This window comes from Streptomyces sp. NRRL F-6492 (assembly GCF_001280125.1).
Classification (GTDB): domain Bacteria; phylum Actinomycetota; class Actinomycetes; order Streptomycetales; family Streptomycetaceae; genus Streptomyces.
In genome coordinates this window covers 1-49,359 of record NZ_LGEG01000237.1, presented here as the reverse complement: position 1 = coordinate 49,359, position 49,359 = coordinate 1, and the positions used below count along the sequence as shown (strand labels likewise).

General features: G+C 73.9%; 44 protein-coding genes and 1 pseudogene. 17 read left to right on the top strand and 28 right to left on the bottom strand.

From position 1 onward, the window contains the following. Positions 1 to 321 precede the first annotated feature (321 nt). The gene (locus tag ADL08_RS24790; protein ID WP_053646611.1) at positions 322 to 1,326 is read right to left on the bottom strand and encodes a GlxA family transcriptional regulator; all 1,005 of its coding nucleotides are present in this window, start codon (positions 1,324 to 1,326) and stop codon (positions 322 to 324) included. 75 nt (positions 1,327 to 1,401) lie between these two features. Here ADL08_RS24790 and ADL08_RS24785 point away from each other — a divergent pair, with 75 nt between their 5' ends. Continuing rightward, positions 1,402 to 2,007 (top strand): cysteine hydrolase family protein, encoded by a 606-nt coding sequence (locus tag ADL08_RS24785; RefSeq protein WP_053646609.1) that lies wholly within the window; start codon positions 1,402 to 1,404, stop codon positions 2,005 to 2,007. An 18-nt stretch (positions 2,008 to 2,025) separates the two neighbouring features. On the opposite strand, the gene proC is transcribed toward ADL08_RS24785, so the two are convergent. From proC to ADL08_RS24760, 5 genes are all read right to left on the bottom strand, one after another. Continuing rightward, positions 2,026 to 2,835, bottom strand: coding sequence for a pyrroline-5-carboxylate reductase (gene proC / locus ADL08_RS24780; protein WP_053646607.1), 810 nt, complete (start codon positions 2,833 to 2,835; stop codon positions 2,026 to 2,028). A gap of 86 nt (positions 2,836 to 2,921) precedes the next feature. Beyond that, positions 2,922 to 3,659, bottom strand: a complete 738-nt coding sequence (locus tag ADL08_RS24775; RefSeq protein ID WP_053646606.1) for an ABC transporter permease — start codon at positions 3,657 to 3,659, stop codon at positions 2,922 to 2,924. Then, positions 3,656 to 4,534: an ABC transporter ATP-binding protein gene (locus ADL08_RS24770; protein ID WP_234352243.1), complete on the bottom strand. Its 879-nt coding sequence runs from the start codon at positions 4,532 to 4,534 to the stop codon at positions 3,656 to 3,658. Before ADL08_RS24770 ends, ADL08_RS24775 begins: the two co-directional genes overlap by 4 nt. Positions 4,535 to 4,589: 55 nt before the next feature. Further along, the gene (locus tag ADL08_RS24765; protein ID WP_053646604.1) at positions 4,590 to 5,144 is read right to left on the bottom strand and encodes a hypothetical protein; all 555 of its coding nucleotides are present in this window, start codon (positions 5,142 to 5,144) and stop codon (positions 4,590 to 4,592) included. A 34-nt stretch (positions 5,145 to 5,178) separates the two neighbouring features. Further along, positions 5,179 to 5,499, bottom strand: coding sequence for an SH3 domain-containing protein (locus ADL08_RS24760; protein ID WP_107092060.1), 321 nt, complete (start codon positions 5,497 to 5,499; stop codon positions 5,179 to 5,181). Positions 5,500 to 5,655: 156 nt separating this feature from the next. Between ADL08_RS24760 and ADL08_RS24755 the strand changes: the two genes are divergently transcribed. Beyond that, positions 5,656 to 7,854: a protein kinase domain-containing protein gene (locus ADL08_RS24755; RefSeq protein ID WP_053646602.1), complete on the top strand. Its 2,199-nt coding sequence runs from the start codon at positions 5,656 to 5,658 to the stop codon at positions 7,852 to 7,854. A gap of 76 nt (positions 7,855 to 7,930) precedes the next feature. Here ADL08_RS24755 and ilvD read toward each other — a convergent pair whose 3' ends face one another. The 4 genes from ilvD to ADL08_RS24735 form a co-directional block, all read right to left on the bottom strand. Further along, positions 7,931 to 9,784, bottom strand: coding sequence for a dihydroxy-acid dehydratase (gene ilvD, locus ADL08_RS24750; RefSeq protein WP_053646600.1), 1,854 nt, complete (start codon positions 9,782 to 9,784; stop codon positions 7,931 to 7,933). A gap of 128 nt (positions 9,785 to 9,912) precedes the next feature. After that, the gene (locus tag ADL08_RS24745) at positions 9,913 to 10,578 is read right to left on the bottom strand and encodes a TetR family transcriptional regulator (protein ID WP_053646620.1); all 666 of its coding nucleotides are present in this window, start codon (positions 10,576 to 10,578) and stop codon (positions 9,913 to 9,915) included. Between the two features lie 40 nt (positions 10,579 to 10,618). Continuing rightward, the gene (locus ADL08_RS24740) at positions 10,619 to 11,455 is read right to left on the bottom strand and encodes a sugar phosphate isomerase/epimerase family protein (RefSeq protein ID WP_199837078.1); all 837 of its coding nucleotides are present in this window, start codon (positions 11,453 to 11,455) and stop codon (positions 10,619 to 10,621) included. Between the two features lie 135 nt (positions 11,456 to 11,590). Then, entirely contained in the window at positions 11,591 to 12,523 is a 933-nt protein-coding gene (locus ADL08_RS24735; RefSeq protein ID WP_053646595.1) for a Ppx/GppA phosphatase family protein, read from the bottom strand. 40 nt (positions 12,524 to 12,563) lie between these two features. On the opposite strand from ADL08_RS24735, the gene ADL08_RS24730 reads away from it, so the two are divergent. Continuing rightward, positions 12,564 to 13,424, top strand: a complete 861-nt coding sequence (locus ADL08_RS24730; protein WP_078970585.1) for a hypothetical protein — start codon at positions 12,564 to 12,566, stop codon at positions 13,422 to 13,424. Between the two features lies 1 nt (position 13,425). Here the strand turns inward: ADL08_RS24730 and ADL08_RS24725 are convergent, their stop codons facing one another. Further along, complete coding sequence (locus ADL08_RS24725) at positions 13,426 to 15,219, bottom strand: BACON domain-containing protein (protein WP_053646592.1); 1,794 nt, start codon at positions 15,217 to 15,219, stop codon at positions 13,426 to 13,428. A 186-nt stretch (positions 15,220 to 15,405) separates the two neighbouring features. Here ADL08_RS24725 and radA point away from each other — a divergent pair, with 186 nt between their 5' ends. Together radA and disA are read left to right on the top strand one after the other, a co-directional pair. After that, positions 15,406 to 16,809, top strand: a complete 1,404-nt coding sequence (gene radA / locus ADL08_RS24720) for a DNA repair protein RadA (protein ID WP_053646590.1) — start codon at positions 15,406 to 15,408, stop codon at positions 16,807 to 16,809. Between the two features lie 223 nt (positions 16,810 to 17,032). Further along, on the top strand, positions 17,033 to 18,157 hold the full coding sequence (gene disA, locus ADL08_RS24715) for a DNA integrity scanning diadenylate cyclase DisA (protein ID WP_053646588.1): 1,125 nt from the start codon (positions 17,033 to 17,035) through the stop codon (positions 18,155 to 18,157). A 110-nt stretch (positions 18,158 to 18,267) separates the two neighbouring features. Here disA and ADL08_RS24710 read toward each other — a convergent pair whose 3' ends face one another. Then, entirely contained in the window at positions 18,268 to 19,143 is an 876-nt protein-coding gene (locus ADL08_RS24710; protein WP_078968302.1) for a hypothetical protein, read from the bottom strand. A 223-nt stretch (positions 19,144 to 19,366) separates the two neighbouring features. On the opposite strand from ADL08_RS24710, the pseudogene ADL08_RS24705 reads away from it, so the two are divergent. From ADL08_RS24705 to cseC, 6 genes and pseudogenes are all read left to right on the top strand, one after another. Next, positions 19,367 to 19,978 (top strand): annotated as a pseudogene (locus ADL08_RS24705) (phosphatase PAP2 family protein); the annotation flags it as partial. Positions 19,979 to 20,426: 448 nt separating this feature from the next. Beyond that, positions 20,427 to 21,353, top strand: a complete 927-nt coding sequence (locus ADL08_RS24700) for an A/G-specific adenine glycosylase (RefSeq protein ID WP_053646586.1) — start codon at positions 20,427 to 20,429, stop codon at positions 21,351 to 21,353. A 157-nt stretch (positions 21,354 to 21,510) separates the two neighbouring features. Beyond that, positions 21,511 to 22,083: a SigE family RNA polymerase sigma factor gene (locus ADL08_RS24695; RefSeq protein ID WP_053646585.1), complete on the top strand. Its 573-nt coding sequence runs from the start codon at positions 21,511 to 21,513 to the stop codon at positions 22,081 to 22,083. Beyond that, entirely contained in the window at positions 22,071 to 22,832 is a 762-nt protein-coding gene (locus ADL08_RS35875) for a hypothetical protein (protein ID WP_199837077.1), read from the top strand. Before ADL08_RS24695 ends, ADL08_RS35875 begins: the two co-directional genes overlap by 13 nt. Positions 22,833 to 22,895: 63 nt before the next feature. Continuing rightward, positions 22,896 to 23,597 (top strand): two-component system response regulator CseB, encoded by a 702-nt coding sequence (gene cseB, locus ADL08_RS24685; RefSeq protein WP_053646583.1) that lies wholly within the window; start codon positions 22,896 to 22,898, stop codon positions 23,595 to 23,597. Continuing rightward, entirely contained in the window at positions 23,594 to 24,913 is a 1,320-nt protein-coding gene (gene cseC / locus ADL08_RS24680) for a two-component system sensor histidine kinase CseC (RefSeq protein ID WP_053646581.1), read from the top strand. Before cseB ends, cseC begins: the two co-directional genes overlap by 4 nt. A gap of 72 nt (positions 24,914 to 24,985) precedes the next feature. Here the strand turns inward: cseC and ADL08_RS24675 are convergent, their stop codons facing one another. Further along, on the bottom strand, positions 24,986 to 26,566 hold the full coding sequence (locus ADL08_RS24675; protein ID WP_053646579.1) for an MDR family MFS transporter: 1,581 nt from the start codon (positions 26,564 to 26,566) through the stop codon (positions 24,986 to 24,988). 102 nt (positions 26,567 to 26,668) lie between these two features. Here ADL08_RS24675 and ADL08_RS24670 point away from each other — a divergent pair, with 102 nt between their 5' ends. Further along, positions 26,669 to 27,226, top strand: a complete 558-nt coding sequence (locus ADL08_RS24670) for a TetR/AcrR family transcriptional regulator (RefSeq protein ID WP_053646576.1) — start codon at positions 26,669 to 26,671, stop codon at positions 27,224 to 27,226. Positions 27,227 to 27,246: 20 nt separating this feature from the next. Here the strand turns inward: ADL08_RS24670 and ADL08_RS24665 are convergent, their stop codons facing one another. Next, the gene (locus tag ADL08_RS24665; protein ID WP_053646574.1) at positions 27,247 to 27,951 is read right to left on the bottom strand and encodes a M23 family metallopeptidase; all 705 of its coding nucleotides are present in this window, start codon (positions 27,949 to 27,951) and stop codon (positions 27,247 to 27,249) included. A gap of 572 nt (positions 27,952 to 28,523) precedes the next feature. On the opposite strand from ADL08_RS24665, the gene ADL08_RS24660 reads away from it, so the two are divergent. Continuing rightward, positions 28,524 to 31,259: an NACHT domain-containing protein gene (locus ADL08_RS24660; protein ID WP_053646571.1), complete on the top strand. Its 2,736-nt coding sequence runs from the start codon at positions 28,524 to 28,526 to the stop codon at positions 31,257 to 31,259. A 67-nt stretch (positions 31,260 to 31,326) separates the two neighbouring features. Here the strand turns inward: ADL08_RS24660 and ADL08_RS24655 are convergent, their stop codons facing one another. Continuing rightward, a complete protein-coding gene (locus ADL08_RS24655) occupies positions 31,327 to 33,849 on the bottom strand; it encodes an ATP-dependent Clp protease ATP-binding subunit (RefSeq protein WP_053646569.1) in 2,523 nt (840 codons plus the stop codon). 485 nt (positions 33,850 to 34,334) lie between these two features. On the opposite strand from ADL08_RS24655, the gene ADL08_RS24650 reads away from it, so the two are divergent. Continuing rightward, positions 34,335 to 34,928: an SCO3374 family protein gene (locus ADL08_RS24650; protein WP_053646567.1), complete on the top strand. Its 594-nt coding sequence runs from the start codon at positions 34,335 to 34,337 to the stop codon at positions 34,926 to 34,928. On the opposite strand, the gene ADL08_RS24645 is transcribed toward ADL08_RS24650, so the two are convergent. From ADL08_RS24645 to ADL08_RS24600, 10 genes are all read right to left on the bottom strand, one after another. Then, positions 34,907 to 35,242 carry a histone-like nucleoid-structuring protein Lsr2 gene (locus ADL08_RS24645; RefSeq protein ID WP_053646565.1) on the bottom strand — a complete coding sequence of 112 codons (336 nt, stop codon included), beginning with the start codon at positions 35,240 to 35,242 and terminating at the stop codon, positions 34,907 to 34,909. The two genes, ADL08_RS24650 and ADL08_RS24645, sit on opposite strands and share 22 nt — an antisense overlap. A 223-nt stretch (positions 35,243 to 35,465) precedes the next feature. Continuing rightward, entirely contained in the window at positions 35,466 to 36,011 is a 546-nt protein-coding gene (locus ADL08_RS24640; protein WP_053646563.1) for an amino-acid N-acetyltransferase, read from the bottom strand. A 9-nt stretch (positions 36,012 to 36,020) separates the two neighbouring features. Next, entirely contained in the window at positions 36,021 to 36,455 is a 435-nt protein-coding gene (locus tag ADL08_RS24635; RefSeq protein WP_078968299.1) for a BlaI/MecI/CopY family transcriptional regulator, read from the bottom strand. Between the two features lie 172 nt (positions 36,456 to 36,627). After that, on the bottom strand, positions 36,628 to 36,807 hold the full coding sequence (locus ADL08_RS24630; protein WP_053646559.1) for a hypothetical protein: 180 nt from the start codon (positions 36,805 to 36,807) through the stop codon (positions 36,628 to 36,630). A gap of 14 nt (positions 36,808 to 36,821) precedes the next feature. Beyond that, complete coding sequence (locus ADL08_RS24625) at positions 36,822 to 37,400, bottom strand: hypothetical protein (RefSeq protein WP_053646557.1); 579 nt, start codon at positions 37,398 to 37,400, stop codon at positions 36,822 to 36,824. A gap of 129 nt (positions 37,401 to 37,529) precedes the next feature. Continuing rightward, positions 37,530 to 38,336: a type III pantothenate kinase gene (locus ADL08_RS24620; protein ID WP_053646555.1), complete on the bottom strand. Its 807-nt coding sequence runs from the start codon at positions 38,334 to 38,336 to the stop codon at positions 37,530 to 37,532. After that, positions 38,336 to 39,361 carry a carboxylating nicotinate-nucleotide diphosphorylase gene (nadC, locus tag ADL08_RS24615; RefSeq protein WP_053646554.1) on the bottom strand — a complete coding sequence of 342 codons (1,026 nt, stop codon included), beginning with the start codon at positions 39,359 to 39,361 and terminating at the stop codon, positions 38,336 to 38,338. The genes ADL08_RS24620 and nadC overlap by 1 nt, the downstream gene beginning before the upstream one ends. A 78-nt stretch (positions 39,362 to 39,439) precedes the next feature. Further along, the gene (locus ADL08_RS24610; protein WP_053646552.1) at positions 39,440 to 41,116 is read right to left on the bottom strand and encodes an L-aspartate oxidase; all 1,677 of its coding nucleotides are present in this window, start codon (positions 41,114 to 41,116) and stop codon (positions 39,440 to 39,442) included. Next, positions 41,113 to 42,435 (bottom strand): pantoate--beta-alanine ligase, encoded by a 1,323-nt coding sequence (panC, locus tag ADL08_RS24605; protein ID WP_420709625.1) that lies wholly within the window; start codon positions 42,433 to 42,435, stop codon positions 41,113 to 41,115. Before panC ends, ADL08_RS24610 begins: the two co-directional genes overlap by 4 nt. Next, positions 42,432 to 43,424, bottom strand: a complete 993-nt coding sequence (locus tag ADL08_RS24600) for a Rossmann-like and DUF2520 domain-containing protein (RefSeq protein WP_053646550.1) — start codon at positions 43,422 to 43,424, stop codon at positions 42,432 to 42,434. The genes panC and ADL08_RS24600 overlap by 4 nt, the downstream gene beginning before the upstream one ends. A gap of 124 nt (positions 43,425 to 43,548) precedes the next feature. Between ADL08_RS24600 and ADL08_RS24595 the strand changes: the two genes are divergently transcribed. Further along, entirely contained in the window at positions 43,549 to 44,835 is a 1,287-nt protein-coding gene (locus tag ADL08_RS24595) for a threonine aldolase family protein (RefSeq protein ID WP_078968298.1), read from the top strand. 19 nt (positions 44,836 to 44,854) lie between these two features. On the opposite strand, the gene ADL08_RS24590 is transcribed toward ADL08_RS24595, so the two are convergent. Beyond that, complete coding sequence (locus ADL08_RS24590) at positions 44,855 to 45,073, bottom strand: hypothetical protein (protein WP_053646549.1); 219 nt, start codon at positions 45,071 to 45,073, stop codon at positions 44,855 to 44,857. 100 nt (positions 45,074 to 45,173) lie between these two features. Here ADL08_RS24590 and ADL08_RS24585 point away from each other — a divergent pair, with 100 nt between their 5' ends. Continuing rightward, on the top strand, positions 45,174 to 46,262 hold the full coding sequence (locus tag ADL08_RS24585; RefSeq protein ID WP_053646547.1) for a DUF5937 family protein: 1,089 nt from the start codon (positions 45,174 to 45,176) through the stop codon (positions 46,260 to 46,262). Between the two features lie 113 nt (positions 46,263 to 46,375). Here ADL08_RS24585 and ADL08_RS24580 read toward each other — a convergent pair whose 3' ends face one another. Continuing rightward, the gene (locus tag ADL08_RS24580; RefSeq protein WP_053646545.1) at positions 46,376 to 47,053 is read right to left on the bottom strand and encodes a response regulator transcription factor; all 678 of its coding nucleotides are present in this window, start codon (positions 47,051 to 47,053) and stop codon (positions 46,376 to 46,378) included. Positions 47,054 to 47,075: 22 nt separating this feature from the next. Then, positions 47,076 to 48,278, bottom strand: coding sequence for a sensor histidine kinase (locus ADL08_RS24575; RefSeq protein WP_053646543.1), 1,203 nt, complete (start codon positions 48,276 to 48,278; stop codon positions 47,076 to 47,078). Between the two features lie 96 nt (positions 48,279 to 48,374). Here ADL08_RS24575 and ADL08_RS24570 point away from each other — a divergent pair. Further along, the coding region (locus ADL08_RS24570; RefSeq protein ID WP_053646541.1) for an SAM-dependent methyltransferase at positions 48,375 to 49,359 on the top strand (985 nt) is incomplete at its 3' end.

Genomic DNA, 49,359 nt, shown 5'->3' with positions numbered 1-49,359 from the left:
CTCCGGGCCCTTCCGGCGGTTCCGACTCTATCAGATCCTTTCGGCGTCTGATTCCCGGTCAGCGGGAGTTGTCTTTCCGGCTGTTGGGCCGTTCCGACGAGTGAGACTTTAGCGGATTCCCCGCCTCCGACGCTAATCGGGGGCTTGCGTCCAAACCTTCGAACGCGGATTCCTCATTTCGCAAAAACGCGCGGAAAGCACGACGGCACGGCAAAGCGCTGTCGGCTTCTGAGGTTCTTGCGGAATGGCTGTCCGGGGCCGACCGGGGTCGGTGCTCACGTCGGACAACTCGGAGAACACTACGGAGCCGGGCATGCCGTGTCAACCCCGGTCCGGGGCCCGGTGTCGGAAGGCGTTCCGGTAGGCGCGGGGGCTGGTGGAGAGGTGGGAGGCGAAGTGCTGGCGCATGGTGACCTCGCTGCCGAAGCCGGCGCGGCGGGCCACCTCGGGGAGGGGGTGGTCGGTGAGCTCCAGGAGCTTCTGGGCGGCGGCGACGCGCTGGGTGATGAGCCAGTGCAGGGGGGTGGTGCCGGTGGTGGCCTGGAAGTGGCGGGCGAAGGAGCGGGGGGACATGCCGGCGACGGCGGCCAGGCTGGTGACCGTGTGGGGTTCGGAGAGGTGGGCCAGGGCGTGGGCGCGTACGGCGGCGAGGGCGTCGGCGTCGCGGTCGGCGCGGGGTGTCGGGTGCTCGATGAACTGGGCCTGGGTGCCGGTGCGGAAGGGGGCCGTGACCATGGAGCGGGCCACGGTCGCCGCGGCTTCGGCTCCGTGGGCCGTACGGATCAAGTGGAGGCAGAGGTCGATGCCGGCCGCGGTGCCGGCGGAGGTCCAGATGCCGGAGTCCTCGACGAAGAGGGCGTCGGGTTCGACCCGTACCGCCGGGTGGCGGGTGGCGAGGGTCCGGGCCAGGTGCCAGTGGGTGACCGCGCGGCGGCCGTCGAGGAGTCCGGCGCGGGCCAGGACGAAGGCGCCCGCGCAGAGGGAGGCGACCGGGACGCCGGTGGAGTGGGCGCGGCGGAGGGCGTCGAGGACCGGGGGCGGGACGTCGGCGTCCGGGTCCTCGATGCCCGGGACGATGACGAGGTCCGTGGGGGTGAGGTCGTCCAGCCAGGTCAGGGGGCGGTCGGGGGTGAGGGTGAGGCCGCCTCTGAGGGGGACGGGGGTGTGCGGGTCCGCGGCCGCTCGGTGGAGGGTGAAGGGAGGGACGCCGCGGAGGGTGCGGTCGCTGTCCCAGACCTCCGTGATGACGGAGACGTCGAAGGCGCGGATGCCCGGGAAGGCGAGGAGCGCGATGCGCTGGGGGCGGGTTTCCGGGGGCGGCGCCATGGCTGGCAGTAAACCATCGGTCGGTGGCATCGCGCCCTCTGGGACGCGGGGCCCGGTGGCGGAAGGATCGTGGGCATGGAGATCACGGAGAACGCGGCGCTGGTCGTCGTCGACGTACAGAAGGGCTTCGAGGAGGAGTCCTGGGGGAAGCGGAACAATCCGGCCGCCGAGGAGAACATCGCGGTGCTGATCGATCTGTGGCAGGAGACCGGGCGGCCGGTCGTCTTCGTGCGGCACGACTCGGTGGAGGGGTCGCGGTCGCCGCTGCGGACGGGGCACGTGGGGAACGACTTCAAGGACTTCGTGGAGGAGCGGCGGGGGAAGGGGTCCGGTCCCGAGCTGCTCGTGGTGAAGTCCGTGAACTCGGCGTTCTACGGGGAGCCGTCCCTGGACGCGTGGCTCCGGGGGCGGCAGGTCGGGCAGATCGTGGTCGTCGGGATCCAGACGAACATGTGCAACGAGACGACGGCCCGGATGGGCGGGAACCTCGGGTACGACGTGGTGTTCCCGCTGGACGCGATGCACACCTTCGACCTGGAGGGGCCGTACGGCTGGACGGCGGGCGCGGACGAGCTGACCCGGGCGACGGCGGTCTCCCTGCACGGGGGGCGCTTCGCGAAGGTGGTGGCCACGGAGGACGTGGTGCGGGGAGCCGCCGCGGGGGCCGCCGGGGCTCGGTGACCCCGGCGGCGCGGGCCGTCAGCCGTTGCCGGAGGCCAGTTCGCGGCTGCGGTCGCGGGCCGCTTCGAGGGCGGCGATGAGGGCGGCCCGTACGCCGTGGTTCTCCAGTTCGCGGATGGCGCTGATGGTGGTGCCGGCCGGGGAGGTGACGGCCTCGCGGAGCTTGACCGGGTGCTCGCCGCTGTCGCGGAGCATCACTGCGGCGCCGATGGCGGCCTGGACGATGAGGTCGTGGGCCTGGGCGCGGGGCAGGCCGAGGAGGATGCCGGCGTCGGTCATGGCCTCGACGAGGAAGTAGAAGTACGCGGGGCCGGAGCCGGAGAGGGCGGTGGCGGCGTCCTGCTGGGACTCGGGGACGCGGAGGGTCTTGCCGACGCCGCCGAAGATCTCCTCGGTGTGGGCGAGGTGGGCGGGGGTGGCGTGGCTGCCGGCCGAGATGACGGACATGCCCTCGTCGACGAGGACGGGGGTGTTCGGCATGACGCGGACGACGGGGGTGCCGGTGGTGAGGCGGTCCTCGATGAAGGAGGTGGGGATGCCCGCCGCCGCGCTGATGACGAGGCGGTCGGCGGTGACGTGCGGGGCGAGCTCGTCGAGGAGGCGGCCCATGTCCTGGGGCTTGACGGCCAGGATGAGGGTGTCGGCGCGCTCGGCGGCCTCGGCGTTGGTGACGGTCTCGACGCCGTAGCGGGTGCGGAGCTCCTCGGCGCGTTCGGCGCGGCGGGCGGTGACCAGGAGGTTCGCGGGACGCCAGCCGGCGCGGATCATGCCGCTGAGGAGCGCTTCACCGATCTTGCCGGTGCCGAGGACTGCGACGGTCTGGGTCATGGCTCTGTTCACCTCGCCGGAGGGGGGTACGTGTCGCCATCCTCGCACCGGGGGTCGTGGTGGTGCGGCGGGTGTCCGAGGGGCGGTCAGGCCGTGCGGCGGCGGAGGGTGGCGGCGCCGAGGGCGAGGACGAGGAGGGCGCAGCCGGCGACGACGAGGACGTCGCGGACGAAGTCGCCGGTGACGTCGGGGTGGCGGAGGACCTGGTTCATGCCGTCGACGGCGTACGACATGGGCAGGACGTTCGAGACGGCTTCGAGGGCGGGGGCCATGCGGTCGCGCGGGGTGAACAGGCCGCAGAGGAGGAGCTGGGGGAAGATCACGGCCGGCATGAACTGGACGGCCTGGAACTCGGACGCGGCGAAGGCGGAGACGAAGAGACCGAGGGCGGTGCCGAGGAGGGCGTCGAGGAGGGCCACCAGGAGCAGGAGCCAGGGGGAGCCGACGACGTCGAGGCCGAGGAACCGGAGGGCGAGGCCGGTGGCGAGGGCGGACTGGACGACGGCAAGGAGTCCGAAGGCGAGGGCGTAGCCGGCGATGAGGTCGCCCTTGCCGAGGGGCAGGGCGAGCAGGCGTTCCAGGGTGCCGGAGGTGCGTTCGCGCAGGGTGGCGATGGAGGTCACCAGGAACATCGTGATGAGCGGGAAGACGCCGAGGAGCGAGGCGCCGATGGTGTCGAAGGTGCCGGGGCTCTTGTCGAAGACGTACCGGAGCAGGAAGAGCATCGCGCACGGCACGAGGAGCATGAGGGCGATCGAGCGCGGGTCGTGGCGCAGCTGGCGCAGGACGCGGGCGGCGGTGGCGAGGGTGCGGGCGCTGCTCATGGCCGGGGCTCCTGGTCCTGGTGCTCGTCCTGGTGGTGGTCCTGGTGGTGGTCCTGCTCCTGGTGGGCCGCTCGGGGGTGTCGCTCCTCGCGGGCGGCCGCCGCGTCGACGAGGTGGAGGAAGGCCTCTTCGACGGTGGGGGTGTCGTTGCGGCGGCGGAGGGCCTCGGGGGTGTCCTCGGCGAGGATCTCGCCCTCGCGCATGAGGAGGAGCCGGTGGCAGCGCTCGGCCTCGTCCATGACGTGGGAGGAGACGAGGAGCGTGGTGCCGCGGTCGGCGGCGATGCGGTGGAAGAGGTCCCACAGGTCGCGGCGGAGGACGGGGTCGAGGCCGACGGTGGGTTCGTCGAGGACGAGGAGTTCGGGGGTGCCGAGGAGGGCGACGGCGAGGGAGACCCGGCTGCGCTGGCCGCCGGAGAGCCGGCCGGCGAGGGAGTCGGCGCGGGAGGTGAGGTCGACGTCGGCGACGGCCCGGTCGACGGCGGCGCGGCGCTCGTGGCGGTGGGCGCGGCCGGGGAGGAGGACGGCGGCGAAGTAGTCGAGGTTCTGGCGGACGGTGAGGTCGTCGTAGACGGAGGGGGCCTGGGTGACGTAGCCGATGCGGGAGCGGAGGGCCGGGTCGCCGGCGGGGCGGCCGAGGACGGTGAGGGTGCCGCCGACCTTGGCCTGGGTGCCGGTGATCGCGCGCATGAGGGTGGTCTTGCCACAGCCGGAGGGGCCGAGGAGGCCGGTGACGCGGCCGGCCGGGACGGTGAGGTCGAGGCCGCGCAGGACGGTGCGGTCGCCGCGGACGGTGGTGAGGGCGCGGGCGGTGATCGCCGCCCGGTCGGCGGTTCCGGCCCGGCCGCCGCTTCCGCCCGCCGAGTAATTCATCATGCGATGAATAGTGCGCCTGGAGGTGCCGTCGGTCAAGCCTCCGGAAGGTGTCGGGTTACTTGCCGCGCTTGGGCTTCCTGCGGGCGGCCGGGTTGCCCGTGCGGGAGCCGCGGCGCTTCTCGTACCGGGCGAGGGCCGTCTCGTACTCGGCGCGGCGCAGCTTCTCGCCCGGGGCCTCGACCAGGCAGCGGGCGCCGTACGCGAGGAGCGAGCCGATGAAGCCGATCGCCTTGAGGCTGCGCAGGGACTCCTCGCGGGCCGGGTCGTCCGAGCGGCGCCGGAAGCCCTCCCAGGTCTTGCGGCAGGCGATGGCGCTGCAGACCGCGAACATGACGATCACCAGGCCGTTGACGAGGCCGCCGGTGTTCGCGATCCGCAGGCCCTGGAAGGCGAAGCGCAGCACGAGGCAGGCCGCGACGGCGGCGGCGAGCGCGCCGGCGGCCAGGCCGGCGCGGCGCAGCGCGTAGTGGCCGCCGTGGTCGACCCAGGTCGTGCCGAAGAAACGGATCTCCTCGGGCCGGGGGCCACCGGTGGTGTCGGCGGTGCTCCCGGCGGCCTTTCCCTCTTCCGTGCCGCCTGCCGTGCGGGGGGTCTGCTCGTCGTCGCTCACGAGGTCGATTATCCCCGGGCGGCGGTGGAGGGGGTCAGGCGCAGCGCGGTGCCACGAAGCCGTCGCTGCCCGTGCGCACGTAGGAGTCGGAGACGTACTCCCCCGGCGCGACGGCGTCCCAGACGCGGGTGGTGCCGTACGGGCCGGTGACCCACTCGCCGTACTTCTGGCAGGAGATCGCCACCGTGGCGCCCAGGGGCAGCGAGCGGACGACCGGGTACTGGGTGCCCGGGCCCGAGCGCACGTTGAGGCGGTGGCCCGGTGCGACCGGGTAGCGGGTGCCGCTCGCCGCCGTCACCGTCGTCACCGCCGTCGCCACGGCCGGTCCCGCCGCCGTCATGCCATTGGTGTCCATCGCGTTCTCCCCCTTGGCGCAAAAGCGCTCCGCCGAGTTTCACTCTCCGCGACGCGCAGGCTAGCAAGCCCCACCGACATCGGAGGCGCCATCGACTAGGCTCGTCGCGTCGCGCACGCGGGCGCGAGGTGACGGGGAATCACACGGGGGTGGGCGATGCCACCGTTGCGCGGTACCGGTGCCGACCGGGAAGCGGAGGGGCCCGAGTACGCGGGCGACTACCGCCTCCAGGCATGTCTGGGCGCGGGCGGCATGGGCGTCGTGCACCTCGCCTCCTCGGCCTCCGGACTGCGGCTCGCGGTCAAGGTCGTGCACGCGCGGTACGCGGAGGACCCCGAGTTCAGGGCGCGTTTCCGCCAGGAGGTCGCGGCCGCCCGCAAGGTCAGCGGGGCCTTCACCGCGCCGGTCGTCGACGCCGACCCCGACGCCGTGCGCCCCTGGATGGCGACCCTCTACGTCCCCGGCCCCACCCTCGCCGACCAGGTGAAGCGGAACGGTCCGCTGTCCCCGGCCGAGCTGCGCCGGCTCACCGCCGGGCTCGCGGAGGCGCTGCGCGACATCCACCGCGCCGGGGTCGTGCACCGGGACCTCAAGCCCAGCAACGTCCTGCTGACCGACACCGGGCCCAAGGTCATCGACTTCGGCATCTCCCGGCCCGTCGACAGCGACCTGCGCACCGAGACGGGCAAGCTGATCGGCTCGCCGCCATTCATGGCGCCCGAGCAGTTCCAGCGGCCGCGCGAGGTCGGTCCGGCGGCGGACGTCTTCGCGCTCGGCTCGGTCCTGGTGCACGCGGCGACCGGGCACGGCCCGTTCGACTCCGACAGCCCGTACGTCGTGGCGTACCAGGTCGTCCACGACGAGCCCGACCTGACGGGCGTGCCCGGCGAGCTGGCGCCGCTCGTCGCGCGCTGCCTCGCCAAGGAGCCCGCGGAGCGGCCGACCCCGGCCCAGATCATGCGGGCGCTGCAACCGCCCTCGTACGCGGCGGAGGCGTTCATACCGGCACAGCGGCGGCGGCCCGCGCTGCCGGGCGGCGGCGGGGGCGGTGACGAGCCGGGGCACGCGCCCGCGTGGGACGCGGACACGCCGGTACGGGCTCCCGCGCCGGTCCCGGCCCGCCGGGGCCGCCGCTTCGGCGGGTGGCTCCGGCCGCGCCCGACGCTCGCCGTCGCCGGTGCGCTCGTGCTCGCCGGGGCCGGTCTGTACGCGGCGCTGGGCCCCGCGCGCGACGGCGGGCCCGCGGCCGCGCCGCCGCGCCCGGACAAGGTGGCCACCGCCTTCGAGGGTTGGCACACCGGGCTCCAGAGGCAGGGGCCGCCGGCGGCTCCCGCCTGCGCCGGCGGCGGGGACGCGCTGTACTGCGCGGTCCGGGGCGTCGCCGTCGCCCGGCTCGACCCGGTGACGGGGCAGGTCCTGTGGTCGCGGACCGCGCCCGTCGAGGGGGAGGCGCCGCGCGCGCCCGCGCTCCTCGGCAAGGGGGCGGGCGGCCCGGTCGGTGCCGCCGCGCCGACGGGCCCGCTGCGGGCGTACGCGACCGGGGACGGCTCCCCGCTCTGGAGCGCCCGCTCGGGCCTTCCCGAGGTCCACCGGCCGGCCGGTTCCGCCGTCGTCCTGACGGACGGGGTCGGCGGGGTCCGGGCGGTCGACGCGCGCGGCGGGAAGGAGCTGTGGCGGCACGGCCTGACCGGCTTCGGGGCGCCGCGCACCGGACCGTACGACGCGCGCTCGGGTCTGCTCGTGGTGTCCGAGATCTCGGCCGACGGGACGCACACGCGCGTGGGCGTGGTCGAGCCCCGGACCGGCGCGGTGGTCCGGGGGCGGAACCTGGAGGGCGATCTCGAACCGCTCGGGTACACCGGGGGCGGCTCGCTGGTCCTGGCCTCCCGCTACGAGGGCGCCCTGACGGACTCGCTCGTCCTGCTCGGTCCCGGCGAGGAGGGGGCCGGCCCCGTGCGCCGGCTGGTCCTGCCGCAGCGGTTCGACCTCCGGGGCGCCGTCGTGCGCGGCGCCGTCGTGTACCTGCTCGGCGCGGACGGGCACGTGACCGCCTTCGACACCGCCGCCGGGAAGGGGCGGGTGCTGTGGGACCTGGAGACGGCCGCGGGCAACGTCTCCGAGCCGGTCGCCGGGCCCGGCGACCGGCTCTACTTCTCCGTCCAGGACGGGCGGCTGCTCGCCGTGGACACCGCGCGCGGGGCGCTCGCCGGCCAGACCCGGCCGCGCCTGGCGAACGGGCGGCTCGGGTACGTGCCCCTGGTGCCCGCGCCGCTGGTCGCCGGCGACCGGGTGTTCGGGACGGCGCCGGACGGTTCGGTCTTCGCGGTGGACGCGCGCGACCCGGCGTCCTGGTGAGCCCGTCGCGAAAGCCGTACGCACGAGGGGGCCGGGGCTTCGGAAGGCCCCGGCCCCCTCGCGTACGTCTCCGGGCTCAGCCCAGCTTCGTCACGTCCCGGACCGCGCCCTTGTCGGCGCTCGTCGCCATCGCCGCGTACGCCCGCAGCGCCGCCGAGACCTTGCGCTCGCGGTTCTTCGGCGCGTACACCCCGCCGAGGGCCTCGCGGCGGGCCGCGAGGACGTCCTCGTCGACGAGGAGGTCGATCGAGCGGTTCGGGATGTCGATGCGGACGCGGTCGCCGTCCTCGACGAGGGCGATCGTGCCGCCCGAGGCCGCCTCGGGGGACGCGTGGCCGATGGAGAGGCCCGAGGTGCCGCCGGAGAAGCGCCCGTCGGTGACCAGGGCGCAGGTCTTGCCCAGGCCGCGGCCCTTGAGGAAGGAGGTCGGGTAGAGCATCTCCTGCATGCCGGGGCCGCCCTTGGGGCCCTCGTAGCGGATGACGACCACGTCGCCGTCCTTGACCCGCTTGTTGAGGATCTTCTCGACGGCCTCGTCCTGCGACTCGCAGACGACCGCCGGGCCCTCGAAGGTCCAGATGGACTCGTCCACGCCGGCCGTCTTCACGACGCAGCCGTCGACGGCGAGGTTGCCGCGCAGGACCGCGAGGCCGCCGTCCTTCGAGTAGGCGTGCTCCGCGTCGCGGATGCAGCCGTTCGCCGCGTCCGTGTCGAGGGCCTCCCAGCGCTCGGACTGGGAGAAGGCGGTCGCGGAGCGGACGCAGCCGGGGGCCGCGTGCCACAGCTCGACGGCCTCCTCGGAGGGGGAGCCGCCGCGCACGTCCCAGGCGTCCAGCCACTCCTTGACGGAGCGGGAGTGGACGGAGTGGACGTCCTCGTTGAGCAGGCCCGCGCGGTAGAGCTCGCCGAGGATGGCGGGGATGCCGCCGGCGCGGTGCACGTCCTCCATGTAGTACGTGCGGTCCTTGGCGACGTTCGGGGCGACCTTGGCCAGGCAGGGGACCCGGCGCGAGACCTCGTTCATGTCGCTCAGGCCGTAGTCGAGCTCGGCCTCCTGGGCGGCGGCGAGCAGGTGCAGGATCGTGTTGGTGGAGCCGCCCATGGCGATGTCGAGGGCCATGGCGTTCTCGAAGGCGGCGCGGGTGGCGATCGAGCGCGGCAGGACGGAGTCGTCGTCCTCGTCGTAGTACCGGCGGGTGATGTCCACGACCGTGCGGGCGGCGTTCTCGTAGAGGGCGCGCCGGGCGGTGTGGGTGGCGAGCACCGAGCCGTTGCCGGGGAGGGAGAGGCCGATGGCCTCGGTCAGGCAGTTCATCGAGTTGGCGGTGAACATGCCGGAACACGAGCCGCAGGTCGGGCAGGCGTTCTCCTCGATGCGGAGGATGTCCTCGTCGGAGATGTCGGGGTTCACGGCGTCGGAGATCGCGTCGACCAGGTCGAGCGTGCGGACCGTGCCGTCGACGAGGGTGGCGCGGCCGGACTCCATCGGGCCGCCGGAGACGAAGACCGTCGGGATGTTCAGGCGCAGGGCGGCCATCAGCATGCCGGGGGTGATCTTGTCGCAGTTGGAGATGCAGATCAGGGCGTCGGCGCAGTGCGCCTCGACCATGTACTCCACGCTGTCCGCGATCAGGTCGCGGGAGGGCAGGCTGTAGAGCATGCCGCCGTGGCCCATCGCGATGCCGTCGTCGACGGCGATGGTGTTGAACTCGCGGGGGATGGCCCCGGCGGCCGTGATGGCCTCGGAGACGATCCGGCCGACCGGCTGGAGGTGGGTGTGGCCGGGGACGAACTCCGTGAAGGAGTTGGCAACCGCGATGATCGGCTTCCGGCCGATGTCCGCGCCGGGTACACCGGAGGCGCGCATAAGGGCGCGTGCGCCCGCCATGTTGCGGCCGTGGGTGACAGTGCGGGACCTCAGCTCGGGCATCGTCGCTCGCTCCTCGTGACGGGTGTGCTTGCCTTCGAGCGTACGCCGCCGGACCAAGATCTGGACAGTGTGTCCGCATGTCGGACAGGCTGTTCAGCTTTCGGTCAGGTGCCCCTCGGGGCTCGCGGTCAGCTCTCGGTCAGATAGCGCTGGAGGGCCGGGGCCACCCGGGCGACGATCTCCTCCGGGTCGGCGGAGGCCAGCGGCTCGACCCGGATCACGTACCGCAGGATCGCGATCCCGATCATGTGGGAGGCGGCCAGCTCCGCGCGGAACTTCGGGTCCGGCACGTCGAGCTCGGCGGCGATCCGCTCCAGGAGCCGCCGCAGCACGAAGGTGCGGAGGACCGCGGCCGCCGCCTCGTGGGTCAGCGCGGAGCGCACGATCGCGAGGAGCGGGGCGCGGCTGGCCGGGTTCTCCCAGACGCCGATGAAGAAGCGGGCGAGGCGCTCGCCGATGGCGTCGCGGGGGCCGGAGACGATCGCCGGGACGACGGTCGCGGGCTCGAAGGAGACCTCGACGGCGGCGGCGAAGACCTCGTCCTTCGACCCGAAGTAGTGGTGCACGAGCGCCGGGTCCACCCCGGCCGCGCGGGCGATGCCGCGCACCGAGGCCTTGTCGTAGCCGCGCTCGGCGAACTGGTCGCGGGCCGCCTCCAGGATGCGTGCGCGCGCCCCCGGCCCGCTCTCCTCGGCGGTACGGGAGGGGCGGCCGCGGCGGCGGGGGGCGGGGGCCGGTTCGGATCCGGCCGCGGGCGCGGGGTCCGGTTCGGCTGCGGGGCCCGGTTCGGTCACGGTCGCGGGGTCCGGTTCGGTCACGGGAGTTCCGGGGGCGTCACGGGCGCGGGGTCCGGGAGGGGCGGCCGGCGGCGGAGGCGAGGTGGAGCCGGGTGAAGGCGAGGGCCTCCGCGAGGTCGGCCTCGCGCTCGGCGGCCGACATCGCGCGGCGGGTGTTGACCTCGATGACGACGTGCCCGTCGAAGCCGGTGACCGCGAGCCGCTCCAGGAGCTCGGCGCAGGGCTGGGTGCCGCGCCCCGGGACCAGGTGCTCGTCCTTGGCCGACCCCCGGCCGTCGGCGAGGTGCACGTGGCCGAGCCGGTCGCCCATGCGGTCGATCATGGCGAGGGCGTCGGTGCGGGCGGTCGCGGTGTGCGAGAGGTCGACGGTGAAGTGCCGGTAGTCGTCCTTGGTGACGTCCCACTCGGGGGCGTACGCGAGCATCTCGCGGTCCTTGTACCGCCACGGGTACATGTTCTCGACGGCGAACCGGACGTCGGTCTCGTCCGCCATCCGCCAGATGCCGCTCACGAAGTCCCGGGCGTACTGGCGCTGCCAGCGGAACGGCGGGTGCACGACGACCGTGGACGCGCCGAGCTTCTCGGCCGCCGCCCGGGCCCGCCGGAGCTTGACCCACGGGTCGGTGGACCAGACGCGCTGGGTGATGAGCAGGCAGGGGGCGTGGACGGCCAGGATCGGCACCCGGTGGTAGTCGGAGAGCCGGCGCAGGGCCTCGACGTCCTGGCTGACGGGGTCGGTCCACACCATGACCTCGACGCCGTCGTAGCCGAGGCGCGCGGCGATCTCGAAGGCCGTCGCCGTCGACTCCGGATAGACCGAGGCCGTCGACAGGGCGACCTTCGCATCCGGGACGCGCACCACTGGTTCTGCCACGCAGACAGGGTACGGGGCGGGCCGGGGGGCCGGAGGGTGGTTCGGGTCACGCCCGTTCCGGTCGCGCCGGTTCCGCCCCGGGGGCGGGGGCGCCCCCGCCCCCGGCCGCACTCCCCCGGTCCCACTCCTGCGGTCTCACTCCTCCGGCAGGTGGTCCAGGCGGCGCAGGATGACGCCCTCGCGCAGGGCCCAGGGGCAGATCTCCAGCTCCTCCACGCCGAGGAGGTCCATCGCGCCCTCCGCGACGAGGGCGCCCGCGAGGAGCTGGGCGGCGCGGCCCTCGGAGACGCCCGGCAGGGCCGCGCGCTCGACGACGGTCATCCCGGCGAGGCGCGGGACCCACTCCTCCAGGGACCTGCGGGTCAGGTTCCGCTGGACGTGCAGGCCCTCGCTCGAACCGGGCGCCCCGGCGATCCTGGCCAGCTGCTTGAAGGTCTTGGAGGTGGCGACGACGTGGTCGGGGCGGCCGAAGCGGCTGAACTCGCCGACCGTACGGGCGATCTGCGCGCGCACGTGGCGGCGCAGCGCCTTCACGTCGGCGCTGTCGGCCGGGTCGCCCGGCAGCCAGCCGGCGGTCAGCCGGCCCGCGCCGAGCGGCAGGGAGACGGCCGTGTCGGGGTCCTCGTCGATGCCGTACGCCACTTCGAGGGAACCGCCGCCGATGTCCAGGAGGAGCAGCTTGCCGGCGGACCAGCCGAACCAGCGGCGGGCGGCGAGGAAGGTGAGGCGGGCCTCCTCCTCGCCGGTGAGGACCTGGAGGTCGACGCCGGTCTCGTCCTTGACCCGGGCCAGGACGGCGTCGGCGTTGACGGCCTCGCGCACGGCGGAGGTCGCGAACGGCAGCACCTCCTCGCAGCCCTTGTCCTCGGCGGCGTGGAGCGCGTCCCGGACGGTCGCGACGAGCCGCTCGACGCCGTCGGGTGCGATCGCGCCCCGCGCGTCGAGGAGTTCGGCGAGGCGCAGCTCCGCCTTGTGGGAGTGGGCGGGCAGCGGGCGGGCGCCGGGGTGTGCGTCGACCACCAGGAGGTGCACCGTGTTCGAACCGACGTCGAGGACTCCGAGTCTCATGGGCGGAACGCTACTGCGCGCGCCGCATACGCTTGACAGCGTGCCAAAGACGAAAAAGGCGAAGCAGGACAAAGACAGTGCCCGTACCGCGGACGTGAGCGCCGCCGGGGCGGCCAGGGGCGCCGGGAAGCGGGGCAGGGACGTGGTGCCGGACGAGAAGGGCCTGGACTTCGCGCGCGCGTGGGTCGAGTTTCCCGATCCGGCCGACGAGGAGCAGGTCTTCCGCTGCGACCTGACCTGGCTGACCTCGCGCTGGACGTGTGTCTTCGGCAGCGGCTGCCAGGGCATCCAGGCGGGCCGGGCCGACGACGGCTGCTGCACGCTGGGCGCGCACTTCTCCGACGAGGACGACGAGAAGCGGGTCGCGGAGCACGTGGCCCGGCTCACGCCGGAGCTGTGGCAGTTCCACGACGTCGGTACGGAGACGGGCTGGACGCAGCTGGACGAGGACGGCGACCGGCAGACCCGCCGCTGGGAGGGCTCCTGCATCTTCCAGAACCGTCCCGGGTTCGCGGGCGGCATGGGCTGCTCGCTGCACATCCTGGCCCTGAAGGAGGGCCGGGAGCCGCTGGAGACCAAGCCGGACGTGTGCTGGCAGCTGCCGGTGCGCCGGACGTACGACTGGATCGACCGGCCCGACGACACCCGGGTGCTCCAGGTGTCGATCGGGGAGTACGACCGCAGGGGCTGGGGCCCGGGCGGGCACGACCTGCACTGGTGGTGCACCTCGGCCACCTCGGCGCACGGCGCGGGCGAGCCGGTCTACGTCACGTACCGGCCCGAGCTCACGGAGATGATGGGCGAGGAGGCGTACGGGGTGCTGGCCGGCCTGTGCGAGGCCCGGCTCGCCTCGCAGCTGCCGCTGGTGGCCCCCCACCCGGCGGACCCGCCGGTCCGGTAGCTCAGGAGGACGGGGGCGGTTCCTCCGTCGCCGGCGGCGGGGTCGTGCCCGGGTCCGTGGTCGGCGGGGGTTCCTCCGTGGTCGGCGGCGGGGTGGTCGGCGGCTCGGTCGTCGGCGGCGGGGTCGTGGGCGGTTCCTCCGTGGTCGGCGGGGGCGTGGTCGGCGGTTCCGTCGTCGGCGGCGGGGTCGTGGGCGGGGTGGTCGGGTCCGTCGTGACCGGCGGGGGCGGGGGCGGCGTCGGCTTCGGCTCCCCCGGGATGTTCGGGGCCGGGTGGAAGACCTCCCCCGGCCCGGCCCGGCCGGCCCCGGCGATGCGCACCACCGCGCCCGAGGGGTTCACCCCGATCCGGGCGCTCCACGCGCCCGCGGGTTCGCGCGCGTGGTCGACGCGGACCGCGATCGTGACCTGCTCGCCGGGGCGGAGCGTGCCGGAGGCGCGGCTCACGTACAGCCAGGGCGCGTCCGTCCACAGCTCCCAGGCGACGGGCGAGTCGCCGGCGGCGGTGAGCGTCAGGAGGGTCAGGTCGCCGTGGCCGCGCGCGGTGACCGTGACCCAGCCGGGGGCGGGCTCGCCGGGCCTGGACGGCGTCCCGGAGCCGGTGGGGCCGCCGGGGCTGACCACCTCGACGGAGACGTCCGGGGAGCGGCTGCCCCGGGTGAAGCGGGGCTCGGGGGTGGCGCGGGCGTTGCCCGCGTTCTCGTACCGGTCGTAGGGGCGCCCGTCCGGGCCGGCCCCGTCGTCCGTCTCGCGCGCGCTGACCCGCCCCCCGTCGTGGGCGGTGGTCTCGGTGGTGCCCCGGTAGGAGGTCCACAGGGCGAGGACGGGGGCGGCGACCACGGCGGCGACGACGGTGGTGGTCACCGCGCGGGCCCGCATCCGGTCGCGGCGGGCCGTGTGGTCCTTCGGGTCCATGGGGAAGCCGGTGGGCGCGAAGCGCGGGGCGCCGGCACGCGCGCGGGGCACGTGCAGCATGGCCATGTACGCGGCGGCCCGGGGCGCCTCGACGAGCGGCAGCCGGTCCGGGGGGAGGGACCCGGCGCCGGGCCAGGGGCCGCCGGCGCCCACGCGCTCGGCGGCGCGGCGGCAGCGGGGGCAGTCGTCCACGTGCCGGACGAGTTCGGCGCGCAGGGTCGCCGAGAGGAGCACCTGGTGGTCGCCGGTGAGCCGGGCGACGGTGGGGCAGCTGCCGGTCTCGACGACGGCGAGGGCGGCGCGGGTGCGCTCGACCTCGCAGCCGGCGGTGGCCAGGAGCTCGCGGGCGGCGAGCGGGTCGAGGGAGAGGACGGCGGCGACCTGGCGGTGGTGGAGGCCGTGCCGGACGGCGAGCTCCAGGGCCTCGCGCTGCTCGGGCGTGGTGCCGGCCGCCTCGGGCCAGGCGAGGAGGGCGAGTTCGGCGCGGTGCCGCTCGGCGGTCCCGGCGGAGACCCGGGGCGGCTCGGGCGGGGTGACGGCGGGGCGGCCGGTGTGGGCGCCCTGGCGCTTGCGGCGCTGCTCGCCGAGGCTGCGCAGACAGGCCCAGCGGGCGAGGGCGTACAGCCAGGCCGTGCGGCCGTCCTCGTCGGAGGGGCAGCGTCCCTGGTGGCGCTCGGCCACGGCGAGGACGTCGCCGAGGACGGCGGTGGCCGTGTCGTGGTCGCAGAGCACGGAGAGGCAGTACGTGAAGAGGCCGTCGAGGGCGGCCTCGTAGCGGGCGGGGGGCCGGCGGCCGAGCGTGCGCGGTCCCTGGTCCGTGGTGCGGTGCGCCCGGTGTGCGCCGGTGGTGCGTGCGGGGGTTTCCAGCCTGCTGCTCGTCACTGGGCGACCGTAGGCAAGAGCGGGGGCATTCTTCGTACCGGTCGCCCAGTTCTCATCCCTACGGGTGAAGGTATCGCTCGAAAGAGGACGGGAACACGGCGTCGTGTGGACGGTCCGTGCGGGGTCCGGGGCCGCCGGGGGCCGGGCCGGGGCCCGTTGTCGGTGGCGGCGGCTACGGTGGGGCGCATGGCTGCCCGTACGAAATCCGCCAAGGAGCGACCGTCCTACCGCTGCACCGAGTGCGGCTGGCAGACGGCCAAGTGGCTCGGCCGCTGTCCCGAGTGCCAGGCCTGGGGGACGGTGGAGGAGTACGGCGCGCCCGCCGTCCGGACGACCGCCGCGGGCCGGGTCTCCACCGCCGCCCTCCCCATCGGCCAGGTCGACGGCCGGCAGGCGACCGCCCGCTCGACCGGCGTCGACGAGCTGGACCGGGTCCTCGGCGGGGGGCTCGTGCCGGGCGCCGTGGTGCTGCTCGCGGGCGAGCCGGGCGTCGGCAAGTCGACGCTGCTGCTCGACGTGGCGGCGAAGGCGGCGAGCGACGAGCACCGCACGCTGTACGTCACGGGCGAGGAGTCCGCGAGCCAGGTCCGGCTGCGCGCCGACCGGATCCACGCGCTCAGCGACCACCTGTACCTGGCGGCCGAGACCGACCTGTCGGCGGTCCTCGGGCACCTCGACGCGGTGAAGCCGTCGCTGCTGATCCTGGACTCGGTGCAGACGATCGCCTCGCCCGAGATCGACGGCGCGCCCGGCGGCATGGCGCAGGTCCGCGAGGTCGCGGGCGCGCTGATCCGGGCCTCCAAGGAGCGCGGGATGTCCACGCTCCTGGTCGGCCACGTCACCAAGGACGGGGCCATCGCGGGCCCCCGGCTCCTGGAGCACCTGGTCGACGTCGTCCTGAGCTTCGAGGGCGACCGGCACGCGCGCCTGCGGCTCGTGCGGGGCGTGAAGAACCGGTACGGGGCGACCGACGAGGTCGGCTGCTTCGAGCTGCACGACGAGGGGATCACGGGGCTCGCCGACCCGTCCGGCCTCTTCCTGACCCGGCGCGACGTGGCCGTGCCGGGCACGTGTCTGACGGTCACCCTGGAGGGCCGCCGGCCGCTCGTCGCCGAGGTCCAGTCGCTGACGGTGGACTCCCAGATCCCCTCTCCGCGCCGGACCGTCTCCGGTCTGGAGACCTCCCGGGTCTCGATGATGCTGGCGGTCCTGGAGCAGCGCGGACGGATCAGCGCGCTCGGGAAGCGGGACATCTACAGCGCGACCGTGGGCGGCGTGAAGCTCTCCGAGCCGGCCGCCGACCTGGCGATCGCGCTCGCGCTGGCCTCCGCCGCGAGCGACACCCCGCTGCCGAAGAACCTGGTGGCGATCGGGGAGGTCGGGCTCGCGGGCGAGGTGCGGCGGGTGACGGGCGTGCAGCGCCGCCTCGCGGAGGCGCACCGGCTCGGCTTCACCCACGCGCTGGTCCCGACGGACCCGGGGAAGGTGCCGCCGGGCATGAAGGTGACGGAGGTCGCGGACATGGGCGACGCGCTGCGGGTCCTGCCCCGCAGCCGGCGCGCGAAGGCGCCGGAGGGCTCGGAGGGGTAGGGGACGGGGACCTTCCGGGAGGCGGACGAGGGCCTTCCGGTGGGTGTGGGGACGCCCGCCGGAGGCCCTGGTGAGGGGCCTTTCGACGGGCGGGAGGGCGGGTCCGGTCCGAGGTGGGGACCCCTTCCGAACCACCCGCGTGCGGTCGGGGGCGGAGGGCGGCGGGGCGGTGTCGCTAGACTTTGCCCTGGTCTCGCCCATCCGTACGAGCCGGAGGAGTGCAGTGGCAGCCAAGGACGGGGCAGCAGCTCCTGGGAAATCCGGCGCGGGCTCCGGCAGTGAAGCGCTGATGCGCGCCGCCCTGAGCGCGGTCGCGCCGGGCACCGCCCTGCGCGACGGCCTGGAGCGGATCCTCCGGGGAAACACGGGCGGTCTCATCGTGCTCGGCCTGGACAAAGCGGTCGATTCGATGTGCACCGGCGGCTTCGTGCTGGACGTCGAGTTCACCGCCACCCGCCTGCGCGAGCTGTGCAAGCTCGACGGCGCGCTCGTCCTCGACAAGGACATCACCAAGATCCACCGGGCGGGCGTGCAGCTGGTCCCGGACGCCTCCATCCCCACCGAGGAGACCGGCACCCGCCACCGCACCGCGGACCGGGTCTCCAAGCAGTGCAACTTCCCGGTCGTCTCCGTCTCCCAGTCGATGCGTCTGATCGCGCTGTACGTGCACGGCGAGCGCCGGGTCCTGGAGGAGTCGGCCGCGATCCTGTCCCGCGCCAACCAGGCGCTCGCGACCCTGGAGCGGTACAAGCTCCGGCTCGACGAGGTGGCGGGCACGCTCTCCGCCCTGGAGATCGAGGACCTGGTCACGGTCCGGGACGTCACCGCCGTCGCGCAGCGCCTGGAGATGGTCCGCCGGATCGCCACCGAGATCGCCGAGTACGTGGTCGAGCTCGGCACCGACGGGCGGCTGCTCTCGCTCCAGCTGGACGAGTTGATCGCGGGCGTGGAGCCGGAGCGCGAGCTGGTCATCCGGGACTACGTGCCGGAGCCGACGGCGAAGCGCTCGCGGACGGTCCCGGAGGCGCTCACCGAGCTGGACGCGCTCTCCCACACCGAGCTGCTCGAACTCCCGGTCGTGGCCCGGGCCCTCGGCTACAGCGGCTCGCCCGAGACCCTCGACTCGGCCGTCTCGCCGCGCGGCTACCGGCTCCTCGCGAAGGTGCCGCGGCTGCCCGGCGCGATCATCGAGCGGCTCGTGGAGCACTTCGGCGGGCTGCAGAAGCTCCTCGCGGCCAGCGTCGACGACCTCCAGGCCGTCGACGGCGTCGGCGAGGCCCGCGCCCGCAGCGTCCGCGAGGGCCTGTCCCGGCTCGCGGAGTCCTCGATCCTGGAGCGGTACGTCTAGGGCCCGTTCGGCAGGTCGTGGCCGGGTGGGCCCCAGCGCCCGTCCGGCGGGTCGGGGTCGGGGAGGTCCCAGCGCCCGTCCGGCGGGTCGGGGTCGGGGCCGCCGGGCTCTCAGTCCTTGGCGAGCGTGAACGAGGCCGGGAGGATCTTCACGCCCGGCATCGCGGCCTCCACCAGGTAGGTGCCGGGACCGGCCTTGCCCGCCGGGGCCGTGGCGCACTGCGGGGCGCTGCGTCCGCGGTCCCACTCCACGGCGTGGGTGACCGTCGCCCCCGCGGGGAGGCGCAGCAGGAGCGGGGTGCCGGGGCGCGGGCAGTGGGCGGAGGACCAGATCTCGTCGTCCTTGGCGTCGCTGATCGTCAGGACCGCGTTGCGGGGGCCGAAGTCGGCCTTGCAGGCGGCGGCCGAGGTGTTCCTCGCGATGAGCTGGAAGCGGGGCTTCTCCCCCGCCTCGTAGGTGACCTTGACGGACTTGAGCGTCAACTGGATGGATCCGGCGGGGCAGTTGGGGAGCGGCGAGTCGGCCGGGAGCTGCTGCCCCGCGCCGGTGCCCGCGCCGCCGTCGCCCCCGGCGCCGTCGCCGTCACCGTTCTTGGCGGGGTCCCCGGAGCCGGTCGAACCGGCGGAGTCCGCGCCCCCGGAGCCCGTACCGGCATCCGCGCCCGCGTCCGTGCCGCCCGATCCCGCACCACCGGATCCCGTACCGCCGTTGCCGCCGGAGGTCTCGTCCTCGTCGCCCGACTCGTCGCGCCCGCCGGGCTGTTGGCTGATCGCCGGCCCCGATCCGGAGGGTCCGGGCGTGATCGAGGGCGGGGTGGGCGACGAGCCGTTGGCGGAGTCGTTCGGCTTCTTCCCGCCCCCGCCGCCGGACGTCACGGCCCACACGGTGAGCAGGGCGAGGAGTGCCACCAGGCACAGCGCGACCGCCCTCCGTCGCCAGTAGATGGTGGAGGGAAGCGGCCCGACCGGATTGCGCAAAGATCCCACGAGCCGAACCTTACGAGAGATCGGGCCCAACTCCCGCCCCACCCGCCGCCCGAGACCCCAAGTTTTGCCGATGATCACACCCCTCTTTCCGGGAACTTTTTCCGGGCCCGCGAGTGAAAACGGGTCCAACCGGAGCGAATCGGCTCACCCCGCTTTCGGCGGGGTCCGTTCCGGCCGGCGGCCCGGGACGAGGCGCTCCGGATTCCGGTTAGCGTCGTTCCCCATGGACACCCTCCTCGACCTCTCCGATCGTCTGTATCTCGACGTCGCCGACCTCGCCCACACCACGCCGCACTGGTTCCAGCTGCTCGCCGAGGTCTGGACCGAGGCCGGACTGCTGCTCTTCGGCGTGCTCTTCCTGGCCGGCTGGTGGCGCACCCGCGACGGTTCGAGCCGGGCGATGGCGCTCGCGCTGCTCGCCCCGCTCGCCACCGCCTTCGGCTACGTGGTGAGCGAGTCGCTGAAGTCGCTGATCGACGAGGAACGTCCGTGCCGCGCGGTCGCCGGAGCGCCCGCCTCGCTCGTCACCTGCCCGCCGTACGGCGACTGGTCCTTCCCCAGCAACCACTCGGCCATCGCGGGAGCCGCCGCGATCGCCCTCGCCCTGTCCTGGCGCGGGATGGGCCGGTTCACGGTGCCGATGGCGATGCTCATGGCCGCCTCCCGGGTCTTCGTCGGCGTGCACTACCCGCACGACGTGACCGCCGGCCTGCTCCTCGGCGGTCTGGTCGCCTTCCTGGTGATGCGGTTCGCGGAGCCGCCGGTGCGGTCCCTGGTGGAGACGGCCCGGTCGAGCCGGAACACGGTGGTGGTGTGGTGCGCGGGCCGGGGCCCCCAGATGCCCGCTCCCGCGTACGGGAACCCCGATCCCGCGTACGGGAACCCGGATCCCGCGTACGGCAGCCCCGATCCCACGTACGGGAACCCCGGGCCCTCGTACGGGGCCGCCGCCCCCGCGTACGGGTCGTCCCCTTCGTACGACCCCGCCGCCCCGTACGGGTCCACGCCTCCGTACGACGCCTCCGGCCCGTACGGGGCCGCCCCCGCGCACGACCCCTCCGCCCCGTACGGCTCCGCCTCCCCGTACGGGTCGGCCCCCGCGTACGGGACCCCGGATCCCGCGTACGGGAACCCCGACCCCGTGTACGGAAACCCGGATCCCTCGTACGGGAACCCCGTCCCCGCGTACGAGGACCCCGCCTCCCCGCCCTCCGGGCCGCGGCGGAGCTCGCCGTACGACGCGCACTGAAACACCCCGGAGTCGTGTCAGGATCGGAGGTGCCATGACTTCCATCGACACGCCCTCCGCCGCCGAGATCCCCGGGGTCCCCGCCGTCCCCGCCGAGCTGCACCGGCCCGTCCTCGCCTGGTTCGACCAGCACGCCCGCGACCTGCCCTGGCGCCGCCCCGAAGCCGGTGCCTGGGGGGTCATGGTGAGCGAGTTCATGCTCCAGCAGACCCCGGTCGTCCGGGTCCTGCCGGTGTACGAGCAGTGGCTCGCGCGCTGGCCCCGCCCGGCCGACCTGGCCGCCGAGGCCCCCGGCGAGGCGGTCCGCGCCTGGGGCCGGCTGGGCTATCCGCGCCGGGCGCTGCGGCTGCACGCGGCGGCCGCGGCCATAACGGAGCGGCACGGCGGGGAGGTGCCCGGCGACCACGGGCAGCTCCTCGCCCTGCCCGGCATCGGGGAGTACACGGCCGCCGCGGTGGCCTCCTTCGCCTACGGGCAGCGGCACGCCGTCCTCGACACCAACGTGCGCCGGGTCTTCGCGCGGGCGGCGACCGGCGTCCAGTACCCGCCGAACGCGACCACGGCCGCCGAGCGGCGGCTCGCCCGCGCCCTGCTGCCGGAGGACGAGGAGACGGCCTCCCGCTGGGCCGCCGCCTCCATGGAGCTGGGCGCGCTCGTGTGCACGGCGAAGAACGAGGACTGCGGGCGCTGCCCGATCTCCGGGCAGTGCGCCTGGCGGCTCGCGGGGAAGCCGGCGCACGACGGCCCGCCGCGGCGCGGCCAGACGTACGCCGGGACCGACCGGCAGGTCCGGGGGCGGCTCCTCGCCGTCCTGCGGGACTCGCCGGACCCGGTGGCGCGCGAGGCCCTGGACGCGGTCTGGGACGAGCCGGTGCAGCGGGCCAGGGCCCTCGACGGCCTGGTCGCCGACGGCCTCGTCGAACCGCTGGACGGCGGCCTCTACCGCCTGCCGCTCTCCTGAGGCTCCTCCCGAAACCTCCTCCGCCCCCGCTGTTACACAACCGATGGGTAGCCGTGCGTCCACCGACGGCTGCCCCGCACAGCCCCGTGACAACCGCTCCGTAGCGTCGTCCGCGACACGAGGGAACAAGCAGGTCACGGGGATGGAGGCGGTTCGGATGAGGCACGGTGAGGTGCTCGACTTCGAGGAGTACGTACGCACGCGGCAGGACGCCCTGCTGCGCAGCGCGCGCCGTCTCGTGGCCGACCCCGTCGACGCCCAGGACCTCCTCCAGACGGCCCTGGCCCGTACGTACGGGCGCTGGGACGGCATCGCCGACAAGTCCCTCGCCGACGCCTATCTGCGCCGGGTCATGATCAACACCCGGACCGAGTGGTGGCGCTCCCGCAAGCTCGAAGAGGTGCCGACCGAGCAGCTGCCCGACGCGAGCGTGGCCGACGCGACCGAGCAGCACGCCGACCGGGCCCTCCTGATGGACGTCCTGAAGGTGCTCGCGCCGAAGCAGCGCAGCGTCGTCGTCCTGCGGCACTGGGAACAGATGAGCACGGAGGAGACGGCGGCGGCGCTCGGCATGTCGACCGGTACGGTGAAGTCCACGCTCCACCGCGCGCTCGCCCGGCTCCGGCAGGAGCTGGAGAGCCGCGACCTCGACGCCCGCGCCCTGGGGCGGACCGGGGAGCGGACGACCGTACGAGGCGACCAAGGGGGTCGGGAGCGGTGCGCGGCATAGACGACGGGCCCGACGGCGGAAGACACGACGGCCCCTTCGGCGACCCCTTCGGCAGCGGCCCCGGCGGCGGCGACCGGCTTCCGGCCGGGCGCCGCCGCCCTCGGCGTACCGTCCGGGCGGCGGGCGCCACGGCGACGGCCGGGCTCGTCGCCGTCGGCCTCTCCCTGGCCGCCTGCTCCACCGGCGGCACGGGCTCCCGCGACGAGGGCGCGGCCCGCACCGACGGGATCGCCTCGGCCGCCCCCACCCCCTCGCCCTCGGCCACCGCGGGCCCCCAGTCGGCGGAGCGGGTGGACCCGGTCGAGCTGCTCAAGGGCGATCCGAGGATCGGCGAGCGGTTCAAGGCCGACCTGAAGCCGTGCGCCGCGGACTCGTACCCGGTGGACGCCTCCTACGGCAACCTCACCGACGCCTCCGCCCCCGACGTCGTCGTCAACGTGATGACCTGCGGTGACGGCATCGGCATCGGCACGTACGTCTACCGCGACCGGAACGGCGGCTACGAGAACGTCTTCAAGGCCGAGGACGCGGCGGTGTACGCCACGATCGACCGGGGCGACCTGATCGTCACCAAGCAGGTGTACGCGAAGGGCGACCCGGTCGCGTACCCCTCGGGCGAGGACGTGATCACCTACCGCTGGACGGGCAGCCGGTTCGTCCAGCACGACTGGGTCCACAACGACTACAGCCGGTCGGTCGGCGAGGGCGAGGGCCTGGAGCCCGCGCCGAGCGCGTCCCCCGCGGGCTGAGCCGCGCCCGAGGACGCGCGAAGAGACACGGAAAGACGCACCGACCCCGGAGGAAGACCCACGATGGCCGAAACCCACGTCCTGTTCGTCGAGGACGACGACGTCATCCGTGAGGCCACCCAGCTCGCCCTGGAGCGGGACGGCTTCCGGGTCACGGCCATGCCCGACGGCCTCTCCGGCCTGGACTCCTTCCGGGCGCGGCGGCCGGACATCGCCCTGCTCGACGTGATGCTGCCGGGCATGGACGGCGTCAGCCTCTGCCGCCGCATCCGCGACGAGTCGACGGTCCCGGTGATCATGCTGTCGGCGCGCGCCGACTCCATCGACGTCGTCCTCGGCCTGGAGGCCGGGGCGGACGACTACGTCACCAAGCCCTTCGACGGCTCGGTGCTGATGGCCCGCATCCGGGCCGTGCTGCGCCGCTTCGGGCACGCCGGCGGCGGCGAGGGCGGGGACGAGCGGGGGGACGGCGGGCTGCTGGCCTTCGGGGACCTGGAGATCGACACCGAGGGCATGGAGGTCAGGAGGGGCGGGGCGCCGGTGGCGCTGACCCCGACCGAGATGCGGCTGCTCCTGGAGTTCTCGTCCGCGCCGGGCACCGTGCTGTCCCGGGACAAGCTCCTGGAGCGGGTCTGGGACTACGGCTGGGGCGGCGACACCCGGGTCGTGGACGTGCACGTGCAGCGACTGCGGGCCAAGATCGGCCAGGACAGGATCGAGACCGTCCGCGGCTTCGGCTACAAGCTCAGGGGCCAGGGCGGGTGAGACCGTTTCCCCTGCGCACCGGGGTCCGCTGGAAGATCGCCGTCGCCATCGCGGCGGTCGGCGCCCTCATCGCGGTCACCCTGAGCGTGGTCGTGCACAACGCCGCCCGCATCTCGATGCTCGACAACGCGCGCGACGTGCAGATGGAGCGGCTGCTCTTCGCCCAGCGGCTGTACGAGACGTCGAAGCCGAAGGAGCCCCGCTTCGGCACCAAGATCAACGATCCGGCGCTGCCGCACCAGCTCGACCGGCTGATGCGGGACAACCGGCGCGGCACCTACGTGCAGGAGCACCGGCACGGCGGCCCGCCCGACGTGTGGGCGGCCGTGCCGCTCGCCAACGGCGACGTGCTCTCGCTGCACATCCCCTTCGCCGACCGCAGCGCGAAGCTCATGGGCGATCTGGACCGGGCGCTCGTCATCGGCTCGGTCTCGGTGGTCTTCGGCGGGTGCGCGCTCGGTGTGCTCATCGGCGGCCGGCTCTCGCGGCGGCTGCGGAAGGCGGCCGTCGCGGCCGGCCGGGTCGCCCAGGGCAACACGGACGTACGGGTGCGGGAGGCCGTCGGCGGGGTCGTACGGGACGAGACCGACGACCTGGCGCGGGCGGTCGACGCCCTGACCGACGCCCTGAACGAGCGGATCGAGGCCGAGCGGCGGGTCACCGCGGACATCGCGCACGAGCTGCGGACCCCCGTCACGGGGCTGCTCACGGCGGCCGAGCTGCTGCCGCCGGGGCGTCCGACGGAGCTGGTGCGGGACCGGGCGCAGGCGATGCGGACGCTGGTCGAGGACGTCCTTGAGGTGGCCCGGCTGGACAGCGCGTCGGAGCGGGCCGAGCTCCAGGAGATCGCGCTCGGGGAGTTCGTGGAGCGGCGGGTGCGGGCCCTGGACCCGGAGGTCGTCGTCCGGGTCGTGCACGACTCCTGGGTGAACACCGACCCGCGCCGGCTCGAACGGGTCCTGGGCAATCTCCTCGCCAACGCGGCCAAGCACGGGAAGCCGCCGGTGGAGGTGACGGTCGAGGGCCGGGTGGTGCGCGTCCGCGACCACGGTCCCGGCTTCCCCGAGGCCCTCCTCAGGGAGGGGCCGAGCCGGTTCCGTACGGGGTCGAGCGACCGCGCGGGCCAGGGCCACGGCCTGGGCCTGACGATCGCGTCGGGCCAGGCCCGGGTCCTGGGCGCCCGGCTGACCTTCCGGAACGTGGCGTCGGAGGGGGCGCCGAACGGGGTGGGCGGGGCCATCGCGGTCCTGTGGCTCCCGGACCACGCGCCGACGAACACGGGCAGCTTCCCGGTCCTGCGGCTGCCGAAACAGTAGGGACACCGGGTACGGCGACGGGGCCGCACCCCCCTCCAAGGGGGGCCGGCCCCGTCGTCGTGCCCGCGGGTCTCAGACCTTCTCGGCGACCTTCGCCGGGCCGTCCCCCGCGTTCTGCCCGGGGTCGGCGGCCGGGCCGGCGCCCCGGAGCGCCACCTCCTTGACGAAGAAGGCGAGGACGAAGGCGAGGACGGCGACCGCCGCGGCGAGCAGGAAGGCGCCGTGGGTGCCGGAGGCCACCGCGTGCTGGTAGGCCTCGCGGAGCTCCGCCGGCAGCTTGGCGAGGCTCGCCGCGTCGAGCTGGGCGGTCCGCGCCGTCAGGTCCGACCCGCCCCGGGCGGTCATCTCGTCCTGGACGCGGGCGGTGAAGAGCGCGCCCATGATCGCGACGCCGAAGGAGGAGCCGAGCGTCCGGAAGAGGGTGGTGGAGGAGGAGGCGACGCCCATGTCCTTCATCTCCACGCTGTTCTGGGCGACCAGCATGGTGATCTGCATGAGGAAGCCCATGCCGGCGCCGAGGACGGCCATCCAGACCCCGGAGACCAGGCGCGAGGTGCCGGTGTCCATGGTGGAGAGCAGGAAGAGGCCGGCCGTCATCAGGGCGCCGCCCGCGATGGGGAACACCTTGTACCTGCCGGTGCTGGTGGTGACCCGGCCCGCGACCAGCGAGACGACCATCATCGAGAGCAGCATCGGCAGGAGCAGCAGTCCGGAGTTGGTCGCGGAGGCGCCCTGGACGGACTGCTGGAAGAGCGGCAGGTAGAGGACCGCGCCGAACATCACGAAGCCGGCGATGAAGCCGATCAGGGACATCAGGGTGAAGTTGCGGCTGCGGAAGATGTGCAGCGGCACGATCGGGTCGCTCGCCCGGGTCTCCACCCACAGGAAGGCGAGGAGCGCGGCGACGCCGCCGACCGCGAGGCCGACGATGGTGGCCGAGCCCCAGGCGTACTCCGTGCCGCCCCAGGTGGTGACCAGGACGATGGCGGTGATGCCGGCGGTCAGCAGCGCGGCGCCGGGGAAGTCGATCCGGGTGTCCGTGTTCCGCGGCTTCTTCGGCAGGTGCAGGACGGTGGTGACCATGGCGAGGGCGACGGCGCCGAGCGGCAGGTTGATGTAGAAGGACCAGCGCCAGCCCCAGTGGTCGGTGATGGTGCCGCCGACGAGGGGGCCGCCGATCATGGCGAGGGCCATCACGCCGGCCATCATGCCCTGGTACCTGCCGCGCTCGCGGGGCGGGACGAGGTCGCCGATGATCGCCATCACGCCGACCATGAGGCCGCCGGCGCCGAGGCCCTGGACCGCGCGGAAGCCGATGAGCTGGCCCATGTCCTGGGCCATGCCGCTGAGCGCCGAGCCGATCAGGAAGATCACGATCGAGGTGAGGAAGACGCCCTTGCGGCCGAACATGTCGCCGAACTTGCCCCAGAGCGGGGTGGAGGCGGCGGTGGCCAGGGTGTAGGCGGTGACGACCCAGGAGAGGTGCTCCAGGCCGCCGAGCTCGCCGACGATCGTCGGCATCGCGGTGCCGATGATCATGTTGTCCAGCATCGCGAGGAGCATCGCGATCATGAGGGCGAGCAGGACGACGCGGACGCTGCGCGCCGGCGGGGCCCCTCCCTCTGCCGTTCGAACGTTCTGTTGCGTCGCCATGCCATTCCCTTACTTGCCGCCCGGCTAGTTACTACACTGGGGAAGGTAGACCTGTAACTAGCCGGTCGTCAAGTAAGTTCTTTGGAAAGTGGAGGGCACCCCATGGCCCGAGGCAACACCCGTCAGCGCATCCAGGACGTGGCCCTCGAACTCTTCGCGGAGCAGGGCTACGAGAAGACCTCCCTGCGCGAGATCGCGGAACGCCTCGACGTGACCAAGGCGGCGCTCTACTACCACTTCAAGACCAAGGAGGACATCCTGGTCGGGATCTTCGAGGACCTGACCAGGCCCATGGACGAGCTGATCGCGTGGGCCGGGGAGCAGCCCCGCACGGTCGAGACCAAGCGGGAGGTCGTGCGCCGCTACCAGGTGGCGCTGCGCGCGGCGGCGCCGCTCTACCGCTTCATGCAGGAGAACCAGGCCACCGTGCGCGAGCTGAGCGTCGGGCTCACCTTCAAGGAGCGCATGGTCACGCTGACCGGCCTGCTGTACGACGACGACTTCCCCGTCAAGGAGAAGGTCCGCTGCATCAGCGCGGTCTTCACCCTCCACGCGGGCACGTTCTTCATGCAGAACGTCGAGGGCGACCCCGAGGACAAGCACGAAGCGGTCCTCGAGGTCGCCCTCGATCTCATCGACGAGGCCCACCGGGCCTCATAGGTTCACAGCGGGTCCGGCGATCAGATGCCGACGCCGTGGGCGCGCAGGAAGGCGGCCGGGTTGACGGCGGAGCCGTAGTTCGGGGTGGTGCGGATCTCGAAGTGCAGGTGGGGGCCGGAGGAGTTGCCGGTGTTGCCCGAGAGGGCGATGCGCTGACCGGCGCCGACCTTCTGGCCGATCTTGACCTGGATCTTCGACAGGTGGGCGTACTGCGAGTACGTGCCGTTGGCGTGCTTGACCACGATGGCGTTGCCGTACGCGGGGCCGTCGCCGCCGCCGTACGGGCCGGCCTTCACGACGGTGCCGGCGCCGGCGGCCTTGACCGGGGTGCCGACCGGGACGGCGAAGTCCTGGCCGGAGTGCTTGTGGGCCCACATGGCGCCGCCCTGGTTGAAGCTGGCGCTGAGGCTGTAGGAGCTGACCGGCTTCACCCAGGCCGGAGCCTTCTTGGCGGCGGCGGCCTTCTTGGTGGCGGTCGCCTTCACGGCGGTCGCCTTGACGGTGACGGTCTTCGCGGCGGCGGCCTTCACCTGGGCGGCGAGGTGCGCCTGGGTCTCGGCCTGGGCGGCGACGGCGGCGGACGCGGTCGCGGCGGTCGGGACGACGGCCTTGCCCTCGGCGGCGAAGGCGGACCCTGCTCCGGCCACCAGCGACGCCCCCAGGCCGGCAGTGGCGAGAGCGACGGCGGCGGCACGGGTGGCGGGGTTCATAACGCGCTTCGACATACGGGGGAAAACCTCCGGGGAGTACGGGACCCGACGCGCTTTCGGTGCGGCGTCGGGCTTGCTCATCCTTGGTAACCCGGACCCCCATCCAGGCCAAAACACCCCATCTACGACATAGCGTCGTAGCGATCACCAGAGAAGTTCAGGTCTTGACCACCCGGAGCCGGGGCTGCGAAATCGGACATAACCACCCAAGAAAACCGGTTTAACCGCACGTCTCGGCGGCTCGGACCGCCCAGGAGGCCGCTCCGGGCCCGGACCGGGACCCATCGGGACCTTCGACCCGCCGCTTCATGCCCACATGTCCGAAATAAACACCAATGTTCACCACTATTCCGGTTAGTACCCCTCGAAACCCCTGTGCGCCTTGTCACCAGGGGGGCGTTCCGGATGGGACCTGGGTCACGCGAAAAGGCATTCCGGATGGGACCTGGGTCACGTGACCGGGGCCACTTCGGGGGATTCGGAAAGCCGGAAAAGGGGTCCGGAAGGGGCCCGGGTCACACCTCGGGCCGCCGCCGGACGCCTCCCCCACTACGCTGACCGCTTCGGGGAGACACAGGGGGTCACCAATGGAACCGGCACTCATCGGCACGCGCCTCGCCTCGGCCGCGATCGGCCCGCTCCTGAAGAAGCTCCTCGCGAGCGAGGGCCCCGGGGCGGGCCTGGTCCGCAAGGACGCCGAGGTCCGGCTCTCCGGCCTCGTCTCCTTCCGGGGCGAGAAGCGCACCCTCACCGAGAAGGACGTCCGCAAGCTCGCGGCCACCCTGGTCGAACGCTCCCGGCAGGGGGCCGGGGAGCCGCCGTTCCCCGCCGACGAGACCGAGGCCGTCACCGACGCCCTCGCCGCGAACCTGCTGGCCCTCGGCGACCTCGACATGGACGACGTCCAGGCCGTCCGCCTCGGCCACCGCGACCTCGCCCGCCGGCTGCGGGCCGCCGCCCCGGCCCCCGACGGCCTCTCCACCGACTCGGCCCTCTACCTGGAGACCATGACCGAGTGGGCCTGCCTCCACATCCTGGAGTTCTTCACCCGGCGCTCCACCTTCATCGCCCGCGGCCTGGTCGAGCAGACCCGCGCCCAGGCCGAGCTCCTCGCCCGGGTCGACGCCGTCCTGACCCGCGTCCCGGCGCCCGAGGGCGAGGACGCGGCCTTCGAACGCCGCTACCTGGCGCACCTCGCGAAGAAGCACGGCCGCCTGACGATCTACGGCGTCGACCTGCACCACTCGCCGGACGAGTGGCCCCTGGACACGGCGTACCTGTCCCTGGAGGCGACGGGCGGGGAGGGCGCGCACGAGACCTCCGGACGGGAGGGCGCGCGCGAGGCGTCCGGACGGGAGGGCGCGCGCGAGGCGTCCGGACGGGAGGAGCGCCCCCGTCTCCCGCAGCGGGAACAGGCCTCCGTCCGCGCCGACCTCGCCCTCGCCCGCCACGACAAGGTCCTCCTTCGCGGCCTCGCGGGCTCCGGCAAGACCACGCTCGTCCAGTGGCTGACGGTCTCGGCGGCGGCGACCGAGGACCGGCCGGAGGGCATGGCCTACCTCCGGGGCCGCGTCCCCTTCGTCCTGCCCCTGCGCGCCCTCACCCGCCACGGCGAGCGGCTCCCCTCCCCCGACCGCTTCCTGTCCGCCGCCGGCTGCCCGCTCACCCCGCCCGACGGCTGGACCGACCGGGTCCTCGCGGCCGGGCGGGGGCTGGTCCTGGTCGACGGCATCGACGAGATCCCCGAGGCCGAGCGCGGCCGGGCCCGGGACTGGCTGCGCGACCTCCTCGGCGCGTACGGGGGCAACCGCTGGCTCGTCACCTCGCGCCCCACCGCCGTACGGGACGACTGGCTGGCCCCGGACGGTTTCACCGAGCTGACCCTCGCGCCCATGGCCCGCGCGGAGGTCACCGCCTTCGTACGCCGCTGGCACGAGGCCGCAGGACCGGACGCGGCGGTCCACGAGCAGCCGCTCCTGGACGCGCTGCGCACCGCCGAGCACGTGGCCCAGCTCGCCACCAACCCCCTGATGTGCGGTCTGATCTGCGCCCTCCACCGCGACCGGCGCGGCTTCCTGCCCCGGGGCCGCAAGGCGCTCTACGAGGCGGCCCTGTCCATGCTCCTGTCCCGGCGGGACCGGGAGCGGGACATGGGCGCCCCGACCGGGATCGTCCTCGACGAGGCCCCGCAGATCCAGCTGATCCAGCGCCTGGCGTACTGGCTGACGCTGAACGGGCGCACGCAGCTGGACCGCGCGCACGCCGCGTCGATCGTCGCCGAGGCCGTCCCGGCGGTCCCGGACGCCTCGGCGTACCCCCCGGACCGGGTCTTCACCCACCTCCTCCACCGCAGCGGTCTCCTGCGCGAGCCCACGGCCGACACGGTCGAGTTCGTCCACCGCACCTTCCAGGACCACCTGGCCGCGAAGGCCCTCGTGGACCACTGGGACATCGGCGTCCTCGTCCGCCACGCGGCCGACGACCAGTGGGAGGACGTGATCCGCATGGCGGTGGGGCATGCTCGGCCGCGCGAGTGCGCGGAGATCCTGCGGGAGCTGCTGTCGGCTGCGGACTCGACGGAGGACCACCGCGTACGCATGAGGCTCACCCTGCTGGCGGCGACGGCCCTGGACCACGCGACGGAGCTGTCCCCGGAGATCCGGGCGGAGGTGCTGCGGAGGACGGGGGAGGTGGTTCCGCCGCGGTCGCCCGAGGAGGCCCGGCAGCTGGCGGAGGTGGGACCGCTGGTCCTCGGACTGCTGGGCGCACCGGAGGAACTGACCCTTGAGGAAGCGATTTATTCGGTGACCACCGCGTCTCACGTCACGACCGACGCGGCCCTCCTCTACCTGGCCCGCTTCGTACGGCATCCCTCTCTGGAGGTACGTTCACAGCTCATCTGGTCGTGGTTTCGCTTCGACCCGCGCTCCTACGCCGATGAGATCGTGACGCACCTCGATCCGGGGGGTCTCATCTTCACGGTCCACCGGGACGCCGAAGCAGACGAACTGATTCGGCTCGGCCTGACCGCCCCGTGGCTGGACATCAACGGCATGGTCTCCACCGATCGTGTGGCCGCGCTTCTGTCCCTGTGCGATCCGACCTACCTCCGCCTGGAGCGCTTCGGCGGGGAGCGGGGCGGCATGCCGCCCATGTCGCCGTCCGCCCGGCTGAGGCATTTCGAACTGCGTTGGCGTGACTCCAGAGCTGCGTTGGACCTGGCGCCGCTCGCCTCCCTGCCCCACCTGGAAACGGTGGAGGTCTACGGGCCCGTGACCGGCACCGAGCACTTCCCGCCTCGCGTCCGGTTCACATCCTTCTGAACGACGAAGGGGCGGCCCCGGAACCATCGGGTTCCGGGGCCGCCCCTTCGTGCTCAGGCGTTATGCCTTACGCGTCCTTCGAGAGGTTCGGACCAGGTCCGCCCGCCGCCTCGACCGGCGGGGCGTCCGGCAGGGCCGACTTCTCCTCGCCGCGGAAGGTGAACTTGCGCTCCTCGCCCTCGCCCTCGGTGTCCACGACCACGATGTGACCGGGGCGCAGCTCGCCGAAGAGGATCTTCTCCGAGAGCGTGTCCTCGATCTCGCGCTGGATCGTCCGGCGCAGCGGCCGGGCGCCCATCACCGGGTCGTAACCCTTCTTGGCGAGCAGCTCCTTCGCGGACTGGGAGAGCTCGATGCCCATGTCCCGGTCCTTCAGGCGCTCGTCCACGCGGCCGACCATCAGGTCGACGATCTGGAGGATGTCGTCCTGGGTGAGCTGCGGGAAGACGATGATGTCGTCCACACGGTTGAGGAACTCCGGGCGGAAGTGCTGCTTCAGCTCGTCGCTGACCTTCGCCTTCATCCGCTCGTAGTTGGACTTCGTGTCGCCCTGGGCCGCGAAGCCCAGGTTGAAGCCCTTCGAGATGTCCCTGGTCCCGAGGTTGGTCGTCATGATGATGACCGTGTTCTTGAAGTCCACGACCCGGCCCTGGGAGTCGGTCAGGCGACCGTCCTCCAGGATCTGGAGAAGGGAATTGAAGATATCGGGGTGGGCCTTCTCGACCTCGTCGAAGAGGACGACGGAGAACGGCTTGCGGCGCACCTTCTCGGTGAGCTGGCCGCCCTCTTCGTAGCCGACGTATCCGGGCGGCGAACCGAAGAGACGGGAAACCGTGTGCTTCTCGCTGAACTCCGACATGTCGAGGGAGATCATCGCGTCCTCGTCGCCGAAGAGGAATTCGGCGAGGGCCTTCGACAGCTCGGTCTTACCGACACCGGACGGACCGGCGAAGATGAACGAGCCACCGGGGCGCTTCGGGTCCTTCAGACCGGCCCGCGTACGGCGGATCGCCCGGGAAAGACCGATGACGGCGTCCTTCTGGCCGATGACGCGCTTGTGGAGCTCGTCCTCCATGCGCAGCAGACGCGAGGACTCCTCCTCGGTCAGCTTGAAGACCGGAATGCCGGTGGCGGTCGCGAGGACCTCGGCGATCAGCTCGCCGTCGACCTCGGCGACGACGTCCATGTCGCCGGCCTTCCACTCCTTCTCGCGCTTGGCCTTCGCGGCGAGGAGCTGCTTCTCCTTGTCGCGCAGGGACGCGGCCTTCTCGAAGTCCTGCGAGTCGATCGCGGACTCCTTGTCGCGGCGGACGCCGGCGATCTTCTCGTCGAACTCGCGGAGGTCCGGCGGCGCGGTCATCCGGCGGATGCGCATCCGGGAACCGGCCTCGTCGATCAGGTCGATCGCCTTGTCCGGCAGGAAGCGGTCCGAGATGTACCGGTCGGCCAGGGTCGCGGCCTGGACGAGGGCCTCGTCGGTGATGGAGACCCGGTGGTGGGCCTCGTACCGGTCGCGCAGACCCTTGAGGATCTCGATGGTGTGCGGCAGCGACGGCTCGGCGACCTGGATGGGCTGGAAGCGGCGCTCCAGGGCCGCGTCCTTCTCCAGGTACTTCCGGTACTCGTCGAGCGTGGTGGCGCCGATGGTCTGGAGCTCACCGCGGGCCAGCATCGGCTTGAGGATGCTGGCGGCGTCGATCGCGCCCTCGGCGGCGCCCGCACCCACGAGGGTGTGGAGCTCGTCGATGAACAGGATGATGTCGCCGCGGGTGCGGATCTCCTTGAGGACCTTCTTCAGGCGCTCCTCGAAGTCACCGCGGTAGCGGGAGCCGGCGACCAGCGCGCCGAGGTCCAGGGTGTAGAGATGCTTGTCCTTGAGGGTCTCGGGCACCTCGCCCTTGACGATGGCCTGGGCCAGGCCCTCGACGACGGCGGTCTTGCCGACGCCGGGCTCGCCGATGAGGACCGGGTTGTTCTTGGTGCGGCGGGACAGCACCTGCATGACCCGCTCGATCTCCTTCTCGCGCCCGATGACCGGGTCGAGCTTGGATTCGCGGGCCGCCTGGGTGAGGTTCCGGCCGAACTGGTCGAGGACCAGGGACGTCGAGGGGGTGCCCTCGGCAGGACCGCCGGCCGTGGCGGCTTCCTTGCCCTGGTAGCCGGAGAGCAGCTGGATCACCTGCTGCCGGACCCGGTTGAGATCGGCGCCCAGCTTCACGAGGACCTGGGCGGCGACGCCCTCGCCCTCGCGGATCAGGCCGAGCAGGATGTGCTCGGTGCCGATGTAGTTGTGGCCGAGCTGGAGGGCCTCCCGGAGCGACAGCTCCAGGACCTTCTTGGCACGAGGGGTGAAGGGGATGTGCCCGGACGGGGCCTGCTGGCCCTGGCCGATGATCTCCTCCACCTGCTGGCGGACCGCCTCGAGCGAAATCCCGAGGCTCTCCAGGGCCTTAGCGGCGACACCCTCACCCTCGTGGATAAGGCCCAGAAGGATGTGCTCGGTGCCGATGTAGTTGTGGTTGAGCATCCGGGCTTCTTCCTGAGCCAGGACGACAACCCGCCGCGCGCGGTCGGTGAACCTCTCGAACATCGTTAATCGCTCCTCAGAGCGGTCAGTCAGTTAGGGGTCGATCCCCTCCCTGTCCTTCCGCAGCTTAGTCCCGCAAGCGGGGACCGCTCATTCCAACTGCCGACATCCGTCCGGATCACCCCCTTGTCCGTGGGGAGACCTGCTGCCGAACAACCGACAAATGCTCCAACCCGATGGTGCGAGACGATGTTCCCGCAGGCCAAGTAGTTAGCCGCGCCTTCAGTACGCCGATGGCGAACGTGAGACGCCGAAGCCCGCGAGGCACCCCTCTCCACTAGGAATGTCTTACCCGTAAGCACCGACACTCCATGCCGAGCACCCCGGTTCCCTCCGCTACCAGCGAACACCCTTGCGCGCTCGAATGCACTCGTACGCCCCATCCCGGACACCACGCGCGTACGGAGGGGAACGGTGCGTCACGGCGAAGCCCCTCCGGAACGGCTCCGGGGGCGTAACCAAGACGCCCTCGCGGGAGTTCCCCGGGCATGGCCCCCACCGTTCCGTCCCCCCGCGCGCCGATCGACGACGATCCGGCGCGGTGGTACGAGGACGAGCTCGGCTGGGCGACGCTGGCGGGCCCGCCGGTGGCGCTGGCCACGGGGCTGCGCTTCGACGTCCTGGAGCTGCCCGCCGCGGCCGGTCGCGGTGTCCTGCGCCGGGTCGGTGCGGCGACCGGGCCGGCGGCCCTGGCGGGGCACCGGATGCGGCTGCTCGTGGCCGCGGGGAGCGCGGAGGAGCTGCCGGGACTGCTCGACTGGCTGGAGTGGGGCGGGATCGCCCTGGACCTCGCGGTGCTCGGCCCCGACGGCCGGATGACCGCGCCCCTTCCCCCGGGGCGGGGCGGCTCCGGAGCCCCGGACGCGGCGGTGTGGCTGCGGGCCCCCGTGCCGGGCCGCGAGGTCGAGTCCTCGCTCCCGGTCCTGCGGGCCGCGCCGTGGGGCGCGGGGGGCGGACCCCCCTGCCTGGTGCGGCTCGTGGCCGCCGCCGCCGCCGAGTGCCATCGGGTGCGGCTGCTGAGTGCCCGGGCCCGCGGGCCGGCGGCTCAGCAGCTGCCGCCTCAGCGGTTCGCGTCCTCGTAGGCCGCCTTGACGGTGGCGGGCACGCGACCGCGGTCGTTGACGTCGTAGCCGTTCTCCTTGGCCCACGCGCGGATCTTCGCGGTGTCGGGGCTGCCCGCCGCCACGGCGCGGCCCTTGCCGCGGCCACCGGTGGTGCGGCCCCCGGTGCGCCGGCCGCTCTTGGTGTAGGGCTCCAGCAGACCGCGGAGCTTTTCCGCGTTGGCGGTGGTGAGGTCGATCTCGTAGGTCTTGCCGTCCAGCGCGAACGTCACGGTCTCGTCCGCCTCGACACCGTCGAGGTCGTCGACAAGAAGGACCTGAACCTTCTGTGCCACCGGATTTCCTTTCATCGAAAATGCAGTACGCGGAAAGGAAACCGCTTTTCCCGGAAAAACACAAACCCTCGGGAGAGGTTCAGAACCCCGGCAGCGCGGGAAACGTGCGCGATTCGGACATAGGGTTCCGCGCGGGGTTCCCTTGGGGGTTCCGCGCGGGTTCGGTGCGTCGTTCCGGGCCCGTTCCGGGTCCGGTTCGGGATCGGTTCGGTCCGGTTCCGGGTCAGAGGTGCAGAAGCATCCGACTGTTGCCCAAGGTGTTCGGCTTCACTCGTTCGAGACCGAGGAACTCCGCGACTCCCTCGTCATAGGAACGCAGGAGCTCGCTGTAGACATCTCCGTCGACCGGGGTCTCACCGATCTCGACGAAGCCGTGCTTCGTGAAGAAGTCGACTTCGAAGGTCAGGCAGAATACCCGCCGCACCCCGAGCCATCGGGCGGTGTGCAACAACTTGTCGAGCACCTGATGTCCGACGCCGGCTCCCCTGAACTCGGGATCGACGGCGAGAGTGCGCACTTCGGCGAGGTCTTCCCACATCACGTGGAGTGCGCCGCAGCCGACGACGGCGGCGTCCTCATCGCGTTCCGCCACCCAGAACTCCTGGATGGACTCGTAAAGCGTCACGGTCGCCTTGTCGAGCAGGATGCCGCGCCGGACGAAAGGATCGACGAGTCGGCGGACCGCGGCGACATCGCCGGTGCGGGCCCTGCGTACGGTGACGGCTTTGGCGGGGGCCGGGGAAACGGCCGGGGAGTCAGACGGCGACATGGGGGGACGTTATCGCTCCCCGGGCCCGGTTTCCCCTCCGCCCTCCTCGCGCGGGGCGGGCGGGGCGGGGGCCGGGAGCGGGGTGTTCCGCTGGACGATCCGGACGGCGTCGTCGAGGGCTTCGCGCTGGTCCGGCGACATCATGCCGAAGAAGGCGACGAGGGCGGCGGCGGGATTGTCGCTCCGGCTCCACGCCTCGTTCATCAGCGCGGCCGCGTAGGCGGCGCGGGTGGATACCGCCGTGTACCGGTAGGCGCGGCCTTCGACCTCCCTGCGGACCCAGCCCTTCTGGTGGAGATTGTCCATGACGGTCATGACGGTGGTGTAGGCGATGGACCGTTCCTGCTGGAGATCCTCCAGGACTTCCCGGACGGTCACCGGACGGTTCCATTGCCATACGCGCGTCATGACGGCGTCTTCGAGCTCTCCCAAAGGACGGGGCACAGCGCCACCATAGTGCGCAAAACGCCGATAAGCGCCGATTGACGGCGGAGAACCGGGCGGAACCGCGCAGGGACGGGCAAAGGAGCCGGCAGGGCGCGGGCGAAGGAGCAAGCAGAAAGGACGCACGGCCCCGGAAGGCCGTACGTCCCCGGTGGCGCGGACCCCGGTGGGGTCAGGAGGCGGTGGAACCGCCCGGCTGGCGGGCGGCCTCGGCGCGGGCGAGGGCGGCGTCGACGGCCGCGTCCTCCTTGGCCTTGTTCGGGCCGCCCTGGCTCTTGACGATCGTGACGACGAGGCCGATGAAGAACGCGGCCATCACGACGGGGGGCAGGAGCGCGGATACGTAGTCCATGACGAACAGGGTAGCTATCCGGCGGCCCGCTCCTCGGGCGGGGGCGGCGGAACGGGCCTCCGGCGCGGCGGGAACACCTCGGAGGGCTTGGGCACCGGGCGCTCCACCGGGACGGGCGGGTTCGGCTTGGGCTCGTCGGCCGCCGCGCGCCCGCCGGGCAGGGCGAGCAGCCGGGCACGGGGGGCGCGGGCGCGGTCCGCCGCGGGGGCGGTGGCCTGGACGACCCGGGCCAGGCGCGCGCGTACGGAGCGTTCGGCGAGGTCCTGGCAGCGGGCGAGCAGCCCGGCGGCCGCGGGGTTGCGGCGCAGGGCCCGCAGGGCGGCGAGGTCGTCGGCCCCGGGGTCGTACCCGGCGGCCAGCGCGTCCCGGAGGAGCTCCAGGTAGCCGCCGAGGGAGCCCGGCAGGGCCTCGCGGTAGCGGGCCAGGTCCGCGAGGAGGAAGGCGCGCAGCCGACCGGCCTCGCGTACCGCCTCGTCCACGGATTCGGCCAGGCGCAGGCAGTCCTGGACGTCCTCGTCCTGGAGGGGGGCGGGGTGAAGGGCGATGGCAAGGGCGCGGCGGAGCACACGCAGTTCGTCCGCGCTGAACGCCATGCCGCCGCGGGATCCGTATGGCGTGGGCATGGGCCGACGGTACGCGCTAATCGGACAATTTTCGCTTAGGGATCATTACGGCGCGCCGGGCGGCAGCCGTCCGGCCGCCCCCGGGGGCGGCCGGACGGGCTACATGCGCGAGACGTTCCGCTCGTACACCAGGCGCAGGCCGATCAGGGTCAGCCAGGGCTCGTGCTCGTCGATCTCCGCCGACTCGCCGAGGACCATCGGGGCCAGGCCGCCCGTCGCGATCACCGTCACGTCGGAGGGGTCGCCCTTCGGGCCGACGAGCTCGCGCTTCATCCGGGCCACCACGCCGTCGACCTGGCCCGCGTAGCCGTAGATGATGCCCGACTGCATCGCCTCGACCGTGTTCTTGCCGATCACGTTCCGCGGGCGGGCCAGCTCGATCTTGCGGAGCATCGCCCCGCGCACGCCCAGCGCCTCCACCGAGATCTCGATGCCCGGCGCGATCGCCCCGCCCGCGTACTCCCCGCGCGCGGTGACCGCGTCGTACGTCGTCGCCGTGCCGAAGTCGACGACGATCGCCGGGCCGCCGTACAGCTCGACCGCCGCGGCCGCGTTGATCACGCGGTCCGCGCCGACCTCCTTCGGGTTGTCGGTGATGACCGGGACGCCCGTCTTGACGCCCGGCTCCACCAGGACCGCCGGCACGTCCCCGTAGTACCGGCGGGTGACCTCGCGCAGCTCGTGCAGGACCGAGGGGACCGTCGCGCAGATCGCGATCCCCTCGATGCCGTCGCTCAGCTCGACGCCGAGCAGCGGGTGCATGCCCATGAGGCCCTGGAGCAGGACCGCCATCTCGTCGGCGGTCCGGCGCGGATCCGTGGAGATCCGCCAGTGCTCGACGATCTCGTCCCCGTCGAAGAGGCCGAGGACCGTGTGCGTGTTGCCGACGTCGATGGTGAGCAGCATCAGGCCCGCACCTCGCGCAGGTCGAGGCCGATGTCGAGGATCGGGGAGGAGTGGGTGAGGCCGCCGACCGCCAGGTAGTCGACGCCGGTCGCCGCGTACGCCGCCGCGTTCTCCAGGGTGAGGCGGCCCGAGGACTCCAGGGCGGCGCGGCCCGCGACGAGCGCCACGGCCTCCTCGGTCTCGCCCGGGGTGAAGTTGTCGAGCAGGATCAGGTCGGCGCCCGCCGCCAGGACCTCGCGGACCTGGTGCATCGTGTCGACCTCGACCTCGATCGGCACCTCCGGGAACAGCTCGCGCACGGCCTTGAAGGCCTCGGCCACGCCGCCGGCCGCCACCACGTGGTTGTCCTTCACCAGGGCCGCGTCGGACAGCGACATGCGGTGGTTGACGCCGCCGCCGCAGCGGACCGCGTACTTCTCCAGGGCGCGCAGCCCCGGCGTCGTCTTGCGGGTGTCGCGGACCTTCGCCCCCGTGCCCTCCAGGGCGTCCGCCCACGCGCGCGTGGCGGTGGCGATGCCGGAGAGGCGGCACAGGAGGTTGAGCGCGCCGCGCTCGCCGGTGAGCAGGTCGCGGGTGCGGGCGGTGACGCTCAGGAGCTTCTGCCCGGCCTCGACGCGCTCGCCGTCCTCGACGTGCCGCTCGACCTCGAACTCGTCAGTGCACACGATCGACAGGACCGCCTCCGCGACCCGCAGGCCGGCCACCACGCCGGCCTCGCGGGCGGTGAAGTCGGCGGTGGCGACGGCGTCCTCGGGGACGGTCGCCACGGTCGTCACGTCGACCCCGCCGTCGAGGTCCTCCGCGATCGCCAGGTGGGCGATGTCCTCCACCTGGACCGGGTCGAGGCCGGCGTCGGCGAGCAGCCCGGCGAGCGCCGGGTCGAGCCCGCACTCGAACTCCTCGCCACCGCCGCAGCCGCAGCCGTCGCCGCAGCCGCCGGACTCCTCGGCGACCGCCCCGGGGGCGCTGATCTGGATGAGGGGGACGTCCACGGGCTCGGGACGGGATTCCTCGGGCGTGCTCACTTGTGGCTCCCTGGGGGCATCGGCGGTGGGGGACGTCGGACCGTCGGGTCCGGCGGTGGGGGCAGGTCGGAGGGCGGGTCAGACGGTGGGGGGCAGGTCGTGCGCGGCGGTCGTCCGGATGTCCGGCGTCCGCTCCGGCGTCAGGCGTACGACGAGGTGCCGGCGCCAGTGCGCGTCGTCGCGGTCCGGGCGGTCCTCGCGCCAGTGGCAGCCGCGGGTCTCCTCGCGGCGGCGGGCGGCGGCGACCAGGACCCGGGCGACGCACAGCAGGTTGGTGGTCTCCCAGGAGTCCACACCGGGCTCGGCGGCCTTGCTGTCGTCGGTGCCGCCCGCCACGGCCTCCTCGTGCAGCGCGTCGAGGGCGTCGGCCGCCCCCCGCAGGCTGGCCTCGGAGCGCAGCACCCCGGCGCCGTTCGTCATGATCCGCTGGATGCGGGTCCGGGCGTCCGTCGCGGGCAGCGGCAGGACCACCGGGACCGGGTGCGGCACCGGGGCGCCCACCGCGCGCGGGGCCGCCGCCACGATGTCCTCCACGATCCGCTCGGCGAAGACCAGGCCCTCCAGGAGCGAGTTCGAGGCGAGCCGGTTGGCGCCGTGGACGCCCGTGCAGGCGACCTCCCCGCACGCGTACAGGCCGGGAACGGTGGTCCGGCCCCGCAGGTCCGTGCGGACGCCGCCGGAGGCGTAGTGGGCGGCCGGGGCCACCGGGATCGGCTCCGTCACCGGGTCGATGCCGTGGGCGCGGCAGGCGGCCAGGATCGTCGGGAAGCGCCGCTCCCACATCCGCGCCCCGAAGTGCCGGGCGTCGAGGTACATGTGCTCGGTGCCGTGCTCCTGCATCCGGCGCGTGATCGCCTTGGCGACGACGTCCCGGGGCGCCAGCTCGGCCAGCTCGTGCTGCCCGAGCATGAAGCGGACCCCGTCCGCGTCGACCAGGTGCGCGCCCTCGCCCCGTACCGCCTCGGAGACCAGCGGCTGCTGGCCCTCGGCGCCCGCGCCCAGGAAGAGCACGGTCGGGTGGAACTGGACGAACTCCAGGTCGGAGACCTCGGCCCCGGCGCGCAGCGCCAGCGCCACGCCGTCACCGGTCGAGACCGCCGGGTTGGTGGTGGCCGAGAAGACCTGGCCCATGCCGCCGGTGGCGAGGACCACCGCGGGCGCGTGGACCGCGCCGACGCCGTCGTGCCGGCCCTCGCCCATGACGTGCAGGGTCACGCCCGCCGTACGCCCCTCGGCGTCCGTGAGGAGGTCCAGGACGAGGGCGTGCTCGACGGTCCGCACGCCCCGGTCCCGTATCGCCTCGACCAGGGCGCGGGAGATCTCGGCGCCGGTCGCGTCCCCGCCCGCGTGGGCGATCCGGCGCCGGTGGTGGCCGCCCTCGCGGGTCAGCGCGATCTCGCCCTCGGAGGTCTTGTCGAAGTCGGCGCCGGTCTCGATGAGCCGGCGGACGGCGTCGGGGCCCTCGGTGACGAGGGTCCGCACGGCCCGCTCGTCGCAGAGCCCGGCGCCCGCGACGAGGGTGTCGTCGAGGTGCTGCTCGGGGGTGTCGCCCTCGCCGAGCGCGGCGGCGATGCCGCCCTGCGCCCAGCGGGTGGAGCCGTCGTCGAGCCGGGCCTTGGTGACCACGACCGTACGGAGCCCGGCGGCGGTGCAGCGCAGGGCGGCGGTGAGGCCGGCGACACCGGAGCCGACCACCACGACGTCGGCGTCGATGGCCCAGCCCGGCTCGGGGGCGTGCAGCCGTATTCCGGTCACTTGGTGGCTCCGAGGGTCGGGGGTTCGGGATTCGGGGATCCGGGGTTCGGGGGTCCGAAGCCCAGGGGTCCGAAGCTCAGGGGGACGTTGTCGATGAGGCGCGTGGTGCCCACGCGCGCGGCGACGGTGAGGACCGCGTCGCCGTCGTGGTCGTCGGCGACCTCGGTGAAGTCCGCCGGGTCCACGAGGGCCAGGTAGTCCAGGGTGAGCGGCGGCTCCGCCCCGGCCGCGTCGGCCAGGACCGCGCGGGCGGCGGCGCGCACGGCTCCGGGGCCGCCGCACTCGGCGGCCTGCGCGACCGCGTGGGCGTCGGCGGCGGCCCGGGCCTCGCCGAGCCGGGAGAGCGCCTCGGCCCGGTTCTCGGCCCGGTCCCGCCCGTTCGGCAGGGCGTCGGCACGCGCGCGCAGCGCCTCCTGGGCGGCGAGCCGCTCCCGGCCGGCGAACAGCGCGCGGGACAGCGCGAGGGCGGTGCGGCGCTCCCCGGCCGACAGGTAGCGGTTGCGGCTGGAGAGGGCCAGGCCGTCGTCCTCGCGGACGGTCTCCACGCCGACGACCTCGACCGGGAAGTTCAGGTCGCGGACCATGCGCCGGATCAGGGCCAGCTGCTGGGCGTCCTTCTGGCCGAAGAGGGCCAGGTCCGGGGCGGTGAGGTGGAGCAGCTTGGCGACGACGGTCAGCATGCCGTCGAAGTGGCCGGGCCGGGAGGCGCCTTCGAGCCGCTCCCCCATGGGGCCCGCGGTGATCCGGACCTGCGGCTCGCCGCCCGGGTAGACCTCGTCCGCGGAGGGCGCGAAGACGACGCTCGCGCCCGCGTCGAAGGCCAGCTCCAGGTCGGCGTCCAGGGTGCGCGGATAGCGGTCGAGGTCCTCGCCCGCGCCGAACTGGAGCGGGTTGACGAAGACGGTGACGACGACGAAGCCGTCCTCCCCCACGCGCGCGCGTGCGGTGCGGATCAGGGTGGCGTGGCCCTCGTGGAGCGCGCCCATGGTCATGACCACGGCGTTGCGGCCGGGGGCGCCGTGGCGCGCGGCGGCGGCGCGGAGGTCCCCGGCCGTGGGGGCCAGCCCGGCCGGCCGGTACCGGACGGGCCGCCGCGCGCCGGCGGGGTCGGGGGCACGATCGGGAGCGGGGGCCTGGCCGAAAGCGGATGCCTGGTCGGAGGCGGGGGCCTGCTCCCGGGCCGAGTCGTGCTTCCGGGCCGGGTCGTGTTCCCGGGCCGGGTCGTGTTCGCGGGCCGGGTCGTGTTCCCGGGTCGGGTCGTGTTCGCGGGCCGGGTCGTGCTTCCGGGTCGGGTCGTGTTCGCGGGCTGACGGGCTCATCGGTCGTCTCCTTGCGGCCCGTCGGCGGACCCGGTGGTGCCGTTCGTACCGGTGGTGCCGTTCGTACCCGTCGCGCCCGACGGGGTCTCGGCGAGCACCCCCAGCAGGTCCTCGGCCAGCTCGGGCTTGAGCAGGCCGTGCGCGAGCGCCCGGTCGGCGGTCGTACGGGCCATCGCCAGGTAGCCGGTGACGGTACCGGGCGCGTGCTTGCGCAACTCGGCCACGTGGGCGGCGACCGTGCCGGCGTCCCCGCGCGCGACGGGGCCGGTCAGGGCCGCGTCGCCGGACCGCAGGGCGTTGTCGAGGGCGGCGCCCAGGAGGGGGCCGAGCATCCGGTCGGGGGCGGCGACCCCGGCCTTGTGGAGCAGCTCCATCGACTGGGCCACCAGGGTGACCAGGTGGTTCGCGCCGAGGGCGAGGGCCGCGTGGTAGAGCGGGCGGGCCTCCTCGGCGATCCACTCGGGCTCGCCGCCCATCTCGATCACCAGCGCCTCGGCGGCGAGCCGCAGCTCCTCGGGCGCGGTCACCCCGAACGAGCACCCGGCGAGCCGCTGCACGTCCACGGCGGTGCCGGTGAAGGTCATGGCGGGGTGCAGGGCGAGCGGCAGGGCGCCGGCCCGGCGGGCGGGGTCGAGGACCCGCGCCCCGTACCGCCCGGAGGTGTGCGCGATCAGCTGCCCCGGCCGGACGGCCCCGGTGTCCGCGAGGCCCTCGACCAGGCCGGGCAGGGCGTCGTCCGGGACGGTGAGCAGGACCAGGTCGGCGAGGGCGAGGACGCGCGCGGGCTCCACGACCGGCACGTCCGGCAGGAGCGCGGCGGCGCGGCGGCGCGAGGCGTCGGAGACCGCCGAGACGGCGACGGGACGGTGTCCCGCGAGCCGGAGGGAGGCGGCGAGGGCGGGGCCCACCCGGCCGGCGCCGACGACTCCGACGGTGAGCCGGGCGGGTCGGTCCTCGGCGCGGGGCTCTGGCGCTGCTGGTGCGTTCACGGTGGGGACGGCCTTCCGTTCCAGTCCTCGGCGGGTACCGGACGATTTCTGGTCATGCTACGCCAGGGAAGGGGGCCGTCTCCGGCTGTCCACAGGGTGGGGGCGACGGTGTGATGATCGACCCATGGAACCTGTGGAAACCGGTGACGCGACGCTTCCCGCCGCCCCTTCCGACCCCACCGACGCTTCCGCCTCCGTCGCCTCCGTCGCCTCCGTCGCCCCCGGCGACCCCGGCGACCCCGGCGCCCCCGTCGACCCTGCCGACGAGGAGGCGGCCCGGCTGTACCGGGCGAAGGTCTGGGGCGGTGCCGTGCGGAAGCTGTGGCACGCGCCCGTGGACGGCACGGTCGGGGAGCGGCTGCGCGAGCTGGCCGCGTGGGCGGAGGGGGCCGGACACGGCGGGGCGGTGCCCGACGCGTACGGCGACGGCCCGGTGGAGGTCCTGGAGCGGCGGGTCGCCGAGGAGCTGGGCCTGCCCGCCGCCGTCTTCTTCCCGACCGGCACCATGGCCCAGCAGGTGGCGCTGCGCTGCTGGGCCGGGCGCACCGGCAGCCCCGTCGTCGCCCTCCACCCGCTCGCCCACCCGGAGGTCCACGAGGCCGGGGCGCTCGGGGCCGTCTCCGGGCTCCGCACCACGCACCCCACCGACGCGCCCCGGCTGCCGACGGCCGAGGAGGTGCGGGACCACCCGGAGCCGTTCGGGACGCTGATGCTGGAGCTGCCGCTGCGGGACGCCGGCTTCGTGCTGCCCACCTGGGAGGAGCTGACCGGGGTGGTGGAGGCGGCCCGGGAACGGGACGCGGTCGTCCACTTCGACGGGGCGCGCCTGTGGGAGTGCCCGACGCGTTTCGGCCGGGGGCTCGCGGAGATCGCCGGGCTCGCGGACAGCGTGTACGTGTCGTTCTACAAGTCCCTCGGCGGCCAGTCGGGGGCCGCGCTCGCCGGGCCCGAGGACGTCGTGGAGGAGGCCAGGACCTGGCGGCACCGGTACGGGGGCCAGGTCTTCCAGCAGTACCCGGCGGCGCTCTCCGCGCTCCGGGGCCTGGACGTCGAGCTGCCCCGGCTGCCCTCGTACACGGCCCACGCGCGCGTGGTGGCCGGCGCGGTCCGGGAGGCGCTCGCGGAGGCGGGCACGGGCTGGTTCCGGGTCCACCCCGAGGTCCCGCACACCCACCAGTTCCAGGTCTGGCTGCCGTACGCGCCCGAGGTCCTGACGGCCGCGGCCCTCGCCCAGACCGAGGCCACCGGCACCGTCCTCTTCCGGCGCTGGTCCGCCCCCGGCGCGGGCGGCCCGCCGGGCGTCGCCCTGACCGAGCTGACGGTGGCGGGGCCGGGCCTGGAGTGGACGGCGGAGGACGTGCGGGAGGCGGTGCGGGACTTCCTGTCGCGGCTGCCCGGGGCCGGGGGCTGACGGGCCGCCCCCGGAGCCCTCAGCGGGCCGGGCGGCGGGTCCCGGGGTGCGGCAGGCGGCGCAGGGCCGTGCGGAGGGCGCCCCGGGCCGGGCGGCCCGCGAGGACCCGTTCGAAGCGGCGCCGGTCGCGGAGCGCCCGCAGGACGGCGACGTCGTGGGTGCCGGGCGCCGGGGGCGGCGGCTCGCCGATCCGGGCGGCGCGGCAGGCGTCGAAGAGGTACTGGTGCATCGCGTTCATGCCCCCACCGTGCGCCGCTCCCCGGCGCCCCGGCCCGTCGTTTGACGGGCCCCGTCAAACGACGCGACACCGCCCCCGCCCCGCCCCCCACCATGGTGGGGTGAGCGTGACCATCGACATCACCGGACTGCCGCACGAGCGGATCTCCTTCTGCCCCTCGCCCCTGGCCGAGCTGGGCGCCGCCCTGCACGCCCTGGCCGAGCCCGCGCACCACGCCCGGCTGCACTCCTGGACCACCACCACGGCCGCCGCGCTCGAACCGGAGCTCGCGGACCGGCTCCACGAGGCGGACTTCATGTGGCGCTCCACCCGCTCCGACGTCCTGCTGCCCGCCCGCCCCCGCGAGACCCTCGCCGAGGAGCTGGACGACCTCGACCGGATGGACGACGAGAAGTACGTGGGCGCGGCCCTGGAGATCTCCTGCGCCGGCCACTACACGCACGGCGCCCCCTCGCCGCTCGTCGACGGGCGGATGCGCCGCCGCGCCCTCGACCTGGCCGCCGCGCGCGGCCCGCGCCAGGCCGCCTTCGTGGAGCGGATGCTCGCGGACCCGACCGGCACGCGCGCGTGGGTCCGGCGGCTCCTGGAGGACTGCGACGAGGCCTTCTTCGCCGACACCTGGCGCCGCGTCCGGGTCCAGCTCGCCGCCGACGCCCGTCACAAGACGGAGCTGATGCGCCGCAGGGGCCTGGCCGAGGCCGTCGCCGACGCCTCCTCCGCGATGTCCCTGGAGGAGGACGGACACGGCTCCCGGATCGTCGTCGACAAGCTGGTCCAGGGCCGCACCGACGCCGGGGACACCGGCGTGACGTTCCTGCCGACCGCCTTCGGCTGGCCGCACCTCTTCGCGCTGCACGCGCCGGGCTGGCAGCCGGTGGTCCAGTACCCCGTGCCCACCCGCGACCTCGGCGGCGGCGCCCCCGTGGAGGCGGTCAAGCTGCGCCTGGAGGCGGTCGCCCACCCGATGCGGATGCGGCTCTGCCGCAGCCTCGCCCGGGGCGCGTACACGACGAGCGAGCTGGCCGACGCGTACGGCATCACCCCGCCCGAGGTCTCCCGCCACCTCGCGGTCATGAAGAAGGCCGGCCTGGTCACCACCCAGCGGCGCGGCCGCTACGTCCTGCACCAGCTCGACGTGGCCGTCACCGCCCGCCTCGGCAGCGACTTCCTGGAGTCGGTGCTGCGATAGCGAGCGGCACTCCCCAAAAACAGCGAGCGGCACTCCCCGAAGCGAGCGGCACTCCCCAAAAAACAGCGAGCGGCACTCCCCGGAAAAGCCCCGCCCCCGGAAGGGAAGCCGTACTACGCCGCTCCGCCGCCCCCGGCCCTGACGAGCCCCGACTCGTACGCCAGCACCACGACCTGGACCCGGTCGCGCAGCCCCAGCTTGGTCAGGATGCGGCCCACGTGCGTCTTCACCGTCGCCTCGGAGAGGACGAGCCGGGCGGCGATCTCGCCGTTCGACAGGCCCTGCGCGACCAGCATCATCACCTCCCGCTCCCGGTCCGTCAGGCGCCCCAGCTCCTTGCGCTCGGGCTCCTTGCCCGTGGACGGCAGCAGCGGCGAGAAGCGGTCGAGGAGGCGGCGGGTGGTGGAGGGCGCCACCACGGCGTCCCCGCTGTGCACCGAGCGGATCGCGCCGAGCAGCTCCGCCGGCGGCACGTCCTTCAGCATGAAGCCGCTCGCCCCCGCCTTCAGGCCGGAGAACGCGTACTCGTCGAGGTCGAAGGTGGTCAGGATCAGCACCTTCGGCGGGTCCTGCTGCGCGCAGATCCGCCGGGTCGCCTCCACCCCGTCCAGTCGCGGCATGCGCACGTCCATCAGGACGACGTCGACCGCCGTGGACCGCAGCACGTCGAGGGCCTCGGCGCCGTCGCCCGCCTCCGCCACGACCTCCATGTCCGGCTGGGCGGCCAGCACCATGCGGAAACCGGTGCGCAGCAGCACCTGGTCGTCGACGAGCATCACGCGGATGGACATGAGAGGGATTCCTTACGGTTCGTCAGTGGGCGGGCTTGAGGGGGAGCAGGGCACTGATCCGGAAGCCTCCGCCGGGACGCGGGCCCGCGTCCAGGGTGCCGCCGACCATGCCGACCCGCTCGCGCATGCCGATCAGGCCGTGGCCCCGCCCGTCGGCGCCCCCGTCCTCGTACATCTCCTGCGGCGCTCCCCGGCCGTCGTCCTCGACGAGCAGCCCGAGGCCGTCGTCGAAGTAGACCAGGCGGACGCTGGCGCCCACGTCCGGCCCGCCGTGCTTGCGGGTGTTGGTGAGGGCCTCCTGCACGATCCGGTACGCGGTGAGCTCGACGCCGCTGGGCAGCGGGCGGGGGCTCCCCTCGATCGCGAAGTCGACGGTGAGGCCGGCGCCCCTGACCTGCTCGACGAGGTCCTCGATCTGGCCCACGTCGGGCTGCGGCACGTACTCCCCGGCCTCCTGGTGCTCCCCGGTGCGCAGGATGCCGAGCAGCCTGCGCATCTCGGCGAGCGCCTGCCGGCCGGTGGTGGAGATGGTCTCCAGGGCCTGCTTCGCGGTCTCCGGGGAGGAGTCCATGACGTAGGCGGCGCCGTCGGCCTGGACCACCATCACCGACACGTTGTGCGCGACGACGTCGTGCAGCTCGCGGGCGATCCTGGCCCGCTCGGCGGCGACCGCGACCTTGGCCTGGGCCTCGCGTTCCCGCTCCAGGCGGGAGGCCCGCTCCTCCAGCTGCGCGAAGTAGGCGCGGCGGGTGCGCAGGGAGTCGCCGAGGACCCAGGCGAGGGCGAACGGCACGGTCATGATGATCGTGAAGAAGACCCGGGCCGCGCCGGAGGAGGGCTCCTCCACCGGCCATCTGAGCTGGGAGAGCGTGGCGGCGCTCAGTCCGCCGGCGAGGGCGAGCCGGGACGCCCAGCGCGGTCCGTCGTGCACCGCGACCGTGTAGACGATCACGAACATGGCGAAGTCGGCCAGGAACGGCGACAGGTCGAGCGCCAGCTGGGCGACCCCGAGGGCGACCGAGAGCAGCAGCATCTTCTCGGGGGCCCGCCGGCGCAGGGCCACGACCAGGGAGAAGAGCGCGGCGACGATCCCGTACGCGACGGGATGGCCGAACGTCGTCACGGAACTCGCCACCCACAGCAGGGAGAACCCGAAGAGGACGACGGCCCAGAAGGTGTCGACGCCCGTCGGGTGTCTGCGGAGGAAGTCGTAGAGGCGCTGCACGTCACCCAGCGTAGGGAAGGGGAAAGGTTCAGGGATCAACCGTGGGGGCGATCCTTGCCTCGGAGACCGTACTCCCCGAGGTGGAGACTGGGGCCCGTGACGGACGAGACGCGGCGGTGGCAGGGGTGGCGGGAGGCCACGGAGCGGGCGCTGTACGGCCCGGGGGGCTTCTATCTGCGCCCCGAGGGGCCGGCGGGGCACTTCCGCACCTCGGTGCACGCCTCTCCGCTCTTCGCGGGGGCCGTGGCCCGGCTCCTCGGCGAGGTCGCGGAGGAGCTGGGGACGGACGGGGTCGACCTCGTGGACGTGGGCGCGGGGCGCGGGGAGCTGCTCGCGGGGGTGCTCGCGGCGACCGCCGGGAGCGGGCTTTCGGTACGGGCGTACGCGGTCGAGCGCGCCGGCCGCCCGGACGGGCTCGACCCCCGGGTGGAGTGGACGGACCGGCCGCCGCGCGGGGCGCGGGGGCTGCTCTTCGCCAACGAGTGGCTCGACAACGTGCCGGTGGACGTGGCCGAGGCGGACGCGGCGGGCACGGCCCGGTACGTGGAGGTGCGCCCGGACGGCGTGGAGCGGCTCGGCGCGCCCGTCTCCGGCGCGGACGCAGCGTGGCTGGAGCGCTGGTGGCCGCTGCGGGAGCCCGGGGCGCGGGCCGAGATCGGGCGGCCCCGCGACGAGGCCTGGGCGGCGGCGGTGGCCTGTCTGGCGGCGGGCCGCGCGGTGGCCGTGGACTACGCGCACGTACGGGGGTCCCGGCCGCCCTTCGGCTCCCTGACCGGCTTCCGCGCGGGCCGCGAGGTCCCGCCGGTCCCGGACGGCTCCCGCGACCTGACGTCCCACGTGGCGCTCGACGCGTGCGCGGCGGCCGGTGGAGCGGGGGACACGGAGCTGGTCACGCAGCGGGAGGCGCTGGGGCGGCTCGGGGTGGCCGGGGGCCGGCCGCCGCTCGCGCTCGCCTCGACCGACCCCGCCGGGTACGTCCGGGCCCTGTCCTCGGCCGGCGAGGCCGCCGAACTGACCGCCCGGGGCGGCCTCGGCGACTTCCTCTGGCTGACCCGGCGGGTGCCGGGGCGGACGGGGCCCT

Bases quoted from the DNA above. Each gene is read 5' to 3' on its own strand.
- ADL08_RS24790 (WP_053646611.1), bottom strand. From the start codon at position 1,326: ATGGCGCCGCCCCCGGAAACCCGCCCCCAGCGCATCGCGCTCCTCGCC.
- ADL08_RS24785 (WP_053646609.1), top strand. From the start codon at position 1,402: ATGGAGATCACGGAGAACGCGGCGCTGGTCGTCGTCGACGTACAGAAG.
- proC (WP_053646607.1), bottom strand. From the start codon at position 2,835: ATGACCCAGACCGTCGCAGTCCTCGGCACCGGCAAGATCGGTGAAGCG.
- ADL08_RS24775 (WP_053646606.1), bottom strand. From the start codon at position 3,659: ATGAGCAGCGCCCGCACCCTCGCCACCGCCGCCCGCGTCCTGCGCCAG.
- ADL08_RS24770 (WP_234352243.1), bottom strand. From the start codon at position 4,534: ATGATGAATTACTCGGCGGGCGGAAGCGGCGGCCGGGCCGGAACCGCC.
- ADL08_RS24760 (WP_107092060.1), bottom strand. From the start codon at position 5,499: ATGGACACCAATGGCATGACGGCGGCGGGACCGGCCGTGGCGACGGCG.
- ADL08_RS24755 (WP_053646602.1), top strand. From the start codon at position 5,656: ATGCCACCGTTGCGCGGTACCGGTGCCGACCGGGAAGCGGAGGGGCCC.
- ilvD (WP_053646600.1), bottom strand. From the start codon at position 9,784: ATGCCCGAGCTGAGGTCCCGCACTGTCACCCACGGCCGCAACATGGCG.
- ADL08_RS24735 (WP_053646595.1), bottom strand. From the start codon at position 12,523: ATGAGACTCGGAGTCCTCGACGTCGGTTCGAACACGGTGCACCTCCTG.
- radA (WP_053646590.1), top strand. From the start codon at position 15,406: ATGGCTGCCCGTACGAAATCCGCCAAGGAGCGACCGTCCTACCGCTGC.
- ADL08_RS24700 (WP_053646586.1), top strand. From the start codon at position 20,427: ATGACTTCCATCGACACGCCCTCCGCCGCCGAGATCCCCGGGGTCCCC.
- ADL08_RS24695 (WP_053646585.1), top strand. From the start codon at position 21,511: ATGAGGCACGGTGAGGTGCTCGACTTCGAGGAGTACGTACGCACGCGG.
- cseB (WP_053646583.1), top strand. From the start codon at position 22,896: ATGGCCGAAACCCACGTCCTGTTCGTCGAGGACGACGACGTCATCCGT.
- ADL08_RS24675 (WP_053646579.1), bottom strand. From the start codon at position 26,566: ATGGCGACGCAACAGAACGTTCGAACGGCAGAGGGAGGGGCCCCGCCG.
- ADL08_RS24670 (WP_053646576.1), top strand. From the start codon at position 26,669: ATGGCCCGAGGCAACACCCGTCAGCGCATCCAGGACGTGGCCCTCGAA.
- ADL08_RS24665 (WP_053646574.1), bottom strand. From the start codon at position 27,951: ATGTCGAAGCGCGTTATGAACCCCGCCACCCGTGCCGCCGCCGTCGCT.
- ADL08_RS24660 (WP_053646571.1), top strand. From the start codon at position 28,524: ATGGAACCGGCACTCATCGGCACGCGCCTCGCCTCGGCCGCGATCGGC.
- ADL08_RS24655 (WP_053646569.1), bottom strand. From the start codon at position 33,849: ATGTTCGAGAGGTTCACCGACCGCGCGCGGCGGGTTGTCGTCCTGGCT.
- ADL08_RS24650 (WP_053646567.1), top strand. From the start codon at position 34,335: ATGGCCCCCACCGTTCCGTCCCCCCGCGCGCCGATCGACGACGATCCG.
- ADL08_RS24640 (WP_053646563.1), bottom strand. From the start codon at position 36,011: ATGTCGCCGTCTGACTCCCCGGCCGTTTCCCCGGCCCCCGCCAAAGCC.
- ADL08_RS24630 (WP_053646559.1), bottom strand. From the start codon at position 36,807: ATGGACTACGTATCCGCGCTCCTGCCCCCCGTCGTGATGGCCGCGTTC.
- ADL08_RS24625 (WP_053646557.1), bottom strand. From the start codon at position 37,400: ATGGCGTTCAGCGCGGACGAACTGCGTGTGCTCCGCCGCGCCCTTGCC.
- ADL08_RS24620 (WP_053646555.1), bottom strand. From the start codon at position 38,336: ATGCTGCTCACCATCGACGTCGGCAACACGCACACGGTCCTCGGCCTC.
- panC (WP_420709625.1), bottom strand. From the start codon at position 42,435: ATGAGCCCGTCAGCCCGCGAACACGACCCGACCCGGAAGCACGACCCG.
- ADL08_RS24595 (WP_078968298.1), top strand. From the start codon at position 43,549: ATGGAACCTGTGGAAACCGGTGACGCGACGCTTCCCGCCGCCCCTTCC.
- ADL08_RS24590 (WP_053646549.1), bottom strand. From the start codon at position 45,073: ATGAACGCGATGCACCAGTACCTCTTCGACGCCTGCCGCGCCGCCCGG.
- ADL08_RS24580 (WP_053646545.1), bottom strand. From the start codon at position 47,053: ATGTCCATCCGCGTGATGCTCGTCGACGACCAGGTGCTGCTGCGCACC.